The 57,671-nt window shown below is 49.3% G+C and carries 43 protein-coding genes and 1 pseudogene (1 of these 44 running past the window's edge); 16 read left to right on the forward strand and 28 right to left on the reverse strand.

What is annotated here, in order from left to right; translation table 11 throughout:
• Positions 1-25: 25 nt before the first annotated feature.
• The 3 genes and pseudogenes from uxuA to ACOJS8_RS05865 all read left to right on the forward strand — a co-directional run.
• Positions 26-1,069: pseudogene (uxuA, locus tag ACOJS8_RS05855) on the forward strand (mannonate dehydratase); the annotation flags it as partial.
• Between the two features lie 52 nt (positions 1,070-1,121).
• On the forward strand, positions 1,122-3,230 hold the full coding sequence (locus ACOJS8_RS05860) for an alpha-glucuronidase family glycosyl hydrolase (protein ID WP_420147598.1): 2,109 nt from the start codon (positions 1,122-1,124) through the stop codon (positions 3,228-3,230).
• Positions 3,231-3,245: 15 nt separating this feature from the next.
• Entirely contained in the window at positions 3,246-4,484 is a 1,239-nt protein-coding gene (locus ACOJS8_RS05865) for an alkaline phosphatase family protein (RefSeq protein ID WP_420147599.1), read from the forward strand.
• A 3-nt stretch (positions 4,485-4,487) separates the two neighbouring features.
• On the opposite strand, the gene ACOJS8_RS05870 is transcribed toward ACOJS8_RS05865, so the two are convergent.
• Both ACOJS8_RS05870 and ACOJS8_RS05875 read right to left on the reverse strand, forming a co-directional pair.
• Positions 4,488-4,943, reverse strand: a complete 456-nt coding sequence (locus ACOJS8_RS05870) for a DUF2147 domain-containing protein (RefSeq protein WP_420147600.1) — start codon at positions 4,941-4,943, stop codon at positions 4,488-4,490.
• A gap of 296 nt (positions 4,944-5,239) precedes the next feature.
• Complete coding sequence (locus ACOJS8_RS05875) at positions 5,240-5,695, reverse strand: hypothetical protein (RefSeq protein ID WP_420147601.1); 456 nt, start codon at positions 5,693-5,695, stop codon at positions 5,240-5,242.
• Positions 5,696-5,813: 118 nt separating this feature from the next.
• Between ACOJS8_RS05875 and ACOJS8_RS05880 the strand changes: the two genes are divergently transcribed.
• Positions 5,814-6,110 (forward strand): SCP2 sterol-binding domain-containing protein, encoded by a 297-nt coding sequence (locus tag ACOJS8_RS05880; RefSeq protein ID WP_420147648.1) that lies wholly within the window; start codon positions 5,814-5,816, stop codon positions 6,108-6,110.
• 356 nt (positions 6,111-6,466) lie between these two features.
• Here ACOJS8_RS05880 and ACOJS8_RS05885 read toward each other — a convergent pair whose 3' ends face one another.
• Positions 6,467-7,060 carry a peptidylprolyl isomerase gene (locus tag ACOJS8_RS05885; protein ID WP_420147602.1) on the reverse strand — a complete coding sequence of 198 codons (594 nt, stop codon included), beginning with the start codon at positions 7,058-7,060 and terminating at the stop codon, positions 6,467-6,469.
• A 148-nt stretch (positions 7,061-7,208) separates the two neighbouring features.
• Here ACOJS8_RS05885 and ACOJS8_RS05890 point away from each other — a divergent pair, with 148 nt between their 5' ends.
• Complete coding sequence (locus tag ACOJS8_RS05890; protein WP_420147603.1) at positions 7,209-8,660, forward strand: Gfo/Idh/MocA family oxidoreductase; 1,452 nt, start codon at positions 7,209-7,211, stop codon at positions 8,658-8,660.
• 164 nt (positions 8,661-8,824) lie between these two features.
• Positions 8,825-10,111 (forward strand): NAD(P)/FAD-dependent oxidoreductase, encoded by a 1,287-nt coding sequence (locus tag ACOJS8_RS05895; protein WP_420147604.1) that lies wholly within the window; start codon positions 8,825-8,827, stop codon positions 10,109-10,111.
• A 91-nt stretch (positions 10,112-10,202) separates the two neighbouring features.
• Here ACOJS8_RS05895 and ACOJS8_RS05900 read toward each other — a convergent pair whose 3' ends face one another.
• Positions 10,203-11,825, reverse strand: a complete 1,623-nt coding sequence (locus ACOJS8_RS05900) for a carboxylesterase/lipase family protein (protein ID WP_420147605.1) — start codon at positions 11,823-11,825, stop codon at positions 10,203-10,205.
• A 164-nt stretch (positions 11,826-11,989) separates the two neighbouring features.
• Between ACOJS8_RS05900 and ACOJS8_RS05905 the strand changes: the two genes are divergently transcribed.
• Complete coding sequence (locus tag ACOJS8_RS05905) at positions 11,990-12,721, forward strand: NUDIX hydrolase (RefSeq protein WP_420147606.1); 732 nt, start codon at positions 11,990-11,992, stop codon at positions 12,719-12,721.
• Between the two features lie 50 nt (positions 12,722-12,771).
• Positions 12,772-13,614, forward strand: coding sequence for a hypothetical protein (locus ACOJS8_RS05910; protein ID WP_420147607.1), 843 nt, complete (start codon positions 12,772-12,774; stop codon positions 13,612-13,614).
• Here ACOJS8_RS05910 and ACOJS8_RS05915 read toward each other — a convergent pair.
• Entirely contained in the window at positions 13,609-15,558 is a 1,950-nt protein-coding gene (locus ACOJS8_RS05915) for a peptidoglycan DD-metalloendopeptidase family protein (RefSeq protein WP_420147608.1), read from the reverse strand. The genes ACOJS8_RS05910 and ACOJS8_RS05915 overlap by 6 nt on opposite strands.
• Positions 15,559-15,761: 203 nt before the next feature.
• Here ACOJS8_RS05915 and ACOJS8_RS05920 point away from each other — a divergent pair, with 203 nt between their 5' ends.
• Positions 15,762-16,550 carry a hypothetical protein gene (locus tag ACOJS8_RS05920; RefSeq protein ID WP_420147609.1) on the forward strand — a complete coding sequence of 263 codons (789 nt, stop codon included), beginning with the start codon at positions 15,762-15,764 and terminating at the stop codon, positions 16,548-16,550.
• A gap of 128 nt (positions 16,551-16,678) precedes the next feature.
• Entirely contained in the window at positions 16,679-17,740 is a 1,062-nt protein-coding gene (gene hemH / locus ACOJS8_RS05925; RefSeq protein ID WP_420147610.1) for a ferrochelatase, read from the forward strand.
• 213 nt (positions 17,741-17,953) lie between these two features.
• Here hemH and ACOJS8_RS05930 read toward each other — a convergent pair whose 3' ends face one another.
• From ACOJS8_RS05930 to ACOJS8_RS05945, 4 genes are all read right to left on the reverse strand, one after another.
• Complete coding sequence (locus tag ACOJS8_RS05930; RefSeq protein WP_420147611.1) at positions 17,954-18,955, reverse strand: c-type cytochrome; 1,002 nt, start codon at positions 18,953-18,955, stop codon at positions 17,954-17,956.
• Between the two features lie 180 nt (positions 18,956-19,135).
• Entirely contained in the window at positions 19,136-19,723 is a 588-nt protein-coding gene (locus ACOJS8_RS05935) for a carboxymuconolactone decarboxylase family protein (protein ID WP_420147612.1), read from the reverse strand.
• Between the two features lie 78 nt (positions 19,724-19,801).
• Positions 19,802-20,356: a peroxiredoxin gene (locus tag ACOJS8_RS05940; protein WP_420147613.1), complete on the reverse strand. Its 555-nt coding sequence runs from the start codon at positions 20,354-20,356 to the stop codon at positions 19,802-19,804.
• Between the two features lie 301 nt (positions 20,357-20,657).
• Positions 20,658-21,740, reverse strand: coding sequence for a hypothetical protein (locus ACOJS8_RS05945; protein ID WP_420147614.1), 1,083 nt, complete (start codon positions 21,738-21,740; stop codon positions 20,658-20,660).
• A gap of 206 nt (positions 21,741-21,946) precedes the next feature.
• Between ACOJS8_RS05945 and ACOJS8_RS05950 the strand changes: the two genes are divergently transcribed.
• Positions 21,947-22,855 (forward strand): OmpA family protein, encoded by a 909-nt coding sequence (locus ACOJS8_RS05950; protein ID WP_420147615.1) that lies wholly within the window; start codon positions 21,947-21,949, stop codon positions 22,853-22,855.
• An 86-nt stretch (positions 22,856-22,941) separates the two neighbouring features.
• A complete protein-coding gene (locus ACOJS8_RS05955; protein ID WP_420147616.1) occupies positions 22,942-23,442 on the forward strand; it encodes a hypothetical protein in 501 nt (166 codons plus the stop codon).
• On the opposite strand, the gene ACOJS8_RS05960 is transcribed toward ACOJS8_RS05955, so the two are convergent.
• From ACOJS8_RS05960 to ACOJS8_RS05985, 6 genes are all read right to left on the reverse strand, one after another.
• Complete coding sequence (locus ACOJS8_RS05960; RefSeq protein ID WP_420147617.1) at positions 23,431-24,297, reverse strand: DMT family transporter; 867 nt, start codon at positions 24,295-24,297, stop codon at positions 23,431-23,433. The genes ACOJS8_RS05955 and ACOJS8_RS05960 overlap by 12 nt on opposite strands.
• Before the next feature lie 4 nt (positions 24,298-24,301).
• Entirely contained in the window at positions 24,302-25,054 is a 753-nt protein-coding gene (locus ACOJS8_RS05965; protein WP_420147618.1) for a hypothetical protein, read from the reverse strand.
• 12 nt (positions 25,055-25,066) lie between these two features.
• Entirely contained in the window at positions 25,067-26,311 is a 1,245-nt protein-coding gene (locus ACOJS8_RS05970; protein WP_420147619.1) for an AAA family ATPase, read from the reverse strand.
• 37 nt (positions 26,312-26,348) lie between these two features.
• Entirely contained in the window at positions 26,349-28,448 is a 2,100-nt protein-coding gene (gene nadE / locus ACOJS8_RS05975) for an NAD(+) synthase (RefSeq protein WP_420147620.1), read from the reverse strand.
• A 275-nt stretch (positions 28,449-28,723) separates the two neighbouring features.
• Complete coding sequence (locus ACOJS8_RS05980) at positions 28,724-31,216, reverse strand: prolyl oligopeptidase family serine peptidase (protein WP_420147621.1); 2,493 nt, start codon at positions 31,214-31,216, stop codon at positions 28,724-28,726.
• 294 nt (positions 31,217-31,510) lie between these two features.
• On the reverse strand, positions 31,511-32,464 hold the full coding sequence (locus ACOJS8_RS05985) for an AAA family ATPase (RefSeq protein ID WP_420147622.1): 954 nt from the start codon (positions 32,462-32,464) through the stop codon (positions 31,511-31,513).
• A gap of 233 nt (positions 32,465-32,697) precedes the next feature.
• On the opposite strand from ACOJS8_RS05985, the gene ACOJS8_RS05990 reads away from it, so the two are divergent.
• Both ACOJS8_RS05990 and ACOJS8_RS05995 read left to right on the forward strand, forming a co-directional pair.
• Positions 32,698-34,215 carry a PKD domain-containing protein gene (locus tag ACOJS8_RS05990; protein ID WP_420147623.1) on the forward strand — a complete coding sequence of 506 codons (1,518 nt, stop codon included), beginning with the start codon at positions 32,698-32,700 and terminating at the stop codon, positions 34,213-34,215.
• 143 nt (positions 34,216-34,358) lie between these two features.
• The gene (locus ACOJS8_RS05995) at positions 34,359-35,696 is read left to right on the forward strand and encodes a histidine kinase (protein WP_420147624.1); all 1,338 of its coding nucleotides are present in this window, start codon (positions 34,359-34,361) and stop codon (positions 35,694-35,696) included.
• 97 nt (positions 35,697-35,793) lie between these two features.
• Here the strand turns inward: ACOJS8_RS05995 and ACOJS8_RS06000 are convergent, their stop codons facing one another.
• From ACOJS8_RS06000 to ACOJS8_RS06060, 13 genes are all read right to left on the reverse strand, one after another.
• Positions 35,794-36,663: a sugar phosphate isomerase/epimerase family protein gene (locus ACOJS8_RS06000; RefSeq protein WP_420147625.1), complete on the reverse strand. Its 870-nt coding sequence runs from the start codon at positions 36,661-36,663 to the stop codon at positions 35,794-35,796.
• A 65-nt stretch (positions 36,664-36,728) separates the two neighbouring features.
• Positions 36,729-39,920 carry a PVC-type heme-binding CxxCH protein gene (locus ACOJS8_RS06005; protein WP_420147626.1) on the reverse strand — a complete coding sequence of 1,064 codons (3,192 nt, stop codon included), beginning with the start codon at positions 39,918-39,920 and terminating at the stop codon, positions 36,729-36,731.
• Between the two features lie 4 nt (positions 39,921-39,924).
• The gene (locus ACOJS8_RS06010; RefSeq protein WP_420147627.1) at positions 39,925-40,827 is read right to left on the reverse strand and encodes a ThuA domain-containing protein; all 903 of its coding nucleotides are present in this window, start codon (positions 40,825-40,827) and stop codon (positions 39,925-39,927) included.
• Positions 40,828-41,063: 236 nt separating this feature from the next.
• Entirely contained in the window at positions 41,064-42,662 is a 1,599-nt protein-coding gene (locus ACOJS8_RS06015; protein ID WP_420147628.1) for a kelch repeat-containing protein, read from the reverse strand.
• 126 nt (positions 42,663-42,788) lie between these two features.
• The gene (locus ACOJS8_RS06020) at positions 42,789-44,063 is read right to left on the reverse strand and encodes a DUF5690 family protein (protein ID WP_420147629.1); all 1,275 of its coding nucleotides are present in this window, start codon (positions 44,061-44,063) and stop codon (positions 42,789-42,791) included.
• A 90-nt stretch (positions 44,064-44,153) separates the two neighbouring features.
• Complete coding sequence (locus tag ACOJS8_RS06025; protein WP_420147630.1) at positions 44,154-44,720, reverse strand: HD domain-containing protein; 567 nt, start codon at positions 44,718-44,720, stop codon at positions 44,154-44,156.
• A 2-nt stretch (positions 44,721-44,722) separates the two neighbouring features.
• On the reverse strand, positions 44,723-45,643 hold the full coding sequence (locus tag ACOJS8_RS06030; RefSeq protein ID WP_420147631.1) for a metallophosphoesterase family protein: 921 nt from the start codon (positions 45,641-45,643) through the stop codon (positions 44,723-44,725).
• A 57-nt stretch (positions 45,644-45,700) separates the two neighbouring features.
• Positions 45,701-46,783: an alkaline phosphatase family protein gene (locus ACOJS8_RS06035; RefSeq protein ID WP_420147632.1), complete on the reverse strand. Its 1,083-nt coding sequence runs from the start codon at positions 46,781-46,783 to the stop codon at positions 45,701-45,703.
• A 96-nt stretch (positions 46,784-46,879) separates the two neighbouring features.
• Positions 46,880-48,394, reverse strand: coding sequence for a SusD/RagB family nutrient-binding outer membrane lipoprotein (locus tag ACOJS8_RS06040; RefSeq protein WP_420147633.1), 1,515 nt, complete (start codon positions 48,392-48,394; stop codon positions 46,880-46,882).
• Positions 48,395-48,443: 49 nt separating this feature from the next.
• The gene (locus ACOJS8_RS06045) at positions 48,444-51,776 is read right to left on the reverse strand and encodes a SusC/RagA family TonB-linked outer membrane protein (RefSeq protein ID WP_420147634.1); all 3,333 of its coding nucleotides are present in this window, start codon (positions 51,774-51,776) and stop codon (positions 48,444-48,446) included.
• 154 nt (positions 51,777-51,930) lie between these two features.
• Positions 51,931-53,076, reverse strand: coding sequence for a TIGR03364 family FAD-dependent oxidoreductase (locus ACOJS8_RS06050; RefSeq protein ID WP_420147635.1), 1,146 nt, complete (start codon positions 53,074-53,076; stop codon positions 51,931-51,933).
• A gap of 40 nt (positions 53,077-53,116) precedes the next feature.
• Positions 53,117-53,866, reverse strand: a complete 750-nt coding sequence (locus tag ACOJS8_RS06055; RefSeq protein WP_420147636.1) for an HAD family hydrolase — start codon at positions 53,864-53,866, stop codon at positions 53,117-53,119.
• A 108-nt stretch (positions 53,867-53,974) separates the two neighbouring features.
• Positions 53,975-55,465, reverse strand: coding sequence for a nicotinate phosphoribosyltransferase (locus ACOJS8_RS06060; RefSeq protein WP_420147637.1), 1,491 nt, complete (start codon positions 55,463-55,465; stop codon positions 53,975-53,977).
• A gap of 147 nt (positions 55,466-55,612) precedes the next feature.
• On the opposite strand from ACOJS8_RS06060, the gene rpoN reads away from it, so the two are divergent.
• Positions 55,613-57,058 (forward strand): RNA polymerase factor sigma-54, encoded by a 1,446-nt coding sequence (gene rpoN / locus ACOJS8_RS06065; protein ID WP_420147638.1) that lies wholly within the window; start codon positions 55,613-55,615, stop codon positions 57,056-57,058.
• A 99-nt stretch (positions 57,059-57,157) separates the two neighbouring features.
• A protein-coding gene (locus ACOJS8_RS06070; protein WP_420147639.1) for a hypothetical protein crosses the window boundary here: on the forward strand, positions 57,158-57,671 show its 5' portion. It continues 125 nt past the right edge of the window; the window shows 514 of its 639 coding nt (coding positions 1-514); it begins with the start codon at positions 57,158-57,160; its stop codon lies off the right edge, out of view.

Below are 57,671 nucleotides of genomic sequence, written 5' to 3' on the forward strand. Positions count from 1 at the left end.
GGAAGCGGGCAATCAGACATATTAGCCGTTGCACTGGGCCGTAGTAGAAAGTTTACCCGTACACGAAGACATTAAAAAAGGTCGGCCAAACCGCGCTACGTATATTGAAAACTACAAACAATCGATTCGTAATCTGGCTGCTTGTGGTATCCGAACGGTCTGCTACAATTTTATGCCGGTGCTCGATTGGTCGCGCACGAATCTGAATTATGAAATGCCCGACGGATCGCGGGCGCTTCGGTTTGTCTTGGAAGATTTCGCCGTATTTGATCTGTGCATTCTGAAACGTCCGAATGCCGAGGCCGACTATGAACCGGAAATTAGTCAATCCGCCCGACAGAAATTTAGTCAGATGACGCCGGAGCAAATTGAAACGCTGTCGAATATTGTGTTGCTTGGTTTGCCGGGTTCGGAAGAAGCTTTTTCGCTCACTACGTTCCAGAGCCTGCTCGACGAATACAAGATAATTGGCGATGCCGAGCTGCGGCAGAATCTGTATTTTTTTGTTCAGGAAGTGGCTCCGGTAGCGCAGGAAGCAGGCGTTAATCTGTGCATTCATCCCGATGATCCGCCGTATCCACTGCTAGGACTCCCTAGAGTGGTAAGCACAGAAGCCGATCTGGCGCAACTGATGGCGGCCAGCAGCGTAGTGGCTAATGGTATTACGTTCTGTACCGGATCCCTGGGCATTCGCTCCGACAACGATTTGCCAGGTATGATTGAGCGATTCGGCGAACGGATTCACTTCATCCATTTGCGAACCACGAAACGGGAAAACGTTGAAACGCCGGGACGGCCTGGTAATTTTCACGAAGCGGATCATTTGGCAGGCGATGTCGATATGTATGCTGTTGTCAAGGCGATTGTGCTGGAGCAGAAACGACGGGAAAAAACGGGCGTTGGCGTAACGGCTATTCCGATGCGTCCTGACCACGGCCACCAGATGCTCGACGATCTGCATAAAAAGACGTATCCGGGCTACTCGGCTATTGGTCGATTGCGCGGATTGGCTGAATTACGAGGACTGGAACTGGGTATTCGTCGTTCATTAGCGGAGCAAATCCAGTAAATCGACTTGGTTGGCGTAGCGATGCGGTCAACTGTCTAAAAGGTGTGGTCAAATGAATTTTCTGAAACGTAGCAGATTCCTGTTCATTCTTTTGTTAAGCGTTACGTACGGCTACGCGGATGATGGCTATCGATTGTGGCTTAAGTACGACCTGATCAGGGACGTAGCAAAACGAGATGCATACGCTCGTTCCGCACAGTTCATTGCCGTAAACGCGAATAGTCTGGTTTTAAAAAGCGCAGCCGAAGAATTGCAGACTGGATTGCGGGGGTTGCTTGGCAAAACCGTACCGATCATCGCTACTGCCGGAAGCCGATCGGGCGGTATTGTGCTGACTGTCAACAAGAACGTAGCACAGCCGAATGAAGAAGGATATGCCATTACGAATCGCTCCACCAATATCACCATAACCAGTAAAACGGATGCAGGTGTTTTGTATGGTACGTTCGCCTTACTACGTCAATTGCAGACAGCCCAGCCTGTTGAGCGAATTGCCTTGTCGAGTAGCCCCAAAATTCGGTACCGAATGCTCAATCACTGGGACAATACGAACGGCACCATCGAACGGGGTTACGCAGGCGAATCGCTCTGGAAGTGGTTCGAATTGCCCGAAACTATTGACCCACGGTACAAAGATTATGCCCGCGCCAACGCATCACTCGGTATTAACGGTACGGTTATCAACAACGTAAACGCCAGTGCTCGGTTTCTGACGGCTGAGTATCTGGAGAAAGTAGCGGCCCTGGCCAACGTCTTCCGACCGTATGGCATTCGGGTTTATTTATCCGTGTATTTCCCGGCTCCCAAAACCATTGGTGGATTGAAAACGGCCGATCCCCTCGATCCGGACGTAAAGAAATGGTGGGCTGATAAAACGAAAGAGATTTACAAAGCCATTCCTGATTTTGGTGGTTTTCTGGTGAAAGCCAATTCGGAAGGCGAACCCGGTCCGCAGGATTACGGACGCGACCACGCCGATGGTGCGAATATGCTGGCCGAAGCGCTGGCGCCTTACGATGGCATTGTGCTGTGGCGGGCCTTTGTCTATAAAGCCGATCCCAAAGCTGACCGGTTCAAAGCTGCTTACGAAGAATTCAAGCATCTGGACGGCAAATTCAACAAGAAAGTGATCGTACAGGTAAAAAACGGACCGATTGATTTTCAGCCGCGTGAACCGTTTTCGCCTTTGTTCGGAAACATGCCGAAAACACCGTTGGCAATGGAGTTTCAGATCACACAGGAATACATGGGTTTTGCGACGCATTGGGTTTACGAAGCGCCCTTATTCAAAGAATGTCTGGAAACTGATACGTACGTAGCGGGAAAAGGATCGACCGTAGCCAGGGTGATTGATGGTAGTCTGCACGGTTATCAATTAACGGCCATTGCGGGGGTTGCCAATACGGGTTCCGATCGGAGCTGGACGGGCCATCCGATGGCGCAGGCTAACTGGTACGCCTTTGGCCGACTGGCGTGGGATCATACCTTATCGTCGGAAACGATTGCCCGCGAGTGGATCACTATGACGCTGACAAAAGAAACGAAAGCCGTAAATACCATTGCGGATATAATGCTTAAGTCGCGGAATATTTATGTCCAGTACAACACGCCGTTAGGATTATCGCGCCCCTGGACGGGTGCTCACTTCGCGCCCGAACCCTGGCAAAATCAGAGCTCACGACCCGATTGGACAGCCGTTTATTACCACCGTGCCGATTCAACCGGGCTTGGTTTCGATCGGACCGCTACGGGTAGCAACGCACTAGCGCAGTACCGACCCGAAGTTCGTCAGCAATGGGAGAACGCAGAAACCTGCCCGCTGCCATACCTGCTTTGGTTTCACCACGTACCGTGGATGAAAAAACTGAGTACAGGCCGTACCTTATGGGATGAACTTTGTACGCATTTCTACACGGGTGCTGATTCAGTCGGCTGGATGCAACAGCAATGGGCACAGGTGAAGCCATCAATTGATCCTGAACTCTTTGCGAACGTAACGGGTCGGCTGGCTACGCAACACAAAGAGGCCATCTGGTGGCGCGATGCATGGCTGCTTTATCTTCAGCCGTTCGCCCGGCAACCTATTCCGGCTCCCTTCAAAAAACCAGAGCGTACTTTGGAGGATGTGAAACGCTTAGCCGATATTTACCGCCTGCGCTAAACGTAGTGGTCGAGTATGCAATTGAAACTATTGTTGGTTATTGCTGGATGTCTGATTTACGGACAAGCCAGTTGGGGACAGGCTAAACCCAAAAAAGCGTTGTTTGTGATTGTCGATGGGATTCCGGCCGACGTTATTGAAAAACTGGCTACGCCTAACCTGAAAGCAATTGCTAAAGAAGGAGGCTACGCCCGCGCTTATGTAGGCGGAGAACGAAAAACGTATTCGCAAACGCCAACTATTTCGGCGGTTGGTTATAATAGCCTGTTAACCAGCACTTGGGTAAACAAACACAACGTTTGGGACAACGACATTAAAGCGCCTAATTATCATTACTGGACGATCTTCCGCTTTTTTGAAAGCCAGTATCCTCACAAGAAAAGCGCGGTTTTCTCCACCTGGCTCGACAACCGTACAAAGTTGATTGGTGAAGATCTAGCCGAAACGAACCACCTGCGTATCGACTATTCATTTGATGGTCTTGAACTCGATACGTTGCTTTTTCCGCACGATAAAGACGCCGGACACATCCACAGGATTGACGAAAAAGTGGTCGATGAAGCGGCTCAGTACGTTCGGAACGAAAGCCCTGATCTGACGTGGGTTTATCTGGAATATACCGATGATATGGGGCATAAGTACGGCGATAGCGATACGTATTATAAATCCATTCAGATGATGGACGATCAGATGGGACGCTTGTGGAAAGCGATTCAGTATCGCCAGAAAACTTTTGGCGAAGACTGGCAACTGTTCATCACTACCGATCATGGACGTAGCGCCGATACGGGTAAAAATCACGGCGGCCAATCGGATCGGGAACGTAGTACGTGGATCGTTACGAACGCCAGCGATCTGAATAGTCGATTCCGGAAAAATACGCCCGGAATTGTTGACATTATGCCGACAATGGCTCGTCATTTACAGCTAACCATTCCGAAAGAGCAGGCTTTTGAATTAGATGGAATTCCTCTGACGGGTAAGCTGTCAATTACTGATCCTGTTGTGAAAAAAGAAGGACATAAAATAAACCTGAACTGGAAGTCGGTAGAGCCAGAGGGAACGGTGAAAGTGTGGCTGTCAACGACCAACCATTTTGAAGAGGGTAAACGCGATAACTACCTGCTGTTGGCCGAAGTGCCCGTTAAGGCAGAAGTCGCCCAAATTGACGTATCGAAACTACCAGCGGGTTTCTTCAAGATTGTGCTGGAAGCCCGGTATAATCATCTGACTCGCTGGGTTGTGGAGCAATAACGGTTACTTAACTCGCGTCCAGCTGCGGGTTCTACCTAAAAGACTGATACCCATTACGTAGCCATGCATATCGATGGTGTTGGGATCTTTGAGGGTGACGTCGCAGTTGTAGGTTTTCCCATCCTCAGGATTATAAATTTCGCCGTCGCTCCAGACGTTGTTTCCCTTATAGGTTAAATTGGTCAGGATTGTCGTGTTCATTAACGGGCGTGTACGTAGTTTCTCGTCAGGGTTCTGGCTATCCACTTTGGGCCTGTTAGTAGCCGGATCATTGGGTTCCAGCATCCACACCAGTTTCCCGTGATATTTGTTCCCCTGTTTATAAATCTGAACCTGATTGCGCTTTTTCGCACTGAGCCATTTTCCCAGCAACGCATCAGGGTCGTCGGCTTTGGGTGCCGCCGAAACAAAGGTCATAACGAGCAGGAGGGATAAGGTAATAAGGCGAAGCGTATTCATGGGTAAGCGGTTCATTAGTAAGATGGTCTGTGGTTTTGATGTATAACAAATTAAAGGACTCTTTGGCGAGTCGCAGCCCAAAAATCGCAGGGGTCTCTTTTCTGCTACGTTCTGAAACCGCTATTGTGCTGGTTTGAAAATAGCTGGCACGAAACGATCAGCCGGACTACGCACAGCGCCGGTCAATTGACCATTTTTTTTGGGAAAAGTTTAATCAACATAGACTAGCTGGCCTAGTCTACGTGGGCGTCAGTAGCAGAGATGAAATAAATATTCAGTACACTTACGCTGTCTGATCAGTGCATTTCTTTGAGAGTCACCCAGTATAAGCCAGCAAACAGCATACTGAAGAATACGCCAAACGCTACGTTCAAGGCCCCAAAGCCTACCAGTGTCACCGGCAATACCAGCCCTACCACGACTCCGACTACATAGATCCAGAAACCAATCCGGCGCAATCGGAACATGAACACGGCGCCGATAAGGGTAAGCAGTGAGTAGGCGAGCTGGGCAATCGCTAATTGCCGGACAACCAGTGGATCTTCGGGTAAGGGGACATTGCCCGACGAACGATCTTCATAGTACTGTTTGGGTTCCGCTTTTTGTTGCTCAGGCGTTGAAGCCCGCCGTTTTACATAAACCGTTTCGGAAACAGCATCCGCTTTTACCAGCGATACAACCGCGTCGGATAATCCCCAGGCACAACTGAGAAAGGTGAGGATACAGAGTAATGTCAAAAATTGGGACCGCATACGTAGCGCGTGTTTCCACCCGCGTTTTTTGTCAGACTAGCGCGAGTTACCTCCCGCTTACTCAAAAAAGTTTATTTTCGTGGCTAAGTTCACGTTTAACGACAAAATCACAACGAAAATGACTCTGCAGGAATTAACCGAACAAATTCGATCCAAAGTTACGCATGCTGATAATATTGACGCTACGGCCAAACTCGTGACGGATCAGGGTGTTATCTACATAGATGCGACCCAATCGCCGGTTACGGTGTCCAACGACGATAAACCCGCCGATTGCGACCTACACGTAACTATCGATAATCTTGTCAAAATGGGCACCGGCGATTTAAATCCGATGATGGCGGTTATGACGGGTAAGCTCAAAATCAAAGGGGATATGGGTATCGCCATGAAAATGGGCCAGATAATGGGATAGTCAGAGAGAAAATGCCCTGGTTACAGGGCATTTTCTTTGTCGAATAAAGACAGCTTTGAGGCCACGCCCGATGAAAGAAAAATACGATCCGTTATTTATTTCCTTACGTTGTTATAGGGATTGATTCCGATTATTATCTTCTTCATTGGCTGGTTACGCCCCATTTGTTTCGTTCCTGCTACGTAGTCTTTTGTTTACGAAGAAAGTCCTCTGCTCAATGCCATTGATTCGCTGGCTGATCCGCAATTCGACGAAACGAACGACCCGGCGCGCATGCTCAGTAGCGTCAAAAATTTTTACTCACACGATCCGCATCTGTTCATCTTCTACAACTATCTGGCGAAGCAATAGGTCACTTACCTGATACGTCGGGCGGTACGTATCATAACAGGATTTTTTAGCATTTGCGACGTAGCAGCGTTTGCCGATGGCGCTGTTTGGCCTTTCTGAATTTTTCGCACTACGTTCATGCCTTTGACGACGCGGCCGAACGCGGCAAAGCCCTGACCATCGGGATTACGTTTGCCGCCAAAATCCAGTTCAGGCTGGTCGTTGATGCAAATGAAAAATTCGGATGATCCACTGCCGGGTTTGCCCCTCGCCATCGATAACGTACCGTCGAGATGTTTCAGGCCACTTCTTTGGGTCGTTTCCTGACTAATTGGCGGGAGCTCACGTAGCGAATCGTTTCGCAATCCGCCCTGTATTACGTCAATTTTAATCGGGTTATTGGCCTGATTATCCGGTCGGACAACGCGGTAAAACGTAGCGCCATCATAACGTTTGTCATCAACGTAACGCAGAAAATTAGCGACCGTAATGGGGGCTTTACTGGCGTAAAGTTCCAGTTCAATCGTTCCGGCTTCTGTATCGAGCCGTATCCGTTGAGCGCCAGCTATTGAGAAAAAGAGAAAGAGATTTAGGGTTGTCAACAGATACCGCTTCATCATTGATAATTGGTACGTTTAGGATAAATTTTTGAATTAATTGGCTAATTTGCTGAAATATTTTCATGAATTTAAGTGGCTTTTACCAACATGGAAATGAACGGGTTTATTCTGTAAGAACCCACTTTATGATACGTAATCCTGTAATTAAATGACTAAATCCTCTCGTCGTAAATTTCTGAAACGTAGCGCCCTTGCCGCTACAGCCTTATCTGTCGGCGACTTCTTCCTGGTGCCGCGTCATGTGCTGGGCGGTAAGCTGTCGGATGGCAGTCGGGTTATTGCACCCTCCGATAAACTCAATATAGCGGCTGTAGGCTGTGGCGGAAAAGCCGACGTTAATATTCGGCTGGCTTACAATAACGGTTCTGATAACGTAGTGGCCTTGTGCGACGTCGATGATCGGCAGGCCAAAAAATACCGCGCTCAGTTTCCGAATGCACCTTATTTTCAGGATTATCGCCAGTTGCTCGACAAGGCCAATAAAACCTTTGATGCCGTTATTATCAGTACCCCCGATCATATGCACGCCCCCATTGCCATGGCAGCTATGCAACTGGGAAAGCACGTGTACGTTGAGAAACCACTAACCCACGATATTTACGAGGCCCGAATGCTGACGCAGGCTGCGCAGAAGTATAAAGTTGTGACGCAGATGGGCAATCAGGGTAGTTCGGGCGATGCGACGCGGGTCATTGAAACGGCGATTCAGAAAAAAATGATCGGCCACGTGCACACGGTATATTGCTGGACAAACCGTCCGGTATGGCCCCAGGGCGTCAGATCTCCGAAAGATAAAGGCGAATCGCAGCCAGTTCCGCCCGAAGTAAACTGGCCGCTCTGGCTCGGTACGGCACCTTACCGCGACTATCACGAAGCGTATATGCCAACGCGCTGGCGGGGATACTGGGATTTTGGGACGGGGGCGCTGGGCGATATGGGATGCCATTTTATGGACGTTCCCTTTCGGGCGTTGAAGCTGAAATACCCGACATCCGTAGAATGCAGTGTGGGCTCCGTCTACGCCGATTTTTTTCAGGAGGCTTTCTACGATGATGTATGTCCGCCCTCATCGGCGATTCATCTGACCTTCCCGTCCGACGATAAGAAGGTGAAGGAGGTTAAGTTTTCGTGGTTCGACGGAGGCATACGGCCCCAGTTGCCCGAGGGTGTTGAATACGATGAACTTTTCCGAGAGATCGACGGAGGAATCCTGTTTGTCGGTACGAAAGGGATGCTAACGGGCGGTTTGTTTGGAAATAACCCCAAGCTGTTGCCTAGCAGTAAATTTGCCGACAAAGCCCTGCCGACGCCCGAAAAACCACTGGTTGACGGAAAAACCGAAGGTCATCAGCAACAATGGGTTAAAGCATGCAAACAGGGGTACGGGGCTTATACATCCTCTTCTTTTGACCAGGCAGGGCCGCTTACCGAAACCGTATTGATGGGGAATCTGGCAACGCGGGCGTATCTGGCCCGTGAAAATGGCAAGTTTACAGGTCGTAAAAAACTGCTATGGGATGGCGAGAACATGCGTATCACGAACTACGATTATGCGAATCAGTTTGTCAGACGGCAGTATAACGGAGGATATACCTTATAGTCGATACTTAATCGCTTCGAGTCGTCAGTTCATAAAGAAAATTACGTACTACGTACTAGTGGCTGACGGGCTGCTCTAACATATAACGCTTTATGCTCGTTAATGAAGGAATTGCTGGCAATACGCTGACTTTTCTTTAATCCACAACTATTAATTTGTCTGGTATGTCCACACATTCGTCTGGCGTAGGTGCGCCTGTTGTTATTGTTGGCGCTGGTATTGCTGGTCTGACCTGTGCCGTTTATCTGAAACAGGCGGGTATTCACGCACTGGTGCTTGAAGCATCCGACGGGGTAGGAGGTCGGGTCCGTACCGATTTTATGGATGGATTTCGGCTCGATCGGGGATTTCAGATTCTACTGACGGCCTATCCGGAAGCTCAGCAACTGCTAAACTACGCAGCGCTTGATCTTCGTTATTTTCGGTCAGGTGCACTCATTCGCGAGAAGGATAACTGGCTAACGTTCATAAACCCGTTCGAGGAGCCATTATCGGTTTTTCAGACACTGGCATCGCCGGTTGGTACGCTGGGCGACAAGCTGAAAGTTGCTGAACTAATCCGTCGAACGCAGAGCCTGCCTATTAGCGAATTGTTTCGCCAGACGCCCACCACTACGCAGGCATTCCTGCAGGAATTCGGTTTCTCAGATCAGATTATCGATCATTTTTTTCGCCCATTTTTCGGCGGAGTTTTTCTGGAAGATGAGCTGACTACGTCGAGCAATTTCTTCGAGTTTTGTTTTCGAATGTTTTTCGCCGATGATGGAGCCATACCGGCGCGTGGAATCGGTGCGATAGCGGAACAACTGGACAGCCGCCTGGCACCCGACCAGGTACGGCTCAATAGCAGGGTTAAGCGATTGGCTGGTAATACGATTGAGCTGGAGACTGGCGAAACAATCAACGCTACTTCCATCGTATTGGCCGTTGATGCGGCTCAGGCCGCTACGTTACTTGGGGAGCCCACGCCTTCTGAACGGGCCTTTAACCATACAACCTGTACGTATTTTGCCGCTTCTGCGGAGCTTAAAATTCCAGCCGAAAAATTATTACTGCTGAATACACATCGAAGCTCGGCGGTGCATAACGTAGCGATTATGAGCGACGTAGCGCCTGAATATGCTCCAGCCAATCAACATCTTATTTCGGTGAGTACGCAAAGCCTGGAGCAATTCAGCGAAGACGAACTGATTAAACAAATCCGGCAGGAATTGAAGGGATGGTTTGGTGAGGATGTGTTGCAATGGCGCCACTTGAGAACGTACCATATTCCGGAAGCCTTACCCGCTTATTCACCCGATCAGGCAGGGCTGGACGCTATTCGTAAACCGTTACGTTTGGGCGAGAATCTGTATCAGTGTGGCGATCAAACCGCCTATCCTTCACTCAATGCCGCCATGCAGACTGGCCGGGAAGTGGCCGAAATGATTATTGGCGCTACGTTAGATTGAACCGCTTGGAAGGATAACCGCTAAAACAGGAATCTCCCGACAGATCCGATCTGTCGGGAGATTCCTGTTTTAGCAACTGATACGTAGCGACTTATTGTTTATCGAGGAATAAATACCGATCCCGATGCTTCTCCGTTTCAGCACGGGTGTTAACGTCGATCTGCATGTACTGAACAGATCCATTTCCAACAGCAGGCCAGTTGGGTAAGCCCGATCCGTTGGGGTTACCAGTTTTGATAAAGTTGGCAAAGTAGTTCTGCATAATTTCGGAAACCTTGTAATCTTCCGGCGTCCAGGCGTAAACTTTATTGTAGGGTAGATTGCCCATCGCATACTCAATTTCCGCTGAGTGAACCGCACCTTTGGCCGGTGGCATTTTGATGGCAGTCGCATCATTCGATTTTACGACTCCACCCGCCAGTCCAGCCGATACGTTGCCCATTTCGGGATTCATGGCAGGGCGTGGACGCGAATAATAATAGCGGTACACAGGCTTGCCACCGCCCGTTTTACTTTGAGCATCTGCCCATTTCCAGGTGCTGTAGCCTATGAAACGATCACCTGCCAAATCCGTTGCGGCCTGTTCGATTTCTTCGGGTGTAGAACCGGCATACAGCTTCAGAACCTCATCGGCTCGTTCGCCATAGGCTTTTTTAACGGCGTTGGCGTATGCTTCTGAAGTAGGTTGTTCTTTTCCTAACATAGCCTGATAGCCCATTTCCTGCGAGTTCCAGCCTACCAGCAACGGTACGTGCGCCTGCTCACCAGCTTCATACATCGCTCTGGGCGGTTTTGGGAAAAAATACCCGTCGACTGTCGAGCTAAACCGGGGCGTACCTGGATTCGCAGTGGCTTCGAGCAGTTTTTCTGCCGAAATGGCCCGCAGGTCGGCCAGCGAGTTCGCGCCTACCATTGTCGCAAATTTCTCACCCGCTTTTTCGCCCTCAGCAAGCGGGGTAGGCGGCAGCGTTCCCAATACGGAGCCACTCTCACCAATAGCGCCCGCAATCAGATTTCTCGACAGGGGCGATACCATCTGGGCACTTACCGAAGCCGAGCCCGCCGACTCACCGGCAATGGTAACGCGCTTAGGATCGCCACCAAATGCGGCAATGTTTGCCTGTACCCAGCGTAGCGCAGCACTCTGATCCAGATAGCCATAGTTACCCGACGAATGATTCGGCGATTCTTTGGTCAGTTCGGGATGGGCCATAAAACCAAAAACGGTTAGCCGGTAGTTAACGGTGAGGGTTACGATTCCTTTCTTCGCCATACTTTCACCGTCGTAACGTCCTTCTGAGCCATCACCGGCTACGAATCCACCCCCGTAGAAATACACCAGCACGGGTAGTTTTTCATTTGCCGATTTGGCGGGCGTCCATACGTTCAGATAGAGGCAATCTTCACTCATGCCATCAGACCGAAATCCCATATCGCCAAAAATAGGTCGCTGCATCGCGCGGGGGCCAAATTTTGTCGTTTTACGAACGCCGGTCCAGTTTTTAACGGGCTGGGGTTCTTTCCAGCGTAAATCGCCAACAGGCGGCTGAGCAAATGGAATGCCCTTGAAGGCACGAATGCCACTGGCTTCGAGCACACCTTCCACCGTACCATTGACGGTTTTCGCCTGAGGAGGGTTGGCTTGCAGGTTCGACTGAGCGATGGCTGCCGGTAGCTGAATAGCCAGCAGCACCGATGCAAAAAGAATTTTCATGAGAATGTATTTAAGGGTAAAGCAAGTTGAATACAAACGGCTTACTCAATAAAAAAGCACTACGTTAACGCTTATTCTTTATTATTGTAACAAAGTGCGACAATAATAAAAATATTCATTGTAATTACCCAATTTTCATTGTGTAATATTTACAGTTTGATTCCATGAGTCTGCCGATACGTTCTATAGAAGTTGATCATAATGGGACCGGCTATATGCCGGGGCTGGCTATCGACTGCGTAATTTTTGGCTTCCACGAGCATCAGCTAAAAATTCTGCTGCTCGAATATCGCAATACAAACCTGCTGGTGCTACCTGCTGGTTTTATTCGGGAAACAGAAAATCTGAACGATGCGGCCCGACGCATATTGGCCGAACGTACTGGCCTGACAGACATTTATTTAGAGCAGTTTTACGTATTCGGCGATCAAAGTCGGCACGACCCGGCACCCATGCAGGCCATTATGGAAGCAAAAGGAATAAAGGTTGCTGCTAATCATTGGTTACTACGTCGATTTGTTTCTGTAAGTTACTACGCGCTGGTCGATTTTACGAAGGCTGTACCCATCCCCGACCTACTATCCGATAGTTGCGACTGGTACGACCTGACCACTTTGCCGCTGCTTATGCTGGACCATTCGTTTATTGTTCAGAAAGCGTTGGAAACGCTACGTACCGATCTGGATCGCAAACTGATTGGTTTCAATCTGCTGGGTGAAACGTTTACCATGAACGAATTACAAAGTCTTTATGAAACCATTCTGGGACAGGAACTTCACCGGTCCGCTTTTCAGCGTAAGATGCTCAGTCTGGGTATTTTAGAGCGGCTAGAGAAACAGTATGGGGGAGGTGCCCACAAAGCACCGTACTTGTATCGATTTGTTTCTGAAAAGTAATCTCGCCTGTTTTGCGCCAACAAACCGCTCAACTGGTTCGTTGACTGTTCATGCGTGGCAACGTATTTCTTCGTTACGTCCTACCTGCACTCATTGCTTTGCCGATTGGGTTTCTGATGCTTTACCCGCAGCTGCTGCGGTGTATGCGTATCGCTGATACCAACGGATATCAAGCCCTGCCCGGACTGCCGAATGTGTATGTCAATCAGTCGGCAACAACGCATCAACAGCGCCAGTTTCGTCGCCACGTACTGACCGCCCGCGACCGTATTCGCCGTTTCTGGGGTGATCGCCGTGGACAGGCTACGCTCATATATTGCCCAAAACAAGCCGATTATGAGCAATATTGCGCTGGTGGCGAAGGAGCTGGTTGTAGCATCGGAACTCCCTGGGGAGACGCCTACCTAATCCTGGGGCCAGATGGAAATAACGCCGACGTAATTGCTCACGAACTTTGTCATGACGAATTGTTTGCCCGGTTGGGCTGGTGGCGCGTCAAGCGGCAAATACCGCAGTGGTTCAACGAAGGATTAGCACTTATGGTCGATTATCGTTTCAGCAGCCCGCTAACCTGGGAGCAGCCCGACAGCTCGCTCCAATACCAACTTCCCCGGAACACCCTAAACCCCATGCCCCATGCCTTACATTCAATGCTCAAACTTGCCGATCTGGAAACCACCCGCGATTTCTTTGGCGGTGACTATCGACACACGATGCTGGCGTATCAAACATCAGCAGAAGAAGTTACGCGGTGGCTGGCGCTGGTCGGACGATCGGGGGTTCCGGCCCTTACTAATGCCATAGCAGAAGGCAAACCGTTTGCCGATACGTATCAACGGCTGGAGCGGGAAAAGCGATCCGCACAAAAACGTAACGGAAAACGCAATCTATAACTTTATGATACGTCTGGCGGCCGTCCGTTCGCCTACCCGGATACGTAGCACATAACTACCCGGAGGCTGCTGATCCAGCGATAACGGGAACGTAGCATTATGCGTTTCAAACCGACCGATAGTCTGCCCCGTTAAGTCGGTCAATTCCAAAATAGCCGTTTGATTGGCTGGCAGTCTTTTTATATGTACCGTCAGGGTGCTGGTGACAGGTACGGGATACACTTCTACTGCATCGGCCAGTGTGGGATCGTCAACTCCCAGCAAGGGTGATACCGTGATGATGGCTGTCCGGTTCGTCAGGTTTCCATTCCCGCAGACATTATTTACGTTTGTCAATAGATAGGCTGTGGTTTGGGCGGGTGTTACCGTAAACGTGTAAGGATTAGACGTAGTCGGAATCGTGGTCGGGGTGCCCATGCCTGTCGCTGTGCTATCACGATAAGCAAAATTCCACGGACCGTCGCCGGTGAAAGCCACTGAAAGTTTAGCTGACTGGCCCTCGTAAATACTCTGATTACCAGTCAGCGAAGCGCTAGCCAGCTTCGTTGGAAGCACCGTTATACTGATTGGATCAGAAACGGCTCCGTTAAGTTCTGCCGTGTATGCACCCGATTCGCTGGCAACGATCTTGCTGCTTGTTTGCTGGTTCAGTATGGTTCCGTCCTTTCGCCATGTATACAGATCCGCATCAACATTGGCTGTTAACGTAACGTTCTCGCCCGTACATACCGTAGTTTTGCCAGCAGGAGAAACCTGAACCACATTTTTCAGATCGTTAGCAACGATAAACGGCTTCTCATAAACTTTTCCGTTAAAAATTGTTCGGAACAGCCAGCGGCCATTCGGCGCATCGGCCGGAATGGTTGCGTACGTATACCAGTAAAAGGTGCTGTAATTTACGGTCGATCTACCCAGGAAAAACGTAGCGATCTGACCATCAGGACGTACCGTTTGCAACTGAATAGAATCCTTCGCTTCTAACTCACGTCCAAACGCGTAAAAATAAAAGCGTTGTCCTGGCCTGGCTATGGCAATTTCATTGGTTACGTTAGCTGACCCCGGACAAACGTCCATGACAGGCTGAGTCAAATGGACACTGAGTCGGTTAATTGTTTTGTCTTTATAAAGAGGCTGTTCTTTCCACCAGGCATTCGTAACGGTTGCGTTACAGGCGCCCTGAAAAGGATCAATGAGTTTCCCCGTTGCGTTGTACACCTCGAAGTGCAGATGAGGCCCCGAAGAGCGTCCCGAACTGCCAACATAACCCAGAAATTCACCTTCGTCAACGCGCTCGCCAATGTTCTTTGTCGTTAGCGATTGTTTCTTCAGATGACCGTACCACGTAACAGAACCGTCATCGTGCCGTATATAAACCGCATTCCAGTTGCTGGTCGCGCTCGCAAAGGAACCGCAGCTCTGGTCATCATTGCCATCACTTTTCATGATGATAACGCCCGGCGCAGCGGCTACCACTTTTACGTATTCTCCGGCCATCACCGACCAGTTAAAAGGCCACAAAGCAATGTCGGTTCCCTGATGCTGATAGCCACTTTTCTGATCGTAGGTACGGTTGCCGCAGTTGTAATCTGTGTTCGTTGTCGTATATTGGTTGACGTCATTCGGGCCGATAGCGGAGTTCAAGTCAACGTAATTGGAAATCATCCAGAACCCGTAAGGAGCTGTTGACTTTGACCAGCGTAACGGAAAGGAGAATACCGGATGCGTAGCGGTTTTTCGGGCGGTTGAACTGGTTCGGTTCAACAAAGCTAACCTGGCTTGTAGCATACGCTGAATGTCAGCATGTTCCGACGGATTTAAGCAGGGCTGCTGCCTTTGACTGACGCCAACTAAGTGGCCGGTAGCGGGGATAGGCTGTGCCCGTAACACAAACCCGTATGTTAGTAGGCTTGCAACGAATAGGAATAATCGAAGCGTATAGGTCATGATGCCTGTCGAACAAAAATAAACAACTGAATTTAGGACGCTACGTTGTTTCTACGACAGATAAGTTCCTGAACGGTAGAAAAATCCGTATACAGACTTATTATCAGACCGTAATCTTTCTAAAACAGCAGAAAATGAAAGTTGATGGTAAACCAAACCAGCCTTCCAGGGTTTTATTTCTGTCGCTGAAACCCGCACATGATATGAAGGCAATTGTACTGTTTTTCCTGCTCTTGTGGCTTAGTGCCCTGTCGGCCTATGCTCAACCCAGAAAAATCCCAAATCCAGCTATTCCGGGCTTTGACATAGCTGGCTCCGACGTGCGTGCTGTACAAATTGCGGATGCGGTGATGGCGGCCATGGGTGGGCGTGCTGCCTGGGACGAAACGAAATTAATCGCCTGGAATTTTGACGGTATTCGAAAGCTTGTCTGGGACAGATGGTCGGGCGATGTACGAATTGACAATCTCCATGACGACCAGACTGTGTTGCTGAATACCACGAATGATATGGGGCGTGTTTTTCGGAATGGGGAAGAATTGACAAATCCGGATTCTGTTGCCAAGTACGTTAAGCAGGGCAAACGTGAATGGATTAATGATGCGTACTGGCTGCTGATGCCGTTTAAATTAAAAGATGCTGGGGTTGCCCTCAAATACCTTGGCGATGAACCCACTCAGACCGGTAAGCCCGCTAACACACTTCAGATGACGTTCAAAAGTGGGAACATTCATGCCGGGAGTAAATACAAAGTTTGGGTTGATAAAAAAACGCATCTGATAACCCAGTGGGCCTATTACGCTAAACAGTCCGATAAAGAACCGGTCTTCACGCTCCCCTGGGACAATTACCAGCCCTACGGAAATATTCTGCTCTCAGGTGATCGTGGTAAGCATAACCTGACGGACATCATGGTTTTTACCGGCCTGCCCGGCGAGGTATTCAGTGATTTTACCCGTACGGATCTAAGCCGGTATCAACAGCTGAAATAAGCATTAGTGACGCCCTGGCAATGTAGGCTTGTCGTTTTAAACTTCGCTGCGTGCAGAATGCATCAGCCAATCTTAACTTTGCACCCGAAGCGTTAAACTAACTTATTCAAACCACTGTTTCCCTTTTCATGGAAGCACCTGTTTTACAAACACCTGTTACCCTCCCAAAAACCGTTGGCAAAACGGGCGTTTTACTGGTTAATCTGGGTACGCCCGACAGCCCATCTGTCCCGGATGTGCGCAAATACCTACGCGAGTTTCTGATGGATGGGCGGGTAATTGATATCCCTTTTATCTCCCGTACGTTTCTCGTTAATGGGGTCATTGCTCCGTTTCGGGCACCAAAGTCGGCTAAAATTTACAAGCAGCTCTGGACCGAAACTGGCTCCCCGCTGAAGTATTATGGCGAGGTCGTTACGAACGATTTGCAGAAAGCTCTGGGCGATGCATACGTAGTGAAGCTGGCCATGCGTTACCAGAGCCCATCTATAGAAAATGGCCTGCTTGAGTTTCAGCGAATGGGCCTGACGGATATTGTGATTGTTCCGCTTTTTCCGCAATATGCCTCTGCTTCAACGGGTTCGGTTTATCAGAAGGTGATGGAAATCGTAAAGCCCTGGGAAGTCATCCCCGCCATTCGATTCGTAAATCGCTTTCTGGAACACCCAAAGTTCATCGAAGGGTTTGCGCAAACGGCCCGCAAATACATGGCTTCGCATGACTTCGATTACTTTTTATTTAGCTACCACGGTTTGCCCGAAAGCCAGATTCGTAAAGGCGACGTAACAAAAACAGTCTGCCAGTTTGGGGATTGTTGCGGTACGTTCCATGCCATGAATCAGCATTGTTACCGGGCTCAGTGTTTCGAAACAACGCGGCTTTTAGTAAAGGCGTTAGGTATTCCCGAAGGAAAATATATTACGTCGTTTCAGTCCCGTTTGGGTAGCGATCCGTGGATCAAGCCCTATACCGATGACGTAATTAAGGAGTTGCCGGGCAAAGGTATCAAGAGTGTACTGGCGTTTTCGCCCGCTTTTGTGGCTGATTGTCTGGAAACAACCATCGAAGTTGGCGTCGAATACAAGGAACTGTTTGAGCAGGCAGGCGGTCAGCACTGGCAACTGGTGGAAAGCCTGAACGATAGCCCGATCTGGATCGAAGCGCTGGTTGATCTGGTCAAAACGGCCTAACAAAAAAGCCCGCTTCTTTTTCAAGGGAGCGGGCTGTCCATTACGGCAGATACAGTACTGAAGATTTTTTAGGGATAATTGCCTGCAGAATTTATATAATTTGTTACATAGTCTATAAGCACGTACTATACTCCTGCTAATCTACATCAAGCTGTATTTGCCTTCTGCATAAGTAACGACTTTATGATCAGAATGTTTTTCTTTACTTCATTTTTAGCGGCTGGCTACTAATTTGCTTTTCGGGGTAAAACGCTCCACTTTGTGCTCAACAGGCTTCAGTGTACGTAGGTAATCGTAGATGGCTCCCAAGTCCTGTTCTGTCATATCCGCATACATGAGCCAGGGCATAATTGAATTGAACTCGCCTTCATGTACGGCTGGCTGCTTGTTCATTTGCCCCGCATACGCCTTAAAACGGGCAATAAAAGCTGCTTTCGTCCAGTTGCCAATTCCTGTTTTTTGGTCCGGTGTAATGTTCATAGAACGGACCATGCCGGTTGGCATCGGAAATTCCCGGCCTCCCGCCATTTCCAGACCGGGTAATGGCTGGCCCTGCCCGTCGACGGGTGTGTGACACTCTCCGCAGGATGCAAAAGTTGCTACGTATTTCCCATAAGCGATTTGATCGGTGGTGTCAGGCTTCGGCCCTGGTTCACTTTTAGCCGGGATCGTATTCACAATAAAGTTCATCGGAAAAGCGGGCTCCGATGGAGGAATGTTATTGGGGATAGGCCTTAAACTTCGAAGATAAGCGATAATGTCCTTGATGTCGTCAGGATGCATCTGGCCAAAATTCTTATAAGGCATTACGGGAAACAGCGCCCGACCGTCGCGGCTAACTCCGGTCGTAATGGCCCGGTAAATCTCTCCGTCGGTCCAGTTGCCAATACCTGCCGACGTTATATTGCGGGCGTAGAATGTACCCGGAAATCCCTGTTCTGGCGAAAATTTCTCTCCTCCTTTGCCTTCAGTCCCACTGAGCATAGGACCGAACATTTTTGTCATATCGCGTGTAGAATGGCAATCAACGCAGACGGCAACATGGTTTGCCAGGTATTTCCCATGTTCAATTTGAGCCGCCGTTGCCTGAACTTTTATGTCGGGAGGAGGCCCAACGTCAGGCAGTGCCAGTTTGACATAAGCCAGGCCGATGCCAACAAGCAGAATCAACGTAGCAAAGACGCCTGCTACAATTTTTCCAGTTCGTTTTTTCATGATAGTTGTGGTAGAATAAGAGGATTTCTACAACATTACATGAATCAATGAAAAACTGCCAAAAAATTGTATAGTCGGTTAGGGATCAGGAGGTACGTAACAAAATTGCCCATCACCGCCTGAAAAAAGCATGATGGGCAATCGTTTTGTGCTTCTGCTCAGGAAGCAGACAGCCTGCTGTTATAGCAACGTAATAAAACCTTTCATTACTGACGCTAACCGGATGGCATCGAAAACGCGGGCTTCGCTGGCCCCGTGTTTCAGCACACTCTCTTCGTGCGACCGAACGCAAAGTTCGCAGCCATTAACGGCTGAAACAGCCAGGCTCATTAATTCAAAAAACTCTTTACCCAGCGCTGGATTCATCATGATACTCATGCGAATACCAGGTTGCGTTTGCTGGTAATAATCTTTGCCGACGAAGTGGCGGAAGCGGTAAAATACGTTGTTTGTGCTCAAAAGCGACGTACAGGCGATCGTTTCGGAAATCTCTACGTCGGTAGCACCTTGCTGTTTAGCCGCTTCTGTCAGCGAATCGATCAGCGGCTGATATTTTTCGTTTACTGCCACCGAAAGAGCCAGCAGTAACGTTTCCTTTTTGCTCAGTGTCTGGCTGCTGTTCAATACGTTACCTACGTTGATTTTCAGATCACGCAGATACCGATGCTCCGTCTGAGCCAGCGCGTCCAGCACCGGATGCGTTTCTTCCGTAGTTAGCCCCACCAGATTCAGCAGCGACGTAACGGTTTCGTTCTGTGTAGTTGTCATGATTCAATTTGGAATGACTGAATGATAGAATAATCTATGGTGTGTAACCTATCCGGTCATTCTATCATTCAAAATGAGCTAAGCCGTCAGCGTAGCTTCACCTTTAGTCCAGTTGCAGGGGCAAAGTTCGTCGGTTTGCAGGGCGTCCAACACGCGGATAACTTCGTTTACGTTACGTCCAACCGACAAATCATTTACGCTTACCCAGCGAACAATGCCTTGTGGATCAACAATGTAGGTTACACGGTAAGCAACTTTCTCGTTGGCTTCCAGAATACCCAGGTCTTCTGCCAGCGATTTCGACGTATCGGCCAGCATCGGGAATTTCAGACCGCGCAGGTCATCGTGGTTTTTGCGCCAGGCCAGGTGAACAAATTCGCTGTCCGTAGAAGCGCCGATAACCATCGTATCCCGATCCTGGAAATCTTCAAATCGGTTGTTGAACTCAGCAATTTCGGTAGGACAAACGAACGTAAAATCTTTCGGCCACCAGAACATAACCAGCCATTGACCGGCATTTTTATGATCTTCGGACGATATTTCGTAAAACTCTTTGTCTTTGTCGAGCGAGACGACAGCTAATTTCTTAAACTCTGGAAACTCTGAACCAACAGAAACAATATGATTTTTCATGGAATTTGTATAGGTTGTATTTAACCGTAAATCTTAATTCTGTGCAATTTAAGGAAGCTATACGTAGTGTTTCTATGATTTTTATCAATGAACTTATAGATAAAAACTATTGACACCTTATCATTATAGTGGTTATCAATAGCCTACGAGAATAAAGATATAAAATCCTTTTATAAGATTCCTGAAAGAATAATTCTATTTGTTGAAATAATCATAAATATAATTTTATTGATGTATAACAAAAATCCCGACCTACGATGCTGTAAGCCGGGATTCAATAGAATAATCACGTAATACCTGATTAAGCCGCCATTCGCAGATAAGGTTCCTGATCGGCTTCTGGTGTCTGCAACATCGGAGCAATAATCGTGTTCATACGTTCACGAACGAAACTCTCCTGCAAATAGGAGGGCAGCTTTGCCACGAGCTGACGATAGGCCTGCATACCAAGCGCCTTGGCAATATAGGCTTCGTGCACCGAATTGACATGAGCAACAATATTGACCAAACTCTGATGAAAAAGCTTAACATCGATCTCAGAGTCAACAAAACGCTCAATTTCACGATTGGTTGACGAGATTCGTAAACGGCTCAGCATATCGAAATAGGTCGTATAACCGATTTGTTTGGCCAGTTGCTTGTACTGCTCAATGCTGAATTTCTGTAGAATCTCACCTGTTTTCGGGCTACGTAGCGCCGTTTTCGGATTGTTCTGAATTGCGTTACGTAGTGCCCGTACACGCTGATCGCGGGTCGTCTTCAGAAACTGAGCCAGCTCAGCCTGTACAGACCCTTCGCGCGAGGGAAGCAGAAGGTCATTCTTACCCACTACGCTAAATCGCCGGGACATAGGCAGCCGCTGAATTCGGTAATTGTTAATTGGTCCGAGCGCATAATAGCCAATGGAAGCCGGATAATAACCCCGCACCACCATATTGCCAATCCGCTTACGAATCAATTCTTCGTTGCTGACATTTACGCCCTGTACGGCCAGAAAAGCACGAGCGCTGAACAACGCGCTGTAATAAGCCTGTGGGAATGTCCAGTGCAGCGAACTCTGTAAATACTGCTCGTCGTTCACAACGGGCGTAATACGTAGCGCATATTCAGCACTCCAGCTATTTAGTAATAACTTCTCCAGCGCCTTACGACTTTCGTCCGTAACGCGCCCATAGAACTGTTGAAAGATCGGGAACTTAGCCAGGTCGAAAAGGTCATTCTGATGCTGGATATGATAATCCATCGCAAAAAAATGGTTCAGAAACACCTGCGCCGGAATAGATTTCCGCCAGTTGTCGTCGAGCGGCACATTGCCCGTTGTAGAGGGGGCAACAGGTGCCTGAGCGTTCGGGGAATGCATCGTCACGTTGGTTGTCTGTGTCATATTTTATTAACGAAAAAGCCTCTTTTCTCGTTCATTTTTTGCGATATATTTTAGTCTTATAAATGTCTGAATTTCAATAGTTTATCTCTAATATTTGGTGCCTAAAAAACGGGCTTAAGTTACCTGGGTTCGGGTGTTCTGGTTACGTTCATTTTTACGGATTTCGACGTACTTTTGAGCTACTTTTTTACGTTGCCTCTTACAGTATGAAGTTTAAAAACTATGTAGTAATTGCCGGGCTCCTGACCTTCGGTAGTTCGATACCGTCAATCAGTTGGGGACAGGTTCAGCAGCGCGTTACACCAACTGCTGGCGTAGCCCTCGTAGAAGGTACTGTGCAGGATGCCGCAACGAAAAAAGCCATTGTTAGTGCCACCGTAATAGCTAAAAACCAGGAGGGCGTGGTGCGTACGCAGCAACTGACAGGCGCTGATGGCCGGTTTCAACTGAGACTTGATCCGAAGCAGACGTATCAGCTCACTATTCAGGCGGTTGATTACGATAGTTATGATGAGCCGTTGGCCTTTACGTCGCCCAAAGTAGAACGATTGACCAAGCCGCCCATCCTTCTGTACCGCACAGGCACAAAACCTGTCAGCAACACGACTGGTGCAACATCGTCGGTCGTGTCAGCTCCGGCTACTACGTCCCCCATATCGGAGCAGCCTGCGGCCAGTAATGCCACTACGTCGAATCAGGCTCGTGTTACGCCCCCCAAAACCCTCGACGCGAAAGTAGTTTATACTCCCCCGCTGGTTGTTGCTCCGGTTGGGAAAACGACCCAGCTACAGGCCATTCAGTTTGTTCAGAGCAAGTCCGAACTCCTGCCGGATGCTATGCCGGCTCTGGAGCAATTGCTGGCTTTTATGCAAAGCAAACCTACGGCAGAGATTGAACTGTCGGGCCATACGGACAACCAGGGTGATTTTGACCAGAACTTGCGTCTTTCCAAGGAGCGCGTAGACGTAGTGAAAGCGTATCTGGTGCAGAACGGGATTGCCGCCAATCGAATCACGACACGCGGTTATGGCCCAACGCGTCCCATTGCCAGCAATAATTCAGAAGTTACCCGTAAACTCAATCGGCGGGTGGAGATGATTGTTGTAAAAGAATAATTCGGTAACAATATGTTTATAGGCTGAGTTAAAGAAATGGCTATCGATTTAACCATCGGCAGTTTACTGTTTAACTCAACGCGTCTATGGCAAAGAAGAAAGGGCAACGTAGCAATCCATCTATTGATAAACTAAAAGCTCAGCACACAGGTGACGTGGTTGATGAGAACACAACCCTTGATGTAATTATCAGTCCGGTTGGTTACATTACCGAGTTGTCAGATACGGTCGATTCGATGGACGGCGCGCGAACGGAAGTCGTTGATATCATCAATGAAGCCGACGGTACGAATATTGAATTGACCATTATTGAAGAGCCTAGTGGTAAACCGGGTATTGATCATGTAGACCGATTCGTGGAAATCAAAGGCATTGGCCCGAGAGTAGCCGAGCTATTGACCCAGGCCGGAATCCGGAAGTTTTCGGAGCTGGCTGAAACGCCTGTCGAACGTATTCGGGAAATCCTCTCCTCCGCTGGCGCGCTCTATCGCATTTATGACCCGGTAACGTGGCCCCACCAGGCCAAACAACTCGCTGATAGTAAGCCAGCTGCCGTTAACTCTTCAGCAACCAGTTCATTTCGTTGAAACTTTCCGGCCCAGCCACAGGCCACCAATTACCAGGGCGGTGCCCACCACCGTATACGTAGTGATCGGCTCTCCCATAAGCAGATAAGAGTAGGCAAAGCCGAAAATCGGGCAGAGGAAAAGCCACAGTGACGCTCGAATGGCATCTTGCCGGACGAGATAAAACCAGAGTTGCAAAGCGGCCACTGAAACCGGTACGATAAGCCAGAATACGGATGCCCAGAAGCGCAGATCGTACTGCGACGTATCGAAATCAGCGAACAGCAACGTAAAGGGCAGCAGTTGAAAAGCCCCCAGAAAAACCTGCCATCCGTTAATAACCAGATTGGGTAGCCGCCACTCGATGCTGGCGTAATAGACCGTTGCCGCTGAAATGGAAATCATTCCAACCAGCAAAATCAGTAACCCTTCGACGGTGGCATAGCTGTTTTGCAATAGTGGATACGTAGCAATGCCCACCCCGATCAGTCCCAGCAGCAGACCGCCCAGTTCATTCCAGCGTGGCACCCGGCGCAGCCACAGCGCAGATAGCAACGTAATAAACAGCGGGTTCGTAGCTGTCGATAAACTACCAATACCCGCCGACACCTGCTTCAGTGCCAGGACAAATGCTCCTAAATAAATAGTGGTGTTCAGCAACGAAAAAATAGCAAGCTGACGAAATTCGATAGCTGTAGGCCAGGCATTTTTCAGCCGCTGAACACCATATGCAAACAAAAGCATGCCGCCCCCGGCGATGAAAAAGCGCACGTTGGCCAGAATAAGCGGATGCACCGACTGCACACCAAACTTGGTCGCAACCGACGCCGACGCCCAAAGAGCCGCAAAAAGAAGACCGGGTAGGAGTTGTTTCATGCATTCAATCAAAGAATTCAGTAGGTAAATCTTTGACTGCTTCAAGTGAACGCATTATCATAGTAAACGCTGCTCTACGTGAAAGATGAGCCTTGAGTACACGCTCTGTCTCAAACTTGGTTTGTACATCACCAGCTTCACGAGCTTTCTGCCACTTAATAACCAGCTCTAAAATTTTCACATATCTTTTGTGAATTGCGTTCCGCAACTCGGCTGTCTTACGACGAGTTTCTGATGTGTATCCGTTATGGAGCTTTTGCAAAAGATTAGCTGTGTTAACAGCTTTTATATTTGCTCCATCTGTTGCCTCAAAATGAACAGCATCATTTTCAAAGTCAAGAAAATACAGCAAGTCTTGCTCAACATTATCGTCAGGATTACAAGGGTCTAGATAGCCACCAGCAGGTGTACTCCGTGGCTTCATCATATTGGCTTCATGTGAAGCCGGATATAAGTTAGTCCACTCGTATTTTAAATCAGGGCGCTCATTCTGCGGGATAAAATGCTCTACATCCATTGACCAGGACGTAAAATAAGCCTGCTCAGTAAGATAGCATTTCTTTAGAAAGCAATTATCAAATGCTTCGAATAGATCTGCGTTACGATAAGCTTCGTGACATTTAGGCTTAACCAGCGTTTGCTGTTCTGAAGGTAATAGTTGATCGTCTTTGTAAGCTTCAAGTTCATCTAAGTAGCTTTTTATACCTTCATTATTCAGTGATTGCGGAGCCTGTGGACTTCGTACTATGTTGATCATGAAGTAAACTACTTAAGCATTTTCTAAAATCATTGACTCCAGCTCAACTCGGAAGCTAGGGGAGAGGTAAGCTTCATTCTCTGCAAAGAATTGTTGTAGCTTGGCTCTCAACTGTTCTGGTCGATTTTTATATTCTTTGATGATTTGATCAACTTTTCGGAATAGTTCATCCGCAATACCCGAGTATTCATTATTTAAACCAAAATGTGCTCGCATCAAATCCGAGTAACTACGCCCCACTGTTTCCTCACTGATGCGTGTCTCTTTGGTGGTCAAGTCAAAAATGGTTGTGTTTTTTATACTAGCGATAACTGCCGGAGAATGCGTAGCAACTATGAATTGTACGTTTGGGAATAGGTTCGTCAACAAAGGCAAAACTTGTTCTTGTAATTGAAGATGTAAGTGGGTTTCTGGCTCATCAATTAAAACAACACCACAGGGGTCATAAATATAATTGTTGACTTGCTTACGAATAAGATCTACCCGTATAAACAAATCCATTAGAATACTGAGAAAAGCAGAAAAACCATCTGATAACGTATCGAAAGTAAGCCGCCTGCCGTTTGCCAGATTAAAATAGAACTCATAATTCTTATGATCGAAATCTATCCCCGTCACCTGCTGACTAAGTACTTCACTAAATCTTAGACGTAGCGTTTCAAAAAAAGCTTGATTTAGTATTAACTGCTCCGTTTTGTTATCAATTTGATCAAAGGCTTGTTCTATTTTCTTGTTGACTAAGTACTGCTTAAATGTCGACGTAAAATAATCTGTTGAATCTGCCGAATTTAGTTTATCAATAAAATCTGATTCTTTAGTGGGACCTTCGACTCGCTTATTTTTATAACCGCGTTTTGCTTCGAAGTATGAGTATACTTTGGTATATAATTTAAAAACTTCATCTGGTGGCATAAATATACCATTGTCACTTTTTTTATGCTTAATAGAAAGCGATACATTGACTAATGATATAGGCAATCCAGGTTTTATAGTCGCTTCTTTATAAGTCTTGCTAACATCCTCTTCTGACATAAGCATTGTCACTGTCCCTGTAGGGAACTCTTGATTCGTCGCTTTTGGAAGAAGTTGGCGATTTATTGCCTTCAGAATTGTACTCTTTCCCGATCCGTTCTTACCAGTCAAGATCAGATGGCTAAACGGTTTATAGTCGTGCAATTCAATATTGAAATCTTTGTACGTGTAACAGTTATTCACGTACAAAGATTTGATATAAGGAAATTCTTCCGGCGTAATCATAGTCAGCGGCTTTTCACAAAGTTAACTACGGGTCAGCCTAAAACCCAATCTTGCCCCGGGCTGGATTGCCTTTTCGGCTATTGGGCTTCTGCTCGGCGGCCCAGTCGCGCATGTCGGCGAGTTCTTTCTCGAAGCCACCCGACAGAATGGGGAAGCGGCACCACGAACGTGGATCGAGGTTATGATCGTCGAGGTGGAACGAAGGAGCGTAACGTTCCCGCTTCCATTGGTTGCGGCTCCAGAGTTTGAAGAATCGCTCAACCCATAGCAGTAATTTTTCGCGATCATGCACGCCAGCGTAACGGACCTCCACGAGTTTCAGCACTTCTACCGGCGGCTGCTTATCGCGGATGGCGCTTTCTTCGATGGAGTTCAGTACGTCGTAGGGCATCAGGTCGTCTTCGTCGGTTTGTTTTTTGTCTAATGGGCGAAGTTCAGCGGTCGGTTGCAGGCCATTGACGGCGCTCAGCCCCTGTACTTTAATCAGATGATTGGAGGTTGCCGGGTCCGATACAGAACCTGTCCGGTCGGCGGGTGTCCATTCGTTTTTCACGTTCAGACCAACGGTTTGGAGCCAGCGCAGCCAGCCCCGCAGAAAATGCTTGTCGATGCCTGTAATTGGCGAAATACTACCGGCTGTATCGCCGTCCATGGTGGCATAGCCAACGGCGGCTTCCGAGCGGTTCGACGTACTGAGCAACAGCGCATTGTTCAGGTTGGCCAGCATCCAGATACTCGGCGCCCGCACCCGCGCCTGAATGTTTTGGAGTGCTACGTCGTCAGTATCCCAAGAGAGTTTGCGGCCCAACTGCTCCTCAATCAGTCCGCGATACGTCTCGACTAAGCCATTGATATTGATGTTCAGGAACGTAGCACCAATATCATCGGCTAAGGTTTTCGCTGAATTGAACGTATCGTCCGATGAATTTTCGGTTCCCTGATACATCACCGTCAGCAGTTTGCCGACGATTTCCTCGGGTGTTTTGCAGTCTGTAAGTGCCTTGATGTAACTGAGTTTTTTCTTGACGCCATCAATGCCAATATTCTCCACCGCCATCCGAATCATCAAAAACACCAGCGCAGCAATGGCGGATGAGTCCGCTCCACCGCTCAGCGAGAGTACGTATCCCTGCGAACGGCTTTTGCGGAGGTAATCGAACAATCCCAACGCTACAGCTCTGGCAAATTCTTCTTCTTTCAGATAACCACCTCGTTCCCAGGCTTCGAGTTCTGCTTTCTGGATCACAGGCTCTATTTCGGGCCAGTCGAATCGTTCCGTTACGCGCAGATTGGGGTAAGACAGCGCCAGATTTCCCCGATTCTGAACCTGAGCCAGGCGAGTCGCTTCGACGTCGACAACGGCCGGTACGATCACAAAATCCTCGTAGCTGAGCCGCGCTCCTGATACCAGAAGTTCGCCATTTGACGCAACCATCGCATCGCCGTCGAAAATGATCCGGCCCGCTTCGTTGCCCAGCATATTTGTATAAATGTAACTTACGCTAAAGGCCCGTGATCCATCGACCACGAAGCGTTCGCGGGTTTGCGATTTCAGGAACGCAAAGTGGCTGGCTGATGGATTCAGAATTATGTCGATGCCCCGTTCGTAGAGGTTGCGTCCGGGCCGATTGGCAATCCAGGCATCTTCGCAAATCTCGAATCCAATCCGGACGCCCGATAATTCAAACACGATGTCGCCGAATGGGTAACTGAAATCGCCAATTTTGATGTCGTCGCGCAGAAACGGCTGCCAGGGTTGAAACCAGCGCGTTTCGTAATGAACGCCGTTGTTGGCTAAGTACTGCTTCACGGCAAACCCCAGAATCCGCTTGTTGGCAATCAGACAGACTACGTCGAAAGTCCGGTTGTTATGACGTAGTGGCAGACCCACCGCCACCGCAATATCATTGGTGCAAGGCACAATGTCTAATAAGGAGGCAATGGACTGATCGATGGTATTTTGAGCGAAAAACGCATCTTCGCAACCATACCCCGAAATACACAGTTCAGGCAGACATAGCAGACTGACACCCTGCCGCTGGGCCTCTTCAATGGCATTAATAATATTTTGTTTGTTGTGTTCCCACGCAAGCGGGGTTTGATTCAGAACACCGGCGGCAATTTTAAGTAATTTCATTTTTTAATGGCGAAAGAGCAAAAGAGTGAACGAGCGGCTCGGTGCTCACTTATCACTCAATACTGCATGAACTATACTTCTGCAAGGATAACAAAATTGGGAGAGAAATAGATTTGACCCAGCATAACTCGGTGAGCAAACAGCTAAGTTTTCCAATTAAGACTGTGTTTTTACGAATGAAATCAGCCGTCGACGGGCGTTCGGCCATATCTCAAAAGCAAAAGCCTGATCAGTACTACGTTGATCAGGCTTTTAATCACTCTTTTATCGACTAACTACTTCTCGTTATTACCTCCGCCCATTTTTCCGGCTTTGTTGGCCTGCGCGGAAGCCGTTGGGTTTTTGACGTATTTATCCAGCCAGCCATTCATTTCCCACAGCATATGCAGCAGCGACTCTTTGGCGTCATAATGGTGGCTCTCGTACGGTAAAAACACGAGCCGCGTTGTCGCACCAAAACCTTTAAGCGCATTGTAGTACCGCTCCGACTGAATCGGGAACGTACCGGTATTGTTATCGGCTTCGCCATGAACCAGCAATAATGGCGTCTTCATCTTGTCGGCATTCATAAAGGGCGACATTTTGTTGTAAACCTCCGATGCCTGCCAGTAATTGCGTTGTTCATTCTGAAAGCCAAACGGGGTCAGCGTACGGTTATACGCGCCACTTCGGGCAATTCCAGCCTTAAATAATTTGCTATGTGTCAATAAGTTAGCAGTCATAAAGGCACCGTACGAGTGACCGCCTACGCCTACCCGACTTGAATCGACTACGCCGAGTCGAACACCTTCATCGATAGCCGCTTTTGCACTGGCCACTAATTGCTCAACATACGTATCGTTAGGTTCTTTATCCCCTTCGCCCACAATCGGAATGCTGGCATTGTCCAGAATAGCGTAACCCATCGTAACGAAGGCCGCTGCGCCCCAGAAGCTAATCCGGTTGAACTGATAGGGTGAGCCCGATACCTGACCGGCTGCATCTTTGCTTTTGAACTCAGCCGGGTATGCCCACAGAAATGTTGGCAATGGTCCTTGCTCTTTCTTATAGCCAACGGGCAAATACAACGTAGCGGTCAGGTCGACACCGTCAGAGCGTTTGTAACGAAGCTGCTGTTTCTGGATGCCCTTCAGTTGTGGGTACGGGTGTGGAAAAAACGTTACTTGAACAGGAGCAATGCGAGCCTTCAGATTCCGAACGTAGTAGTTTGGATTTTCATCCGGAGCTTCGCGCGTGGTCAGAATCACCTGTTTGACAGGGTCTAGAACCGCAATCGGCTTTTCAAAATTCGGAGCTGCCGACCGCCAGAGTTCCGTGCTTTTCTTGGTTTTTAGATTAAGCTGGCTCACAAATGGCCGGTCGCCCTCAGGTGAAGCGCCCTGCGCGTTCAGCATCAGAATATCGCCACTGGGCAGGATGTTCAGTACGTCGCGACCATATTGGTTGTGCTTTGTATCGGGTTGACCGGGATTCGAATAACGATCTTCATATGAGCGGTCAAAAAGAACGGAGCTTTGCCAGTTCGTCGGGTTAACAAGTTTGGTGATCGTCTTCCGACTTTGCCACCAGCGTTCGGTAGCCAGAGCGGTTGATTCATTCCCCCAGTCGAAATTCTCAAAGCGAAACTGCGACGCATAAATTTCTTTCGGTTGCGCTGAGAACGGTGCTTCAACCAGAAAAACCTTATCCCGAATATCCGCTTTTACTTTCGGATCACCATTGTCCTGCGCTACGGTATAATACACCGAAGCCGGAACATCCGTGCGCCAGCTAAAGTCGCGGGGCCCCGTAGGCACACCATCACGGCTGTAGGGTACGCTCTCCTGCAACGGGCTGTCATTCAGCGATTTTACTAACGAACCACCAACAGCATAGATGTCTGTTTTGGTCGGGAAACGACGAACGGGTACCAGGTACGAAAAGGGCGTATGCACCGTCTCGATCATAACGTACTGACCGTTGGGCGATGGATCGGCCGTCAGGATAATGCCGGGCTGACCAATGTTGGTGGCGGTTCCATCTAAGCCTAATCGAACAACCTGCGCCGTCGTGTAGTATGTAAACTGCTTTTCGTCGGACGGATTCTTCAGCAGGTCCTGAAACGTAGGCGCCTGACCACGTTTCCCGCCAACGTTTTCCTGTGTGGCTGGGCCCGACGGAACCCGGCTGATTTCGGGAGCGGAACCTCGCCCGGCTGGAACCGCCTTCACAATCAGGGATTTGCTGTCAGACAGCCAGTGGTATGGCGTACCTAACGTAGCATTCAGGGCAAGCGTACCAACTTTCTGAGCGGTTGCCGTCGCTACGTCGGCAACGTACAGATCAATACGGCTATCGGTTGAATTGGCAAACGCAATTTTCGTTTCGTCGGGCGACCACTGAACGTAGCTGATTCGGGTAGGTGTGGGCAGGCCCGCAATGGTTTTTTCATCCTTACTGTTCAGCTTCTTAAGCTTGAGTCCCGTTACGTAATCAACCCGGCTAGGGCCATTGGTGGCCGGATTCAGCCGGAGTCCGGCTATCCGTAATTCAGGTTGTGACCATTCGTCAATGCTGGGTGCTGCATCATGTTGAAGCATGAGCATCATGTCGCCCTTGCCCGACAGCATAACAACGGGCGTAGGCGGCATGGTCACCAGATCGGCTAATACCTTGGGAGGGGTTTGGTAGGTTTGCGCATCCTGTGCGTAACCAGCGAGCGAAAGCGCAAACCCGAAAAGTAGCAAAAGCCGACGGCTCTGGCGAACAATTGATTGTTTATAAAACATTGAGCAAGAAGTTGTTAGGTTTTTGTGATAAGTCAGGAATTGATACGTATGTGTTTATTAATTCAGCCATTCTGAGCAATCAAAGAGTAACAAAAGCAGGCGTTCACTCTCTATTTAATCATTGTCAGAACGGCTTTTAAAATTAGCTACTTATTGTGTTTTTGCCAAATTTAATATCTATTTTCTATGTAAATTCAATCTAATATTTTGATTCTGCATTTGTTTGCTATTGAAAATTGAAATAATGCAGTTTTGTGTAGAATGTCTGCTACGTAGTATATTCTGTTCGGGTTCCTAAAAATTACCGTAATCGACTTGCAAACAGGTGAGCCCGACCGTCCGGCGCCACATGTCCACAACCTGCTGACGGTCGTCTACGACGAATTCGACGTAGTAACGGCCCAGAATATGGTTCTCAAACAGTTCGTGCTTAACGATCGAGTCCTTTCGGTTATCTTTTTCAGGCCGCATAAACAATGCATAGTCGGACTCCTGCCAGCCGAAATGCTCGTTTAACCAGGTGATGGTGTGTGGCCGGGAAACGGCATCGCGGCCCGACAAAAACACGATTTGATAACCCGACGCACGCATGGCTTTCACCAGGTTGATAATGGGCCACTTGGGACTGTCTTCGCTCACGCGGTGCCAGTCGAAGGGGGAACGACCGCCGGATACCCGGTCGGCCATGCTGGCAACGGTTCCGTCGATGTCCACCAGAATGCAGCGGGGTAATGTTTCGTCCTGCCCGCGTTGAAAGGCTGGGTTACGGGTCAGGGTTTCTTTGTGGAATTTGACGGTTTTTCTCATGGTATTCAGTTGTTCAGCCTGTCTACGAATCACAGCTTCGCCCACCGAATCAGATCGCTCCTGGTCGCGTCGGATGCATTCATCAATAGGCGTGTCGATCAACACGTACTGAATTTCGACTCTATCGAAGTGGCCAGTCAGCAGTCGGCGGAACTGGTTGATGTAGCTCAGTTTCAGGTTGGTATTGTCAATCACTACGTGCCAGCCGCGACTCAGGCTTTCCAGAATGGCGGTTTCCTGCAGCTCATTAACGACAGTTTCGACTCGATTTCTATCCCGTTCCGGCCAGGTATAATAGTCAGAAAGCGATACAGATAGCAAACTTCGCCGAAGGTCATCGCGGTTGACGCGCAACCAGTTTGGATGTTCGGTGCAGAATTGCCGGGCAAATGTTGATTTTCCGCTTCCGCTGATGCCGCTCAAAATCAACACTTTTCTCATGCTACGTTGGTTTTTAGCGCATTTTCAGAAACCCAGCTGGATGCGCTTCCAGATATGGTAGTGACTTCATGGTTAAAAGTGTAACCAGTCGAATTATGTTTTCTGTCCAATCTTATCTGCACACAGTTCATACACGGATTTATCCGGTTCAGCAGCTTCGTCGTTTCGGAGCGCCAAACGCACGAATACTTTTGGATCATTAAACAACAAATACCAAACCACATCCCTTTTTTATGAAATCAACACCATTCCTCTCCACCAACCTTTTTTCGCTCACAGTTAGCAACCCAATCCTCCTAAAACAATCGATTATCTTCCTGATCGCCAGCTTGTTTCTGCTGACGAGTTGTAAGAAAGAAAACGACGTAACGCCCGTTGGTTCTGTATCGGCCAGCGCCGGTTCCGATCAATCCGTACAGGTCGGACAAACCGTTACCCTCGATGGTTCTGCCTCGAAAGATGATCAGAGCAAACCCCTCTCGTATCAGTGGACCATTTTGCGGAAACCGGCTAAAAGCAACGTAACGCTAACCGAACCGACCTCGTTTAAGCCAACCTTTAAGCCCGATGAAGTAGGCGAATATGAGTTTGAACTTTCGGTAACCAGCGCGAATGGTAAGGCTACGGATAAAGTTATCGTAACGGCGTCGGCGGCTGAACCGCTGGCGATCAATGCCAATATTACGGTTAAAACAACGCTTGTTGACCGTATCGCGAACCCCAATTTGCCTGATTATATCGTAACGAAAAGCATCGACGTAAACCACGAGTTAACGATCAATCCGGGGGTTGTAGTTGCTTTCGAGCGCGACGTGCGGATGAACGTAAACGATGGGGGAGGGCTGCTCATCGCCAAAGGTACGGCCGATCAGAAAATTAAATTGGTGGGCGTACAGAAAACGAAAGGCTATTGGGTCGGTATTTCGCTGTATTCGGGCAGCAATGCCAACGTAATGGAATACGTTGAGGTGATGCACGCGGGTAGCCGTACCATCTACAGCACAACCAAGTCGGCCCTGTTTATGTCGGGTGGTAACAAAGCGCAGATTGCTTTGAAAAATACCCTGTTCTCGCAGAATGAGGGCTACGGCATCTACGTCTACGACGGGGCCATCCTGCGCGAATTTGCGCAGAACGCCTTCTCCAGCAATACGGAAGCTGGAATTCTGCTGGATGCGCCGAACGTAGCAAAACTGGACGCGGCTTCGACCTTCACCGGTGGCAACGGACGTAACGTAGTGGAAATCACCCCATCGAGTCTCAAAGGCAGCGACGAAGTAACGTGGACGGATTTTACGGATAAAACGCCTTATCGTATCAATGGTGAATTTACGGTCAATACCGGCTGGAAACTTACGCCCGGCGTTACGCTGGAAATGAACCGGGATGCCGTTATCCGCATCAACAATGGTGGTTATGTATCGGCCAAAGGAACGGCTACGGAAAAGATTGTCTTTACGGGTGCTGAGCGCACGGCTGCGTACTGGAAAGGGCTGATCTGCTACTCGCAGGATGCCAAAAACGAACTGGAAAACGCAGAGGTCAGCAACGGTGGTAGCTCAGCGATTGTATCCGGTAAGAAAACCAACATCGCTATCTATGGCACGAAGGCTCTCATGTCGATCAAGAATACACGGATCAGCGGCAGCGGTGGCTACGGCGTATTTGTGGCCTTCGGCGCTTCGGCAAACACCGATCGGGCTAATTTAAATACTTTTGACGCCATTGCTCAAACGAACTTATTACAGTAAAAATAAGCAACTCCGCTAGTCATGCTTACAGACAATGCTCTGGGAACGTAGCGTCACCAGGGCATTGCTACGTTCAGGTTAATTCATTTCAGACGGTAAGTAACTTCAGGAATACACGTACGAAACTAGCCAATAGATAACTCATGACCTTTCAGATTTGGGGAGCGGTCTTTATCGGGATGGTGCTGTCGATCATGCTGCTGAACGTAGTGCAGTGGGTCACGTATCGCGATCGTAGCTATGGGCTGTACACACTCTACATGCTGGCCTGGCTTTTCTATTTCGGCCTGCGCATCTACGAATTCCGAGAGTGGTTTTCGGCCGAAACCAATTATTTCGTCCGGGCCGTTGCGCCGATGGGCGCTTACTACGTCTATTTCGATTTTGCCGATGTCATTCTGGGCCTGCGTCAGCGTTCGCCTAGCTTCTACCGGCAATTGCAATACGTTAAAGTGGGCATTGTGATCTACGTAACGGGTCAGTTTGCGCTTTGCTACGTACCATGGCTTTGGCACCCAACGGTTTACGAAAGTACCTTTATTGCGATGCGGCTGGCCATGGCCGTTCTGGGTGTGCACGGCATTCGTCAGATGCTAAAACTGGGCGATACGGTTTCACGTGCTTACGCCATCGGTACGGCTTTTCTGCTGACGGGCGGCCTGACAACCATGTTTTTGTCGCTAACGTACTTGTGCACCGAAGATTGGCTGGGACCGTTCTGGAGTGTATCGCTGACGTACATGCAAATTGGCATCATTGCCGAACTGGTGTGTTTCTCGCTGGGACTAAGCTATCGGCAGCGGCAGGCCGCCGTACGAAGTGCCGTGATGGAGCAGGAATTAGCCAACGAGCGCGAAAAACACCACCGGGATCAACTGGAAGCCGAACTGGTGATGCAGCGGCTGGAGCAGGAGAAGACGGAAGTGCACATTCGGGCGTTACAGGCGCAGGTAAATCCGCATTTTCTGTTTAATAGCCTGAACTCCCTGAGTGCGCTGATTGACGATGACGCACAGCAGGCTGGCGTGTTTCTGGATGAGCTAAGTTCGGTTTATCGCTACCTGCTTCGGGCCAACGCTCAGTCGCTGACGCCGTTAAGTGATGAACTGGCGTTTATTCGCTCGTATTGCCATTTGCTGCAAACCCGACATGGCGAGGCTCTGCGGGTCGTCTGGCAGGTAGCACCGTCCTTCCTGAACTGCCAACTGCCTCCGCTGACATTACAGTTACTGGTTGAAAATGCAGTAAAGCATAACGTAATCCTTGCCAGCCGTCCGCTAACCATTTCCATTACAACCAATGATCGTGGCCAGCTTCAGGTACGTAACAATGTCCAGCGGAAAATTATGCGGGTTGCCTCCAACGGCGTCGGGCTGGCCAATATCTGGTCGAAATACCAGATTCTGAATCAACCTGTACCGACGCTCAGTGAAGATAATGAACAGTTTGTGGTAACGCTGCCGTTGATTGATGCGGATTGATGAAAGCTAAGTTCAAAACCCCTAAATCCCCTGAAGGGGACTTTGCTCACTCGCAGACAAAGTCCCCTTCAGGGGATTTAGGGGTTTTGAACTTAGCTTATAAATTTGAATACTTCGCCTGCATGGACTTGATAAACTTGTAGCCGTTCTCGGCAATATCCCACGGATCATTGTATTCGCGCCAGACATAAATGCTATTTGCAAAATCAATGTCGTTACGGGAGAAGGCTTCGATGGTCATCCAGCCGGTATAGTTAATCTCCGCCAGTGCCCGGAACGTATCATCCCACGGAATATGGCCATCGCCGGGCGTACCGCGATCGTTCTCGCTGATGTGCACATGCGCCAGTACAGGGGCAATGGTACGTATCGCATCCGGATACCGTTTTTCCTCCACATTGGCGTGGTGCGTATCGAACATGGCCTGCACGTTAGGATGATCGGTTAGCTCAATCAGGTGCTTCAACTGCGCCATGGTGTTGCACAGATAACACTCGAATCGGTTCAGTGCTTCGGGCGTCAGAACGATGTTCGCCTGTTTCGCGTATTCGCCAGCGGCATGAAGCACTTCTGCGCTACGTTTGTATTCGTCGGGCTGGGGCTCCTGCCGGGAGAACGTAGCAAAGGCCGAGTGAAACGGTCCGCACACTACAGTAGCGCCCATCGCGTGTGCCCGGTCGATGGCTCCTTTCAATCGGGTTAAAGCCTGTTCACGGACAGTCGCTGATTCGCTGGCCGGGTTCTCGTCGGGACTCATCACCATGACACACGTACTTCTCAGGTCCAGCTCCTGCAAATGCGAGCCAAACGTTTGATAAGCCGCTACGTCCTGATAATCAATAAAACATTCGATGCCGTCGTAGCCGATTTTTTTGAGTCGTTCCGTCATCGGGTACATCTTCTCGGAAATCGGTGCCGACCACGCTAACAAATTAAAGCCAACAGGCGATTCTACTAAATTAGGCATGAGTTATAAATTATTTCACTAACGTTTTCTTCGTTCTCACTTGACATTGCCTGAATGAGAACAACTTACTTTTCCATCGGGTGTTCTTTCAGCAATTGCTCCGGCGAATAAAAATCCGTTTTGCTTTCGGTAGCTGCTCGTACTTTCGCCACTTTTTCAGGAAGAATAGCGGGCGCCTGATTGCCAAACGAATTTCGTACGTATGTCAGCACGGCGGCTATTTCTTCGTCTTTCAGCAACCCGGCAAATGGAGTCATGGGCACCTGGCCGGGGTACTTTGTGCCGTTTACTTCAATTGGGCCAAGCAATCCTTTTAGCGCCAGCTTAATCAGCCTGTCTTCGTTGCCCAATACCCAGTTGTTCGCCGAGAGGGGCGGAAAACCGGAGGCCGTAAGCCCTTTTCCATCCGGCTGATGGCACGTAGCGCAATAGCCTTCGCGAGCATAGATTTCCTTGCCCGCGTTATAAAGGGCAAGCTCACTCTCTTTTAAACCCGCTTTTGCTGCGACTGCTTTTTCTTCCTTTTTCTTGACCGGCACACCGTTCAGGTGAGCTACGGCGGTTTCGTAGGCATAAATCGTCCAGTCGTCCAGTGGTTTTTTTGCGGCTTCGGCCAGAATGGGCAAGCCTTTCTCTTTGCCAATCCAGGAGGCTGCCACAATCGCGACTAGCCGAACCCGACTGTTCTCATCCTGAGCGGCCTGCATCAGCAACTCAGCCTGGTCGGCCACCTGATGGCCTGTGTACCGAACCACTTCAACGGCTGCGGCACGCGCGTGGTAATCCTTAGCTTTGAGCAACTGACGCAGCAGGTTCTGATCCACTTTGTTCATTCCCCAGCTAACCCATAACCCTTCCAGCAGATGGTGTTCGTAGCGCGGATCGTTTTTGTCCAGGTTAGCGACCCACGTATTGAGTTTAGCCAATACCTGCTTCACATCCCGCCCCCGAAGTTCGCGACGGGTCCGGTAGCGGGTTCGGTATTCGGGCAGCTTCAGGTTGTCCAGGAGTTCTTCAATACTGGCGCCATCAATTTTAGCGGGCGTAACCAATGGTCTCGACGGATACGTAACGCGGTATACACGCCCATGTGAATGGTCACGTAGTGGATCGCGGGCGTTGTGCTGCATGTGTCCAATCAGGATATTGTGCCAGTCGATTACGTAGAGCGAACCGTCGGGCGCAAATTCCATATCAACCGGCCGGAAATTTCGGTCTTCGCTCACAATCAGATCGGCCCGGTGGAGGCTTTTGTAACCCGTTCCATCATCAACCAGCGTATGTTCTTTCGTGCCCAGAAAACCGATGGTGTTGTTGATCAGAAAGTCGCCTTGAATCTCTTCGGGAAAATGGCGGCTCGACACAAACTCCAGACCCGACGTAGGACGTACCATATGATCTTTTTCAATCAACTGAACTGATTTGTGGGTAGCTTCGCCGTAGCGTGGTAATACGGTTCCCGGCATCATCCAGCGAACGTCAGGGCTGGAGGTTTCTGCGAAAAACGGCTGTCCCCAGTCGTCGAAGGCGATCCCCCACGGGTTCGGGATGGAAAGCTGCGCGGTACGTTCCAGCTTGTGGCGTTGGGGTGTATAGCGATAGAAACCGCCATTGGTGGCGCGTACAGGCCCGTACGATGTCTCTACGTTGGTATGCAGAAAAACGCCTTCGCCCGAGTAAATAGCGCCCGACGGATCAACTGTGAAAGCGTGGCTATTGTGGTGCGTATCGTGATCGTCGAAACCGCTCAACAGAATTTCTACTTTGTCGGCCCGGTCGTCCCCGTCCGTATCGGTAAACAACTTCAGGTTCGTACCCTGCGATACGTAGACACCTTCTTTCGCAATTTCGAAGCCGAGTGGCAGGTGCAGGCCATCGGCAAAAACGGTTTGTTTATCCGCCTTGCCGTCGTTGTTGCTATCCTCCAGAATGATGATCTTGTCGTTGGGTTTTATATCACCTGGCTTGTAATGCGGGTAACTGGGCATACAGGCCACCCACAATCTTCCTTTGTTGTCGAACGACATCTGCATCGGTTTCGCCAGATCGGGAAATTCCTGTTCGGAAGCAAACAACTCAATTTTATACCCCGACGGTACTTTCAGCTTGCTCAGCGCTTCCTGCCCAGAAAGATAGGTCAGGCTACCGTTTTTATCAGGATTGAAGTTGGTTTTTACAGCGGGTAACGGAGTCGTATGCTTATCGGCAGCCGCTACGTCCATTTTCTGGCCTTTGGCCGCCATCCAGATCGCCGTATCCCGAATGGCCGTCATTTCCCGAATTTTCTGTATTTCAGCCGGGTAATTATCTGGTCCAAACGGATTGTACCGACGCCCGTAGGCATGAACGCCATTAGGAATTTTAATATCGTTATGCCACATCCAGTTCTTCTCCATCACGGCAGCACGGATCAAGTCCCGATTCGCTTTGGCCCTCGCTTTAGCCTTACCAAAAATCTCGTTGGTCAGTAAAACGCCCAGCTTTTTATAGCCCTCTTCATTGAGTTGCGAGCCATCGATGGTCAGCGGTTGTTTGCTGGATCTATACCATTTTTTAGATGGCGTGAAGGCATCCACAAAGAGAATCGATCCGCCGTTCTGGTTATTCTGGGTCACTACGTCCTTCATGGCCTGCGTGTAGAGTGCCAGATTTTCGTTTTCCTTTTCGCCATTAGGCAGGTCGTATTTGTCGGATAAGTCCTCGAACGCAATGGGCGATACGATAGCCAGTTGTGGGGCCGACGTACCGTTGTATTTCTGACTCAGTGTCCACTTGATGAAGGCGTCCAGTTCGGCTTTGTAGTTGTCCAATCCGGCGGGCCCCTCAAATGATTCGTTGTAGCCAAAAAAAGCAATGATTACGTCAGCCTTATGCCGGGTAAGCCATTGGTCGGGCGCATCGAAATGGCCTTCGCTGGCGGAATTGGTGGCTAGTTCGGTCTGAAATTTTTCGGCACCCGGAAAGGCCCAGGGCAGATTCCGGCTGGCGTGTGGTCTGAAACCGGGCGTGTCGCCCCCGTCGCACATGTTACGTATGTACAGCAAACTGTCGGGGTAGCGCACCTGCATTTCGGTCTCAAAGTTGTCGTAATTCATCATCCGGGACCCCAGGTTATTGCCCAGCAAAATGATGTGCGATCCCTTTCTGAGTTGAAGCGATTCTGATTTGTTAAAGACAAACGCGCTAACCGTGATGAGGAGTCCAGCCACGATGAGTAATCCGTAGATACGATTCTTTTTGTGCGTGAGCGATTTCATAGAATCAGGATTTTTTAGGATGGCCGTACGGTACGTCGATAGCAATTTTACCTTTCCATTGCTTCGGAATTGGCAAGTCCAGCTCCCAATGAATCGCATTGATAACCAACCGCTGAACGGACTCCACCTGAAAATCTTCCGGGTGGCCCATCGTTGTCATGAAGGCTTTGCCGCCCCACTGGTTTTTCCAGGTCCAGGCTACGGGATTATCGATGGCTTGTTTATCGGGATTGACGGATTTTCCCATCAACAGAGGTGTTGAGCCTTTGGCCGGATAGTCGGGCAGAACGCGATAAAGCCAGGATGCTACGTGGAACGACGGCGACACACCCGTCAGAATCAGGTTTTTGGCCGCTGCGGGAATAATCGTTACGTCGGTTGTGCTTTTGTGCCCGTAGTGCGTGTGCTGGGCTTTCCCACCCCAGCCGGGAGGAGCACCAAAGGCAAACTCACCGAACGCATTCCAGCGTTGGCGCGGATCACCGTCGGGGTAGTTGAAGGCGTGGGTCGTCGTACGGAACCCCATCACGGGTTTGCCCGATTTAAGATAATCGTCGATGTAATTAAGTTGTTCCTGAGGAAGCAGCCGCCAGCGCAGAAAGAAAACGACCAGATCCGCGTCTTTGAGAGTCTCCAGGCCAGGAATGTCTTTTTCGCCGTTGTAGTCGGGTACCGATTTCAGTACGGTCGTTCGCATCCCGTAGTTCTTTTCAAGTTCGGCGGCAAAGAGCGGCATCGTCAGTTCACCGCTGTATTCATGATCGCCTGTCACAAACACTACGTAGGGTTTGTCGGCTTTTGCGTCAGATTTCAGTTGGTTAGCGAGAACGTCGACCTGGTTGGTTACGCCCGTTACGGCCAGTAGGCTAGCCGCCTGTTTAAGAAATACGCGTCGTTTAGTTTGCATGAAAGGCAGGTTTATGCAGAGAGAATAACCTGCCTTTCTAAGAAAATTTTGCAGTGGATTTACTTATGAGTTTTGATCGTGTGCCGTTATGATTCGAATGATTCTCTGTCATTAGTTTGCCTGAAAATGCTCACTTATTATGTAGTGCGAGCATTTTCAGGCAAGTAAGTTTGATAGAATGAAAAAAACTTATCCCAAGAAGGGCATAAGTTTTAGAGTAGGTTTTAATGTTAAGGCTATTGTTTCACAAACCTGGAATGCAAATGCTGCCCTTCTTCGGTTATCACTTCCACAATATAGATGCCTGGCTGTAGAGAAGAAACATCTGTACTATTGGAAGGTCCATTCTGCGTCAATATTCGACGGCTATTCATATCACTGATAATGACTTTGTTTATAATCTGATCTTCCGAAACTTGCATTGTCAGTTGTTCTGTCGTCGGAGTGGGCCACACAGTCAGCGTTGCCGTGATCGTCTTTGGGCCAAATCGATTTACTGAGATGATACTCGAGAAATAAACCGTTCCGTCAAAGTCTACCTGCTTAAGCCGATAATAACTAACTGCGTCTGGCATACCCGTATCGATAAATTGGTACTTTGTAAGTACATCAGACGTACCCTGTCCCTGAGCCCGGCCGATACTCTCAAAACTTTTCGCATCGCTGCTTCGCTGAATTTCGTAGTGATCATTCTGAGTTTCGGCTGAAGTTTGCCAGTTTAGCTTTGCCCCAACATTATCTACCCAAGTACCCGTAAACGAAACTATGTTGACAGGTAGCGCATTATCCAGGGTATAGATATCTACTTTTCCTGATCCATTTTCCAGAAATAAAATCTTGTTATTAACACTCACCGCAACCAGGCTGCCTTTGACGGTGGGAAGTTGAGACGATGACCATTGGTTAGTGGCTGTGTTATAGATATCAATTACATTCGATGCATTACCTGTTGCATCTGTTCCGCCGGCAAAGAAGGCTAAGTCACCCAGGCTAGCAGCGGCTACGCCAGAACGTCCCTGAGAAAGAGTAGCCGTCGACCATTGATCCGTTACTGCATCATAGATATCAATGATCGGGGAAAGATTATTGGAAAAATTACGCCCTCCAGCAAAGAATGCTTTATTTCCTGCACTTGTAGCAGCCATATCGCTACGTGCTGTCGAAAGCCTGGCGGTTGCCCATGTGTCGGTTGCTGAGTCGTAGATATCTACAGCGTCACTTGAAATCTCACCACCTGCAAAAATAGCTTTACCGCCTACACTTGTAGCAGCCAGGGAATATCGATTTGCAGATAGTTGTTTAGTCGTCCATTGGTTTGTTGTGGCATTATAAATATCCACTACGTTAGTATAAAGAGGCATTGATACAATTATACCACCTGCAAAGAGGGCTTTGCTGCCTACGCTGGCTGATGCTAAACGATACCGTCCTTGAGAAAGAGTAGCCGTCGACCATTGATTCGTACTTGTATTATAAATATCTATCTTATTCAAATACTGCTGACTATCAGAATTCCCTCCTGCAAAAAAGGCTTTGCCATCTACACTGGTCGCCGTTCCTAGTATAGTGGGTTGAGAGAGTTGAGAAGTCGTCCATTGGTTTGTTGCGGCATCATACACAGCTACTAACTGACTTACAACGGATTCCTCAACGCCCCAAACCCCAGTGCGTATCATCTGCCCACCAGCAAAAAATGCTTTGCCTCCAGTACTCGTGACCATAGGCCCTGACGGTTTATAGTCGATCATAGCAGTCGACCACTGGGCAACGGCTAATCTATTGCCTAAGCAAATAAAACAAAGTGCTATTCGGGCAGCCAAGTAGATTTTTTTCATAGGTAGTAGGGTAAATCAATGCTTTTGATGAAAAGGTAAACTTATCAAAAGTATTATTTTTTTAATATGTAACTATGAAAATATATTAACTTGAATCTTTCCCTGTGTGCTTTCGTAAAGTATAGTTTATTGAAAATTAACAGTAGATTCCCACTGATACCGTCGTCGGAAATAAATGAAAGAAGCGACGACCAGCAGGCTATACACAACGGCCAGGATATAGCCCCCGTACATGAAGAACTCGCGGAAGCTGATGTTCGCATGACCGAAATTCTTATAAAGTAACACTGCTACGCTACCCAGATACCCATACCAGTCGGCCAGTGTGACGATGAAACCCACGGTGCTCACGTAGCGGAAAGCGGCCACCAATCGCTCAAAATACAAGCCATTGCAGGGAACATAACCCATGTACAGGCCTAGGCCCGTGAGCAGAAACCAATTCCCTGCAGAGAGTAGATCGATGGAATACGCATACGTACTGACACCCACCAGCAAAGCTCCCGCCAGCATGATTGCGTTCAGGAAAGCGAAGGCCCGGAAATTGTCTTTCACCCGCTGGAGCATGGCCATCAGAATCAGTACGCCAACGGCTACCATCGTTTCTGTTTTGGCGAAAATACCGGGATTCTCTACACCGGCATCGCGCAGGATTTCAGGGCCGAAGTTGTCGCGAAAATCCCGGAAAGCGGAAAGCAATACGTAGGAGATAATAAGCAGAATCAGTCCCGGACCGAAGTTATGAATAAAGGCCCGACGTTCAGCGGCATCCATTGGCTTGCGTTCGGTACGTTGCGCCCGGTCTTCAGCGTTGGGGGGAGGCAATAGCGTTAATGCATAAGTTGAAATTAGCAGCGGAATCACGAACAGCCCACCCGTCACGAAAGGCAGCCAGAATTCCGATACGCCCCAGGAATTTTTGATGGTTAGGGCAACGGTTTTCACAAAACCCGATGCGAAAATAAAGGAAGCCGTCAGTCCGGCGACTAAGGCATCGGTTTGTCGGCGCCCTTCCAGAAAACCCAGCATAATGCCGTAAACCATGCCGAGAGGTAAGCCATTCAGAAATAGAAAAATGATATTCCAGGGAGCCGGAACGAGTGCAAATCCCAGTAAAGCCAGTTCCGATAAGCCAATAAACAGCAACAAGTTAGCAGACCGGCGTCCCGGCGACATCTCTGAAACGACCTTTACGCCAATACGTTTAGACATGGCGTAGCCGAAAACCTGCGCCGTAATGAGCCAGATCTTGTAACTGATTCCGGCGAAAACCATCCCTTCGAACGTAACGGCCGTAATGCCTTTACGGAAGGCATACATACAGGCGTAAGTGCAGAACGCAGCTGTTGCGCCAAAAATGACAAACGTAGTGGGGTTACGTAGAAACGCAGGTGATCGCATTGGAAGATGAAGGGCGTTTTTGACAGGATTGACAAGATAAACAGGATTTGACTACGTAGCGTCAGTTGATCTTATCAATCATAAAAAACACTAAATCGATCGGTTAGCCACTACGTGCCGACATTTTGCCAGGTAGTAATCCATATCGGGCGTCGGCAGGTTCGGGATTTTTGCCTGTTCGTCCCAGGTTCGCATTTGCAGAATACCCTTAAAGTACGGATTGGCTTCGAATGCGGCCGCTTCTTCCGCCGTCATCGGGCCACCCTGAAACTCCAGTGTTTTTAGGCTTGCTTCCGACAATCGGGCAAAATACTTTGGGTTTTTGAAAACCAGATACCGCTTGGCATTGACGTGGTGCTCAATTAGCTGCGCTACTTTTTCCGAAAATCCTATTTCGCGCAGATAGTCAGCGCCCAGCTTCTCGTGATCGACCGTACCATAGCCATCCATGTATCCCATCGTGGATTCGACGCCCGCCAGTTCGGGAGGAAGCAAATGGCCAATATCATGCAGAAAAGCGGCTGCAATGGTTTCGTCGTCGGCGCCAGCCTGCTCGGCCAGCAACGCAGATTGTAACGCATGCTCGATCTGCGTTACTGGCTCACCAAAATAGGCGTCATCACCACTTTGGGCAAACAACTGTTTGATCGATTCCATGATTAGCTGTAGTGCAAATAGGTTCGTTCTACGCTGCCGTCGTCGTAAAGATCGAAGAGGGCGTAGCCTGCTTTCGTTTGCTGATACGTATCGGCTTTCCACCAGTTTCCGCATACGGCTCCATTGCAGAAATACGTAACACCATTATAATCAACCCGGTCGAGCAGGTGCATGTGTCCACTCAAAGCAGCTTTTATGTTCGGGTGCTGATAAAAAAGTTTCAGCAATTCGGGCGTGTTCGACAATACCAGAGCCGCCGGAATGGTCCACTTCTCATCTTTGATATTCTGCTCACTGAAAAATCCGGTCGGGCTGAAAATCGGGATGTGCGACAGAATCAGAACCGGCGTCTTTGGATTGGTTTTCGCCAGATCGCCCCTGAGCCACTCCATTTGTTCGGGGTCGATAGAGCCCGTGTACCACGTATTCGAGGGCGTTAGTTGCACACTGTCAAGAATGATAAAATGCCAGCCGTTCCGGTCGAAGCTGCGGTAGCGATTCCCGATTTTCATCAGATCAACGGCCCATTTTTTGCCATACATCGGATCGGTTTTGGCCTGTTCATAACCCCATACATCGTGGTTGCCGATGCAGTATTCGATGGGCAGTGAATTGTCGGCTTTCACAACCGTATGCCAGGCGTCCCACTGTTTCTGCACCGCGTCCCGATCCTGTTTCAGTGCATCCATGATTACGTCGCCCCCATGCAGAACAAATGCCGGTTTATCTTTCTGATTCTGAACGTGATGAAAGCATTTGGCGACGCTCTCCATTGGTTTGGCTTCGGGCGTAATGTGTGTATCACCAACATACGCAAACCGAATACTACGTTTTCGGGCCATCGGCGCCGACGTAGCAGGCTCAATTGAAGGATTGACAAACGGCAGCAGGGCCGCTGACTTAAGAATGGTTCTACGGTTCATATGAATGGATTTTCGGTACCAAATTACCGGTCAATATCTTGAAAAAGCGAATACGTATCAGCGCTTACTGCCAACTACGCCGTCGATTGGTGGGCCAACGGGATGATCGGCTTTAAAGGCAAACCCCAGCAAGCGCGCTAACGTAGCAGCAATCTGATTCTGAAACAACACCGGACCGTTGGTTTGCTCACCCGATGCGGCAACACCCGGCCCGATAGCAGCCAGCCAGATCTGATAGGAGTCGGCGGTTTTGGTGCCGTGATCTTTCCAGCGCGCTTTTGGCGTATGCCCTCGTCCATGATCGGTAGTGATCAGCATGGCGGTTTTTCCAGCGTATTGCGGCATCTTCTGAATCATCTGCCACAAATCGGCCAGATATCGATCAATCGACTGCACCATCGTCAAGTGATCCGCGTAGCGTCCGGCATGAGCCAGGTCGTCGGTTTCGTCGAACGACAAAAACAAAACGCGCGGCTGTTTCTGCTTAACGTACTGCCGGGCCGAGAAATAGGTCAGAAAATCCGCCCGAACCCCATCGCCGAACTCACGCGGGTATAATGTAGTAAGATCGGTCAGCAGCGAATCGACCGACGTAACAGGCTTTGTCGGCTCATTGGCCGAGCTGGCCGGAATACCACTCCGTTTCTCGTTCACGGCCGCTTCAATCACATCCCAGGATGAAAAAACAGCCACTTTACCTTTATAGTCCGGCTGCTGATTCAAATACTCCAGCACCGTTACGTTCGGATTGTCAATCTTGTCGTTCGACTTGATCCGATCATCGGCGTACCCACTCAGAATTTCGTTATAGCCCGGATAACTGAACCAGTGCGGATTTGATACGTTCATGCGGCTGCCTTTCTGCCGGTTTCCGTACAGTTGTCCCTGCTGGCCAATGGTGTTCCACAGAAACGGCAGGAAACGCTTTCTTCTTTCAGTAGCGGTAGGTGCCCAGAACGATTTACGAGCGCTGGCCGTATCGCGGCTGAACACTGGATCAAAGAGCAGGGTTGAATCGGCACCGTTAAAAATTTCCTGCCAGCGAACGCCATCCAGCGTTACCAGAATCAGGTTTTGAGCCGGTTGTGCCCTGACGGAAAAACCCAGGAAAACGCTTAAGCAAACAAAGAGTCGAAACATGAACTAGTCAGGAATTAGCTGGAACATAACATCCCGAAAGGCACTTGGCCCTCCGGGAAGTTGATCGAGGAACAGCGTATGCAAATACACCATTTACTATTTATCCCACCAAACGGGCGTGTTAAGGTCATCGGCTCCCTGACGGGCAACGGCTTCGTTCCGGTTCTGTCCGTTGAGCGACTGCTCCGATCGTGGATAAATGAAACGCACTGGTACTTTATTATTATTCAGGTTGTCGGGGCCGGGCGTAACGGTTGGGATGCCGGTTCGGCGCCAGTCAAACCACGCTTCCAGTCCGTTGAATAGCAACGCTACCCATTTTTGCGTGCCGATTTTTTCGAGCTTTTGTTGGGTAGTGCCCGTATACGCCACACCTGCCTGCGTGTAATACGTAGCAGCTGGCGTTACGTCGATACCATATTCGGCCGGAACAGTAGATTTATAAAAATCCATATTGGCTTTAATGCCGTTCAGGTAATACGTTTCAGCGCTTCCCGTCGTGATCAGGTTTTTCTCGCGAGCCTCGGCCAGAATAAACTGAACTTCCGCATAAGTCATGACCATGCCACGCGCTGCGTTCGGTACGGGCGCCGGTGTGCTGCAAACCAGACAGGCAAACGGCAGCCCTACGCGCGACACGCCTTGCGGTCCGCCGTTATAGTTAAGTGCGGGCGTATCGCCCAGGCCGTTTGGAATACCAACGTACTCTACTTTTCCCGCTACCGATGGCTTTTCGACTGGACGAGCAAACACAGGTAAACGGGGGTCATTCAGCGCCGACAGCCGGTCGACGAGCGATTTACTAGCCCGAAATTCATCGAACGAACCGACACGAGCGCCGTATAGTGGCCACTGGTTGGGTGCGGCTGCCAGATACGTTAACGTAGCATTATCGGCGTTCGACTCCATGATCGGGAATTTAGCGTTGTCAGACAGAATTGCCTGTAAGTCAGCGCCTACGTTACGTTTGTTGGAAATTCGCATCAGGGCGCGGAGACGTAGTGAGTTGGCTAATTTTTTCCATTTGGCAAGGCTACCAGTTCCACCGCCAAACAGAATGTCGCCCGCTACGACTTCGTTACTGGTTCCAAGCAACTCATTGGCCTTGTTCAAATCGGTTAGAATACCAGTATATACCGTTTCCTGCGTATCGTATTTAGGAGTGTATACACCCGTCGATTTAGCTTTGATCGCATCTGTATACGGAATGTCGCCGTAAGCATCGGTAGCCAGCGAGAACAGCCACGATTTCAGAACCAGCGCTATTCCTAAATAATTGTTTTGATTACTGGCCGTTGCCAAATCAATGATATTCTGCACGTTACGCATATTGCCATATACGCTGTTCCACACACTGTTCTGCTCACCCCATAGGTAGCGATCTTCGTTCACAAACTGAATTTTGGCGGTATGCTGCACTACGATGTTGCCAATACCCCAGGCCATGTTTACCTGATCATTGATGGTATTCCGCAGTACGCCCGATAGTAGCAAATCCGCCGAAACCTGTGTTGGTACGTTCGGATTGTTGTTGATTTCCTCAAACCCATTGTCGCAGGACGTAAACGCCAGCAGGGCCAGGCTCGTAAAAAGAAGTTTTATCGATTTCATTGTAGGAGTTCGTTTGAAGAGGGGACGAATAAAATCCCTTTACACAAGCTTATAATTTCAAGCCCAGGTTAAATCCGAAGCTGCGTGTTGTTGGAATAGCCATATACTCGATGCCGGGCAAAGCCGTTCCGCCGGAATACGACAACGTTTCAGGGTCGACGTGCGGCACCTTCGACCAGACAGCCAGGTTCCGGCCAACGAGCGACAACGTAACGCCACGTAGCGGTACTTTTCCCCAAATACGATCTGGAATCGAGAAGCCCAGCTGAACCTCACGCAGTTTGACGAACGACGCATCGAACATAACGCCTTCGGCAATGTTACGACCGGCCGTCCAGGCCGTATGCCACTGGCGTGAGTTGAGTTTTACGTCGTTTTGCGCAAACGTATTGGAGCCATCGGGATTCGACGTAACGGTTACGCCCTGACCGATTACGCCGTTGCCGGGCAAGCTTAGGTCGTATCCATTCGCGCGTCCTTCGAGGGTTTCTTCGATGATGCCGCCTTCGCGGCCAACCGTCTGCGTTTCGGAATAAAGCTTACCACCCTGGCGGATGTCGAACAGGAAGCTCAGGCGTAGGTTTTTATAACTCAGGCTGTTGTTGATACCCAGCAGAAAATCGGGATTGTAGTTGCCAAGTTTAACCCGGTCGGTAGTCGCAACAGGTCGCCCGTTTGCGTAGATCATCTGACCAACGTATTGACCCGACGCATCGTAATACGGCTTCGTTGGGTCGGTATTCTGAACGCGGGCAAACGCAATACCGTACATATCGCCCATGCGTTCACCAACCCGTGCTTCAATGCTTACGCCACGGCTGGCCATGACGAAATTCTGGATGTTGTCCGATAGCTCAATAACCTTGCTTCGGTTGGCCGAAAAGTTCAGATCAATTGCCCAGCGCAGGCTATTGGCTTTTTCGACAGGCACCAGATTCAGCGCGACTTCAACACCACTGTTCCGAATCAGACCCGCGTTAATAGCCCGGCTGTTGTAACCACTCGTGATTGAGAGCGGAATGTTCAGAATCTGGTTGCGGGTGTTGGTCAGGTAATACGAAAAGTCCAGTCCAACCCGGCGTTTGAACAGTTTCAGTTCTACGCCCCCCTCAAACGAACTGCTGATTTCGGGTTTCAGGCTAAAGTTGGCGAGTCGGTCGGTTTCGCCATACACCTGGCTGCTGCCAAATGGGTCGCTGGGGTTATACGACTGCGTGAACGTAAACGGATCGGTGTCGTTACCGACCGACGCGTAGTTGACCCGCGCTTTCAGGAACGAAATCGATTGAGGCAGCGTGAACATATCACTCAACACGGCGCTCAAAGCCGCCGATGGATAGAAATACGAGTTGTCCTGAACGCCCAATGTACGGGCGTAGATCGGCAGCGTCAGCGCGCTCGACCAGTCGTTACGTGCCGTCAGTTCGAGGAAGAGGTAGTTACGGAAGCCAACCTGCGCCGATCCGTAAAGTGAGTTCACCCGTTTGCTCGTAATCGCCTGCGATGTTTGTAGCGGAATCCGCGAGTTTGTCAGGTTATAGATACCCGGAATATTCAGCTGGCCCGCGTTATTTTCCAGAAAATCAGATTTTTGCTGAAGCTGGTTTCCGCCGAATGTACCCGATACTGTCCAGGTTGTGTTGAACTCTTTATTGGCCGTAAACAGAAAATCGGTGTTACGTTCTTCGGTCACGATGCGCGTCTCACGATACTGCCCGAACGGGAAACGCTGGGTGCTGAACGCCCGACGGTATTCTCGTTTTTCGTTCGTATAGTCGATGGCAGTACGTCCCTGCACACTGAGCCAGGGCGTCAGATCGTACTTGAGCGATACGTTCCCGATGATCCGGTCATAAAGCTGGCCGTTGGTGTTTTCATAAACGGTCAGGTATGGATTATCGTGATAGTTGTAATTCCAGCTAAACTGACGGACTCCTTCCTGACCACGCATCCAGTAATCTTTCATCGGATCGAGTGCCACGGAAGGCGGCAACCAGCAGTTGAACAGATACATAATACTTTCGGTACCATAGCTGATTGACGGGCGGTTGCCGCTGTTGCTTTTGATGTAGCTCACGAACGAATTGGCCGAAAATTTGGGCGTGAAGCGATACCCTCCGCTGAACGAAGTCGTGTAGCGTTTGAGGTCGGTGTTGGGTACAATACCTTTCTGGGTCAAATACGTATGCGCCAATCGGAAATTACCCATCTCGTTGTTGCCCGTAACCGCTACGTTCGTTGTGTGCGTGTTACCGGTTTGCAGGAATTTTTTAAGATTGTCCGTCTCTGGAACCCAGGGCGTTGCCGTAATCACGCTACCCGCTGGCGCGTTCAGATCGCCCCCACGATAGTCGATAGGCTGGCCGTTTAGCGTTCTTGGCGAGTTATACTGCGGGTAGTTTTTGTTTAGCGAAAACGCAGGCCCCCAGGCTTCGTCCGTACCGTCGGTCAAACCGCCACCGGCTCCGTTCACAAAGGCAAAATCACCACCGTTGGCATTGCCCTGCCCGTATACGTTCTGGTATTTCGGCAATACAAGCGGGGTTTCGAACGTCTGATTTGTATTGATTTCGACGCCAATCCCTTTAGAACCACGACCCGACTTTGTTTTAATCACGATTACGCCGTTGGCCGCCCGCGCTCCATACAATGCCGATGCAGCTGCGCCTTTCAATACGTTCATCGATTCAATATCGTCGGGATTGATGAAGCTGGCGCCATTACCAAAGTCAACTTCCGTGTTATTACGTCCCGAACCGCCTGTAAATCCGTTCGATATGGGCACACCGTCGATTACGTAAAGGGGCTGGTTCTTGTTGAGGTCCACTGAGCGTTCACCCCGGATCGTAACCCGCGCCGAACCGCCAATTCCCGACGGGCTGCCGACTACCGTAACGCCGGCTACTTTACCCGCTAACTGGTTGGTTACGTTGGTTTCGCGGGCAATGGTCAGCGCACTTCCCTGAATTTCCTGCGTAGCGTAACCCAGCGCCTTTTTCTCCCGCTGAATACCCAGCGCCGTTACCACCACTTCGCCTAACGTAGCGGTTCCTGCCGACAGCGATATGTTGATAGTGGACTGGTTGCCAATGGCGACTTCCTGTGTTTCGTAGCCGATGAATGAGAACGCCAGGGTCGCTGTTGGAGCGTTTTTTACATCCAGACTATACGTACCGTCGGCACGAGTGGTGGTACCAACGTTTGTTCCTTTCACCAGGATGGATACGCCGGGTAAGGGTTTTTTGTCGTCGGAACCGACAACGGTTCCGCTGATCGTTTGTGCCCATGCGCTTAAGCTGGTCACCAGGCAAAATAAAAACGCCACCGATAGTCGGCTAAAAGCCCGTATCGGTGGCGCTGAAGGCAGTAGATAACGCTTCATACAGCAGTGAATTTAAGTAGTTGGTTACGTATCAAATCGCAAAAGTATCATAAGATTATTGTGTTAATATTAAGTAGTATTTATGGTATTATCAATAAAAAGACAGAATATTCATTATGCCTTAATATGAAATCGGCAAATAATTACGTTTTATTTAGTTTGTTGCAAATCGACCAATAGTTGCTTCTGCAAAGCCTGCCCCTGAACTCATGCCTTTTCCACCGATTCCTGTGATAATGTGGATGTTGTCGGTTACATCGTACTCGAAAATTTCGTCCTTTGTCTGACTGTAAAACCCTGCCCACGTTTTTCGAATTGTTAATGGGAACGTAACAATTCGTTGAGCCTCGGCCAGCATCAGCTCGTTAATGTAATCCTGGGTGTGATAGCCTAAGTCTTCGGCCTCGGTTGCTTTGGCATATTCATGCGAATCGCCTACAATAATTGACCCATCAGTGGCTTGTTTGAACAGAATATGAATTCCCCATTTCTTAAGCTCGGCCAGATTATCGGGTGTCGGTAGGTTTGCGTAGGAGGGGCACTCCTGAAACGCTTCGTACCGACGTATCGTTAAGCCCGTCAGAATATTGCCCGGTAGTTCCAGACCCGCCACAGGTTCAGCCAGCAGCATCTGTAATTTACTGACCACCAAATTGGCGCCGGCCAGTACGTCGGGGAACAGCAGGCGCACTTCATGACCACTGCAAATAAGAACACGGCCACCCTGAAACTGAGTCCGATTGCTCAACGTTACGGTAACTCCGGCGCTGTTCGATTCAGCATCGATCACGACTGATCCCGGCCGATAGTCGACACTGTATTTTTGCTGAACATAGGCCAGCAGCCGGTTAATCATCTGCTCCGGCTCAACGCTCATTTCCTGCGGAAAATAGAGGCCGCCCGCTACGTAATCGGGTTGCAGCGACGGGTATTTAACCAGACACTGGGTTTTGCTCAGTAACTCGCTCGTATAGCCGATACGTTGGTAGCGGTCGTGCAGTTCATTCGCTAATGCCCATTCGTCGGCGTCCGAAGCAATGTAGATAGTGCCGTTCTGGCGGACAGTCAGGTCGGTTTGCTGCTGAATTTCCTGATAGATTTCCAGACTACGCCGACCGTAATCAAACCATCGTCCAGCCAGGCCGGAAGGAACAACCTGGCCGAAGTTACGGACCGTTGCCCCAATGGGATAGCGGTCTTTTTCGAGCAGCAACACACGCTGACCGGCTTTAGCGGCATGATACGCATGAAATGTACCGAGCGTACCGGCTCCAATCACTATTAAATCGTAAGAAGGCATACGTTGAAGGAGAAGCAAGCGAAGGGGTAAAGGTGCACCTTTATCCCTTCGCTGTCTGTGTATTAATCGTCTTGGTTCTGGCGGTTATCAGGGCGGGGAGTTCCTTCAGCGAGCCTAACAGTAGATCGTGCGGATAGGATTCCAGTTGCTCGCGGGTGTGAGTACCGTTGGTGAGGCCCAGGTTGAGCGCAACGCCAGCCGCACGGCCCGACAGCAGATCGGAAGGCGTATCGCCAATATTGATAACGGCTTTTGGACTGCTAACGCCCAAAGTACGCATGGCTTTCTCGATCATCTGTGGATAGGGCCGTCCGCGCTCCACCTCATCGCTGGCAATTGAAAGTTGAATCAGGCTATTAGCAGTTCCGATACGTTGCTCATTCAGGCCATTTAGCCAGCCGAGTTTTTGGAGAATAATATCCGTTACTACGCGGTAAAAACCCGTTGTCAGCGCAATCGCGATACCTCGTTCATGCAGGAAAGCAAACGTTTCCAGGCATCCTTCGGTGGGCGTAGCACCATGGGTTCGGTAGTGATTTTCCAGGATTCGCCGGAATGCATCATACGATACGTCTACCTTCGGCGTTACGTCGGTGGCTTCCCCGAGCTGTTCTTTCCAGAGGGTTTCGAATACGTAGCGTTTGGAGAGACCCTGCATCGCCAGAATCCGTTCGTCGGAGACGGACAGGCCAGTTTCGGCGGCAGCTTCGGCAAAGCACCGTTCAACCTCGTGCTGGTCGGTTACGGTCGTGCCGGCCATGTCAAAAACCACTAATTCAATAGGTTGCATGATTGGGATAGTTAGAACCGGACTGCCGGATTGGATAGGTAAAACAACGGAAAAGTTTGGTAAGCTCTCGCTATTCGACGTTAAGAAATCGATAAATCACGCATTGTCTCAGGGCTCTCCCTCTTCGCGTAATTTCAGGATTAGCTCGGTTTTCAGCTCATGAAGCGCCTTTTCCAGTCCGACCGGATAAAGGTGTGGATTCACAAAGCGCTTTACACCTGGCTGCAGATCGGCCAGTTGGGTCTTCACCCGCGCCCGTACGTCATGAATATTGGGCAACTCATAGACGCGTTTGCCCGCCCGAAAAACAGGTACCAATAAATCTTCGTAAGGTTGTTTAGGATCGAAACGCCGACGTTTGGTAAAGTCCAACGGATCAATCATAACGGTTGGCTTGTCGGTCGTTTCAGTGTTCAAACTGTTCTTTTCCGAATCATAAATCATGTCGGCCAGAAAACCATTTTCATCCCGAAACCGTCGCACCTGCTGAATGCCGGGTGTCGAAATCTTGATGGCCTGTTCCGATAGTTTCATTTTGTATTCCCAGGGCCCTGAAGGCTCATGCTGTAAAGCGGCCAGTTTATAAACGCCCCCCAGGGCTGGCTGATCAAAAGCCGTGACAAGCTTGGTACCGACACCCCAGATAGTAATTTTTGATCCCTGTTGTTTCAGGCTGGCAATAATTGTTTCGTCCAGATCATTGCTGGCGACGATAGCGGTATTCTGAAAACCAGCTTCATCCAGAAGTTTACGCGCTTCGATACTCAGGTAAGCCAGGTCGCCGGAATCGAGCCGGATGGCGGCCAGTTTATGGCCCTGCTGCTCCAGCATACGTCCGGTTTTGATCGCGTGCCGAACGCCCTGTAAGGAGTCATACGTATCGACCAGCAACGTTACGTTGTTAGGCAGTACGCGGGCATACGTATCGAAAGCCTGTTGCTCGTCGTCGAACGACATCACCCAGCTGTGTGCGTGAGTCCCCCGAACCGGTACGTCGTACAGCTTACCCGCCAGCACATTCGACGTAGCATCGCAGCCGCCAATGTAAGCCGCCCGACTGGCAGTCATGCCGCCATCTACGCCCTGTGCCCGGCGCAGGCCAAACTCCAGCAACGTATCGTTTTCGACGACCAGCCGCAATCGGGCCGCTTTTGTGGCAATCAGCGATTCGAAATTTATCAGATTGAGCAGGGGAGTTTCAAGCAGTTGACATTGCAGAATCGGGCCGTGCACCCGAACGAGCGGTTCATTCGGAAACACGACTGTTCCTTCCGGAACGGCTTCTATGTCACACGTAAGTTTCAGATCGGCGAGATACGTCAGAAACCCTTCCTCGAACAACGGTTTTCCATCATTACCGGTCATGCTACGTAGGTACCGCAGATCTTTTTTGGAGAATCCAAAATTTTCGATGTAGCCAATCACATTCGCTAATCCGCAGGCAATGGTAAAGCCCCCATTGAATGGATTTTTTCGAAAATAGAGGTTAAAGACAGCTTTTTTTTCAGCCGTATTTGATTTCCAATAGCCATAAGCCATCGTTATCTGGTACAGATCGGTCAGCAGGCTTAATGAGGTTCCGTAAAGCTTATTCGTCATAACTACGAAGGTAGTATACGAACTCACTTTCTGAAAAATTCATGCGTATAAAAACAAAAATCTGATTACTTTGGTCTGATATTTGCGCAGGGCATTTTGCCCGTTTGCTAACCGACTCAACGTAACGGATTAACTGATAGCATTGTCATGCAGAAATTAAGTCTTTCCCAGTCTCTTCAACAGAAGCTGTCTCCCCAGCAGATTCAGTTCATCAAGCTATTGCAGATTCCAACAGCCGAACTGGATACCCGAATTGAAGAAGAGCTGGAAATAAACCCGGCTCTGGAAGAAGGAATGGATGAGGACTATGACCAGAAGCAGGACGACCCGTTTGATGAGCTGGACGACTATAAAGAGCGCGACGACGACCTGGATATCGACAGTTACATTCGGGATGAGGACTATGCCGGGTACAAGATGCAGGGCGATGGCAATTACAGTGAGGAAGACCGCGACATTCCGCTGGCGACCAGTTCGAGTTTGATCGATTCGCTGATGCAGCAGTTTGGTTACCTGAACTTAACCGAAGAGCAACGTATCATTGGCCTGCAACTTATTGGCAGCATTGAGGCCGATGGCTACATTCGCCGATCCATACAGGCTATTGTAAACGACCTGGCATTTTCCCAGAATATCTTTACCGATGCCGACGAAGTAGAAGCCGTACTGCACAAAATTCAGTCGTTCGATCCGCCGGGTATTGCCGCCCGCGATCTTCAGGAGTGCCTGTTACTGCAACTTCGGCGTAAAGATCAGAATGATTCCTGCGTATCGCTGGCCATCCGTATCATTGAAGAATTTTTCGATGAATTTTCCCGAAAGCATTACGACAAAATTCAGCGCCGACTGAACATCAGCGATGAGTCGCTCAAAAAAGTAGTCGATGTTATTATCAGGCTAAATCCGAAGCCAGGCTCCGTTGAGGGCGAGTCAGGAAATGTTCAGTATCTGATTGCTGACTTTATCCTGACCAACAACAATGGTAAGCTGGAACTGACGCTCAATTCAAAAAATGCGCCTGAACTACGTATCAGTCGTTCGTTTGCCGACATGCTCGATACGTACGACAAGAGCAAGAAACAGAATAAAAGCCTGAAAGAAACGGTATCGTTTGTGAAGCAGAAACTGGATGCTGCCAAGTGGTTTATCGATGCCATCAAGCAACGCCAGCAAACCCTACTCCGTACCATGAACGCGATTGTGCAGTTTCAGTACGACTTTTTTCTAACGGGCGACGAATCCCGGCTTAGGCCGATGATTCTGAAGGATATTGCTACGTTGATTGACATGGACGTATCGACTGTATCGCGGGTGGCGAATAGTAAAGCTATTCAGACCGAATTCGGGATTTATCCGTTGAAATACTTTTTCTCGGAAGGAATTGCAACAGATACGGGTGAGGATGTGAGTAGCCGCGAAGTGAAAAATATTCTGAAAGAGTTGATCGATGCAGAGCCTAAGCTTCATCCGCTGTCGGACGATAAACTTGAGAAAATCCTGAACGACCGGGGTTACAACATTGCCCGACGTACCGTTGCCAAATACCGTGAACAACTCAATATTCCTGTTGCCCGACTACGCAAGGAGCTTTAAAATAGCTGATCGCCACGGTCTGCCGTGCGGTTAGTTATTAGCCATTAGTATCTTTGCGCCACTCTTAACGATCGATTGTCGACCATCGACTTTACTATTTTGAGTATCCGGTTTGCCCATTTTCTGTCGGTTGTTTGCCATCCGCTCCTGATGCCGACATGGCTGTTTGGAGTACTGTTGTTTCAGGTACCCAGTGTGTTGGGAATGGATGCGTTCTCCAACTCCTTACGACTCAGTTTGCTTATACTGATCTTCGTGGGTACATTCATGGTACCCTCTTTACTGATTTATTACCTCGTACGGGTTGGTTACGTCCGGAATCTGGAATTAACCAACCTGCAAGACCGTCGTTTACCTTATTTTATGACGGCCATAATCTATTTTTTTGTCGCCTATCTGTTTATGTTTCGGATGCAGCTGGTTTCGACACTCGCTCCCGAAATTGGTCTACTGATTGGCAGCATTGCCCTGTCCATTCTGCTGGTAGGCGTCATTAGCCTTACCTGGCAGATCAGCGCGCATGGTGTTGGCATTGGGGGTGTTCTGGGCGCACTCGCCAGTATTATGCTAAAATTTGGTATAACAGAACTGTTTGCACCGTTGACTTTACTGG

This window comes from Spirosoma sp., from assembly GCF_048594605.1.
GTDB lineage: Bacteria > Bacteroidota > Bacteroidia > Cytophagales > Spirosomataceae > Spirosoma.

Excerpts from the sequence above, each read along its gene's own strand:
- ACOJS8_RS05970 (WP_420147619.1), bottom strand. The coding sequence starts at position 26,311 with ATGATTACGCCGGAAGAATTTCCTTATATCAAATCTTTGTACGTGAAT.
- rpoN (WP_420147638.1), top strand. The coding sequence starts at position 55,613 with ATGCAGAAATTAAGTCTTTCCCAGTCTCTTCAACAGAAGCTGTCTCCC.
- ACOJS8_RS05885 (WP_420147602.1), bottom strand. The coding sequence starts at position 7,060 with ATGATGAAGCGGTATCTGTTGACAACCCTAAATCTCTTTCTCTTTTTC.
- ACOJS8_RS05960 (WP_420147617.1), bottom strand. The coding sequence starts at position 24,297 with ATGAAACAACTCCTACCCGGTCTTCTTTTTGCGGCTCTTTGGGCGTCG.
- ACOJS8_RS06000 (WP_420147625.1), bottom strand. The coding sequence starts at position 36,663 with ATGCCTAATTTAGTAGAATCGCCTGTTGGCTTTAATTTGTTAGCGTGG.
- ACOJS8_RS06005 (WP_420147626.1), bottom strand. The coding sequence starts at position 39,920 with ATGAAATCGCTCACGCACAAAAAGAATCGTATCTACGGATTACTCATC.
- ACOJS8_RS05980 (WP_420147621.1), bottom strand. The coding sequence starts at position 31,216 with ATGTTTTATAAACAATCAATTGTTCGCCAGAGCCGTCGGCTTTTGCTA.
- ACOJS8_RS05955 (WP_420147616.1), top strand. The coding sequence starts at position 22,942 with ATGGCAAAGAAGAAAGGGCAACGTAGCAATCCATCTATTGATAAACTA.
- ACOJS8_RS05880 (WP_420147648.1), top strand. The coding sequence starts at position 5,814 with ATGACTCTGCAGGAATTAACCGAACAAATTCGATCCAAAGTTACGCAT.
- ACOJS8_RS05920 (WP_420147609.1), top strand. The coding sequence starts at position 15,762 with ATGAAGGCAATTGTACTGTTTTTCCTGCTCTTGTGGCTTAGTGCCCTG.
- ACOJS8_RS05905 (WP_420147606.1), top strand. The coding sequence starts at position 11,990 with ATGAGTCTGCCGATACGTTCTATAGAAGTTGATCATAATGGGACCGGC.
- ACOJS8_RS05865 (WP_420147599.1), top strand. The coding sequence starts at position 3,246 with ATGCAATTGAAACTATTGTTGGTTATTGCTGGATGTCTGATTTACGGA.
- ACOJS8_RS06060 (WP_420147637.1), bottom strand. The coding sequence starts at position 55,465 with ATGACGAATAAGCTTTACGGAACCTCATTAAGCCTGCTGACCGATCTG.
- ACOJS8_RS06050 (WP_420147635.1), bottom strand. The coding sequence starts at position 53,076 with ATGCCTTCTTACGATTTAATAGTGATTGGAGCCGGTACGCTCGGTACA.
- ACOJS8_RS05945 (WP_420147614.1), bottom strand. The coding sequence starts at position 21,740 with ATGACACAGACAACCAACGTGACGATGCATTCCCCGAACGCTCAGGCA.
- ACOJS8_RS05900 (WP_420147605.1), bottom strand. The coding sequence starts at position 11,825 with ATGAAAATTCTTTTTGCATCGGTGCTGCTGGCTATTCAGCTACCGGCA.
- ACOJS8_RS06035 (WP_420147632.1), bottom strand. The coding sequence starts at position 46,783 with ATGTTTCGACTCTTTGTTTGCTTAAGCGTTTTCCTGGGTTTTTCCGTC.
- ACOJS8_RS05935 (WP_420147612.1), bottom strand. The coding sequence starts at position 19,723 with ATGACAACTACACAGAACGAAACCGTTACGTCGCTGCTGAATCTGGTG.
- ACOJS8_RS05910 (WP_420147607.1), top strand. The coding sequence starts at position 12,772 with ATGCGTGGCAACGTATTTCTTCGTTACGTCCTACCTGCACTCATTGCT.
- ACOJS8_RS05950 (WP_420147615.1), top strand. The coding sequence starts at position 21,947 with ATGAAGTTTAAAAACTATGTAGTAATTGCCGGGCTCCTGACCTTCGGT.
- ACOJS8_RS05895 (WP_420147604.1), top strand. The coding sequence starts at position 8,825 with ATGTCCACACATTCGTCTGGCGTAGGTGCGCCTGTTGTTATTGTTGGC.
- ACOJS8_RS06020 (WP_420147629.1), bottom strand. The coding sequence starts at position 44,063 with ATGCGATCACCTGCGTTTCTACGTAACCCCACTACGTTTGTCATTTTT.
- hemH (WP_420147610.1), top strand. The coding sequence starts at position 16,679 with ATGGAAGCACCTGTTTTACAAACACCTGTTACCCTCCCAAAAACCGTT.
- ACOJS8_RS06015 (WP_420147628.1), bottom strand. The coding sequence starts at position 42,662 with ATGAAAAAAATCTACTTGGCTGCCCGAATAGCACTTTGTTTTATTTGC.
- ACOJS8_RS06040 (WP_420147633.1), bottom strand. The coding sequence starts at position 48,394 with ATGAAATCGATAAAACTTCTTTTTACGAGCCTGGCCCTGCTGGCGTTT.
- ACOJS8_RS06030 (WP_420147631.1), bottom strand. The coding sequence starts at position 45,643 with ATGAACCGTAGAACCATTCTTAAGTCAGCGGCCCTGCTGCCGTTTGTC.
- ACOJS8_RS05930 (WP_420147611.1), bottom strand. The coding sequence starts at position 18,955 with ATGAAAAAACGAACTGGAAAAATTGTAGCAGGCGTCTTTGCTACGTTG.
- ACOJS8_RS06010 (WP_420147627.1), bottom strand. The coding sequence starts at position 40,827 with ATGCAAACTAAACGACGCGTATTTCTTAAACAGGCGGCTAGCCTACTG.
- ACOJS8_RS05890 (WP_420147603.1), top strand. The coding sequence starts at position 7,209 with ATGACTAAATCCTCTCGTCGTAAATTTCTGAAACGTAGCGCCCTTGCC.
- ACOJS8_RS05940 (WP_420147613.1), bottom strand. The coding sequence starts at position 20,356 with ATGAAAAATCATATTGTTTCTGTTGGTTCAGAGTTTCCAGAGTTTAAG.
- ACOJS8_RS05985 (WP_420147622.1), bottom strand. The coding sequence starts at position 32,464 with ATGAGAAAAGTGTTGATTTTGAGCGGCATCAGCGGAAGCGGAAAATCA.
- ACOJS8_RS06055 (WP_420147636.1), bottom strand. The coding sequence starts at position 53,866 with ATGCAACCTATTGAATTAGTGGTTTTTGACATGGCCGGCACGACCGTA.
- ACOJS8_RS06045 (WP_420147634.1), bottom strand. The coding sequence starts at position 51,776 with ATGAAGCGTTATCTACTGCCTTCAGCGCCACCGATACGGGCTTTTAGC.
- ACOJS8_RS05915 (WP_420147608.1), bottom strand. The coding sequence starts at position 15,558 with ATGACCTATACGCTTCGATTATTCCTATTCGTTGCAAGCCTACTAACA.
- ACOJS8_RS05860 (WP_420147598.1), top strand. The coding sequence starts at position 1,122 with ATGAATTTTCTGAAACGTAGCAGATTCCTGTTCATTCTTTTGTTAAGC.
- ACOJS8_RS05995 (WP_420147624.1), top strand. The coding sequence starts at position 34,359 with ATGACCTTTCAGATTTGGGGAGCGGTCTTTATCGGGATGGTGCTGTCG.
- ACOJS8_RS06025 (WP_420147630.1), bottom strand. The coding sequence starts at position 44,720 with ATGGAATCGATCAAACAGTTGTTTGCCCAAAGTGGTGATGACGCCTAT.
- nadE (WP_420147620.1), bottom strand. The coding sequence starts at position 28,448 with ATGAAATTACTTAAAATTGCCGCCGGTGTTCTGAATCAAACCCCGCTT.
- ACOJS8_RS05965 (WP_420147618.1), bottom strand. The coding sequence starts at position 25,054 with ATGATCAACATAGTACGAAGTCCACAGGCTCCGCAATCACTGAATAAT.
- ACOJS8_RS05870 (WP_420147600.1), bottom strand. The coding sequence starts at position 4,943 with ATGAATACGCTTCGCCTTATTACCTTATCCCTCCTGCTCGTTATGACC.
- ACOJS8_RS05875 (WP_420147601.1), bottom strand. The coding sequence starts at position 5,695 with ATGCGGTCCCAATTTTTGACATTACTCTGTATCCTCACCTTTCTCAGT.
- ACOJS8_RS05990 (WP_420147623.1), top strand. The coding sequence starts at position 32,698 with ATGAAATCAACACCATTCCTCTCCACCAACCTTTTTTCGCTCACAGTT.